Below are 57,671 nucleotides of genomic sequence, written 5' to 3'. Positions count from 1 at the left end.
GAATTTGGAAAAGAATTCGCAGAAAAATGGTTTCAGGGATTTCAGACCTTAGTGGCAGTCCATAAGGATAAAGACCATATTCACTGTCATCTGGTGACAAATTCTGTGAGTTATGAAGATGGGAGAAAACTGCATAACACCAAAAAGGATCTGGAACGTATGAAACAGCTTACCAATCAGATGTGCCGAGAACGTGGACTGACAGTTGTCGAGAAAGGAAAGCACTTTGATGGAAGCCAGATTGAAAAAGGGGAAGTCATTGCATGGAGCAAAGATAAATATAACCTGTTCCGTCAACAGGTAAAGGACAGTTTTGTAGCGGACTGTGCAATGGCGGTATTAAAGGCACTGGAAAATTGTATCAGCAAAGAAAAGTTTATAGAAAAAATGAAACAGTTCGGATGGAGGGTGAACTGGACGGAAAAGCGAAAGCATATCACATTCCAGAATCAGGATGGGAAGAAAGTGCGTGACAGCAATCTGTCCAAAACGTTTCATCTGGATATCAGTAAGGAGGCGTTGGAGCATGAATTTAATGGAAATTACGAAAGGATACGAGCCGAAGCAGAGCGAACAGCAGGAGCAGACGAAGAACTCATTGGGTACTACCGACAGGTGGAAGCAGCTTGTGAAGGAACAGGCAGAAACACTGGAGAAAGTGACGGAAGAGAGGGACGAGTTACAGGTGAGAAATCAGAAGATGAACGAGTTTATCCTGGAATTTCAGAAAAGAACACACAGTCTGAAAATGGAAAAACAGAGGCTATTCTTCGAGAATCACGAAATGCAAGAAGAAATGCAGAAGTCGAATGCCGAAATTCAGCAGATGACAGAAGAATTGTCCGAAATGCGGAAACTCAATCAGTCTTTACAGCAGAGCAACGACGACTTGAGGAACAGAAACGGCTTGATGAGAAGGAACGAGCAAGAGCAGCTCGAAAAAGAAATAAAAGACGTTCGGGACCGGAACTCTAAATTAGTAATGCAGGTGAACCAATCATCGGTGGAAGCGGTTGAACAGGCAAAAAAGAAACAGGAAGAGGCAGAAAAACAGGCAAGGCAGGCAGAGTACCAGATTGAAAGGGAAAAGAACCGGGCAGATATGGAGATACAAAGAGCCAGGAGAAAAGCAAAATCGGAAATTGCTGATATGAAAGAAAATCAGTTCTTTTGGGACTGGGGATATCTTTGTGTAATTTTCTTTTCGTTTCTTCAAAATGGAGCATTTCAACAAGATGTGCTGCAACTAATAATGATACCGATAAATTGGTGCAAAGAATATATAGCATGGTTTGAACGGTTGGAATATATAAGCGATACTGCCGGAGAAATGCTCTTTAAAGGGTTTTTCTCTATGCTTATGATTACTGCTGGGATTCTCGGATGTGTATTCCTTGTTTGGGCTGGAGTTGAACAATATAAGAAGATATGGGATGACCTATATAAAATGGTTTTAATATCCAGTATTTCATTTGTAGCAGTATTGGGAAATTTGATAAGAGAATATCTTCCGCTTAATCTGATACTTGTGATTCTGTTTATAAATATTGGAACTATTTTGCTCAGAGCATATTTGAAAAAGAAATATCCTCAAATGTATGATTGAATAAGAATGTATAGGAAAAGCAGCGGAGTGCTGGAAAGGGTAACATATAGTTATTTCATTCCATTTGTTGCCAATAGTGCAGCCATAGTCTTAGCGGATTCCTGCATACCTCTGCCTATCCATTCTTCAATCCATCCGAAAGTTGTCAAACACAAACGACAAGGTGTGAAATTTGAAAAATCCTCCCGAATAGCCTCACCTTGAGAAAAAGAAAAGCGCAGCCATTCAGACTGCGCTCTGTGAATATTTAGGAAGTTGTTTGAAAGCGATACCCAACCTCGCGGACACTTTCTATAATAAAAGGGTGGTGCGGATCAGCGGAATAGAGCTTTTTGCGTAGGTTTCGTACATGGTATCCTATGGTGCCTCGTTCATTTATTGTTAGAGCTTCACCCCATACCTTTTCATAGATTTGGGAATAGGTCAACACTCGTCCATTATTAACTGTCAGCAGGCATAGGAGACTATATTCCTTTGCTGTTAGGCCCACTTCTTTTTGATTACAGCGCACCAGCCTTTGGCTGGGGTCAATCTCAAGATCGGGGAGAGATAGCACCGGTTCCGAGGAAAGCTCCCATTTTTTTAGCTCTGGATGGAGCTGCAAAAATGAAAGGAAATCTTCAAAAATCTTTTTTTCTTCCTCGTTCAGTTTCATAATGATTATTTCTCCGATGGTATCACCTCCCGGTCATTTATCCAAACGGCCTCTTTCAATTTCTTAAAACTTATCTCACTAATAACATACTCCAGCTTGCAAGCGTCTTGTGCTGCAATATCCTGTGGAACACCAGCTTCCACGAGTCGTTTGGTAAAGAACTGGTGCTTTTCATAGATTTGCTGGGCGATTTGCTGGCCCTGCTCTGTGAGGGAGAGTGTGCCATCGTCCTTTTTTATCAGGCATTTCTTTTTAGACAGTTCTTTGACAGCCCGGCTCACAGAAGGCTTTTTTACATCCAAAAGCTCCGCCACATCTACGCAGCGAACATAGCCCTTTTGTTGCTGAAGCACCAGCACAGCCTCTAAATAGTCCTCCATAGATGATGTTAAGGGCATAATGGCACACCTCCTTCTGACACATATAATTACTTCATTTACACCATACCTGCTTTTTTGAAATGCTTCTTGAGCAGTTTCTTAGCGTTGAGCGCGCCAACAAAGGCGCAAATTGCAACAACGACAAGCATTATGATAGCTGTTACAGGTGATACTAACGTTTGCAAAATTCCCAAATAACTTTCGCCAAACATTCCCGCATACTGCTCAAGTGTTTGATTTGAGAAAAACAAGAAGGGAATATATGTACCACTGAATGCTGCTAAAACCATATAAATGATATAACTGATCGTAAGTGTTTTTCCATTAGTGCAACCTGTTTTCCACGCGATCAACGCAGAAATAATGCCAGCAATAATGCAGCAAATTATCATGGGCGGATAAAATCCATAAATGCCTGTTATCGCACAAAAAATGAACAGTGTCCACGGTTTCTTAGTCTTAGCTGCTACAAGGAAATATGTAATAGCTGCCAATAGTGACCACAATGGGCTTACCACTAACATCGTGTAGGGAGAAAAAGATAGGAACGCACAAAGGATATAGATAACAAGTGCGCACAAAGATAAAAGAGCTGTGACAATCAAATCCTTTACTTGAAAGCCTTTTTTGTTTTCGGTTTGCATGAAATAAATCCTCCTTAAAATGATATTGGTTGGAACGATGTCCATATGACAACCGCAAAAAGAGCAAGCATACCTATCAACAAAATACTATCTCTTAAGCGGAAATCAACTAATATATAGTGAGTTTTTTCACAAGGATAGCTGATGCCTCGCGTTTCCGCTGATGCGGATAATTCTGTCGCCGTCATCAGAAGGCGCATAAGTATAGGGATTAAAAAGCCTTCGTATGTCTGCGCCGGATGACTTACTATTCTCCAAAAAGACAATCCCACGCCCCTCGTTTTCATCCCTTGTTTTATATAAAGCACATCTTGTTTCAAAGATGGAAGAAATCTCAATATGATAGCCACTGGTATCACAATTGCTTGAGGGATATGACTTGCCTGAAGCGCTGCTATCAATTCCGATATTTCCGTAGTCTGAAATAGAATATTCAAAGCAAGTGCAATAGTCAAAATTCTTAGTAAAAAGAATGTTATCACGGAAGATAAATGAATTGGAAGGACTTGCGCCAACACAAGCAGAACTATATAAACTATTGCAAATTTGATACTTGTTTTCCAAAGTCCACTTAGCAAAGCAAACAGGCAAACGACGCCAAAGAGTAACAAGCCTGTTAAGCCTCCACCCAAAGCAAACGCCAAAGCTGATGTCAATAGAATCAACAGAAGTTTTATGCGAGAATCGTAATATACTCCATGCTTTCTCAATTTATTCACCACCTTCCTCAACCATAAAATTCTTTACGATTTTGAAATTGTTTTGTTCCGTCATTTGTAAATCATCTTTAATAATCCCTTCCTTCAAAAGCAAAGCGCGCGAGGCGGTCAGGCTGATAAACTCCAGATCATGCGTAATAATAAAGACCAGCTTTCCAGCCTCACGCATATAATTAACAGCATTGGCAACAGCGCACATATTATCCCAGTCTAACCCGCTTGTTGGTTCATCCAAAACGATGATTGGTTTTTCCGAAAGCATTGCCGCTCCTATTGTCAGTCTCTGTTTTTGACCGCCTGATAAAGCATACGGATGGCAGTCTTTGAAGTTTTCCAGATGGAGCATTTTCAAAATTTGAGACACTTTTTCATCTATGCTTGGAATCCTTTTATTTCCTAACCTCAATTCCTCCGTCACACTGTCTGTATAAAGCTGGTGATCTGCCTCCTGCATAACAAAGTACACATAGTCGGATAATTTTTGTTGCTTCACATTCTTTCCATCAATGTAAAACGCACCTTGGCGGCAGCGAATCAAGCCAGACAGGATTTTCCCCAATGTTGTTTTCCCGCAACCATTTTCTCCAATCAAGGCAATCGTTTCGCCTTTGTAGGCTTCTAATGAAATGTTGTGAAGAAGTTCCGGCATGGCTTTATGCGAAAAGCTCAAATTTCTAATTTGGAGAAATACTTCCGAGCGGCAAATAGATTCTTTCCTTTCTATTTGTATTAAATCCAAATTTAACGGGCGAAGCCTTCTGTTGTGCATTTGGACAGCAGATAATTCTGCCATTTCCTCACCTGTTAATTCTTCGCAGATTTGACCATCCTCCATAATTAAAAAGCGATCTGCGAGTCCGTATAAGTAAAACAATCTGTGTTCTGAAACAATAATCGTGTGTCCAGCGGCTTTCAAAGCAGAAAGAATCCCTCTTACCTGTAAGATTGTATGAATGTCTAAATTAGCCGAAGGCTCATCCAGCACATAAATTTGTGGATTAAGAGTAGTCGCTGCGAGAAAAGCAACTTTTTGCCTTTCTCCACTGGACAGGGCAAAAATATCTCTGTCTTTTAGGTTCTCCATATTCAGTGACTGAAAGGCGCTGTTAACACGTTTAACGATTTCTTTATGTGGAATTCCATAGTTTTCGCAGGCAAACGCAACTTCGCTGGAACTGTTTGTAGTAAAAAATTGACTGCGGGGATCTTGAAAAATTGAAGCAATCTCTTTACCAGCCTCACCGGCGTCCGATTCTTTTATGGAACGTCCCGATACAATGACTTCGCCGGATAATCTGCCTTCAAAAAAGCGGGGAATCAAATTATTGATACACCTGGTTAATGTGGTCTTTCCACATCCGCTCTGCCCAGTAATAACAAGAAATTCTCCCGATTTTATGATAAGCTTTACATCCTTTAGACTTTCCTGAGACTGTCCTTCATACTGAAAAGAGGCATGTTCAAAAGATATAATTGGAAATTGTTTTTTCATGGCAACACACCTCATAGCTTCCAACTGATGGATTTCTCCCTGCACTTCAAAAAAGTACGATAAATCCCTTCTTTTTCTGCTAATTCCTTATGGGTTCCCTTTTGAACAATATGGCCTTGATCAATGACAATAATTTGATCTGCCGTCCGAACAGTAGACAGCCTGTGAGCGATAGAAATTAGTGTTTTATTTTTCGTCAATTCAAAAATTGCGTCCAAAAGAGCTTTTTCATTTTCCGGGTCTACGCTGGATGTCGCTTCATCCAAAATAACGATGGGCGCGTCTTTCAATATCGCCCTTGCTATTGAAATTCTCTGTTTTTCTCCCCCAGACAAAGTGGAACCTGCTTCTCCTATCATTGTTTCATAGCCTTGCGGGAGCGCCTCTATAAAATCATGGCAGCGGGCCCTTTTAGCGGCCTCTACCACCTCCGCATGGGTCGCGTTAGGTTTTCCGAATTTGATGTTATTTTCAATCGTATCATTAAACAGATACACCTTTTGGAATACCATACTTACATATGATAAAAGGCTATCACAAGTAAATTCTTTTACATCGTGTCCTCCAATTTTAACACTTCCAGAATTTACGTCCCAAAATCTTGCAATCATATTACACAAAGTTGTTTTCCCTGAACCTGACGGCCCAACGATAGCACAAGTAGAGTTCTGTGGGATTTTCAAGGTGATTCCATCTAAAACCGGACGGCTGTCATAAGCGAAAATAACATCTTTCAGTTCAATCTCATATGATTTCAGGACAATATCCTTTCCGTCTCCATCTAAAACCGGTATATCTGAGATGAAATCCAGCCGATCCAACTGCGTAGCGAGCATTTTACTCAAAAAGGCCCCGTCATTCATCAATTCCAATTCCATGAACATTAAAAATGCACAGATGATAAATAAAAGGCAATAGGGCAATGTGATAACTCCCCACAAATAGAGCAAAGCTGACAATAAAAATAACAGGCAACTTGTAATCTTAAATACGGCTTCATACAGCTTCATAATTCCGGCAGTAGAAATTGTAACCGCTATATCGCTGCGACACTTATTTTCAAAGGCTTGATCCACTTTTCCTTTTCCTTCTTTGCCTTTTCCGAATATGCGCAGAACAGAAATGCCTTTTATGTATTCTAATGCACTTCCCACCAACAATTCCTGAGCATTTTGCATATCTTCCGTATGCGCGCCGGCCCGCTTTTTTATCTGGCCCAGTACAAGAATTCCCGCTAAAATTCCTGTTAAAGCCAAAAACCCAATCTGCCAGCAAAATATACCCAACATTAGCGTCATGGCAAGCGCCTGTACAAAACCTCCCACCAAAAATGTTAGTGCAAGCATACAATTCCCTTCCAGATCGGAAATTGTTGTTGTCAATACTGTTTGTACGGTGCCGAGATTATTTTCTGTAAAATAGCCCATTGGTGCCCTTTTGAGCTGATTTCCAATCTCAAGACGCTTTTCCCGGAAAATCTCATATCCAGACGCACTCATTAGCACATCGCTTAGGTACTGAAACAAAAAGCGGCCCAAAACACTAAGTGCAACAATTCCAAATGCCTGTAAAATGACAGTCTCTGTTAAGTGTTCGATATTCAACATTACCAATAGCACAGCAAAAAATACAAAGGCAGCGCAGCAGGATTTCAGAGCATTGAAGATCAGTCCGGCAATTACACGGGGACGATATTTCCCAGATAACCGTAAAATCCTTTTTATAATTGAAAACATATTAAAATGTCCCTCCTTCCACTTGATCAGCTGAACTCACATAATCACTCCATAATCTTTGATAAAGTGGGCATTCTGATAAAAGCTCTTCCTGCCTGCCGCAGCCAACAATCTTTCCATTTTCCACCACAAGGATTTGATCAGCCTTCTGGATGGTCGCAAGACGATGAGCTACTACGATGAGGGTTTTTCCTTTTACAAGTTTACTGATAGCGTTTTGAATGAGATACTCATTTTCTGGATCAGCATAGGCCGTGGCCTCATCAAGAATAATTACTCTTGCATTTTTTAGAATTGCCCTTGCGATAGTAATTCGCTGACGTTCTCCGCCAGAAAGTTTTCCTCCTGCGTCTCCGGCATTTGTATCATATCCGTTTTCCAACTTTACAATAAACTCATGACAGCAGGCAGCTTTTGCAGCAGCTACCACCTCATCGTCTGTCGCATCCGGTTTTCCGAGCCGGATGTTTTCACGGATACTTTCATCGAACAGAAAATTGTCCTGTGCAACATAACTGACTTCACCCATCAACTGTGCGAAAGGAATCTCTTTAATATTCTTTCCGCCAAAAATAACTTTTCCTTTTGTGGCGTCCCAAAAACCAGCCATGAGTTTTGCAATCGTTGATTTTCCGGAACCGGAAGGGCCGACAATTGCTGAAACAGTACCTGGTTTGATTTCAAAGGATACATTCTTCAGAACTTCCGTCTCGTTATAAGCGAAAGAAACATTTTCAAAGCGATAGGCTGTTTCATCCAGTGCAACATTTTTTTCTGGACGTTTCAGTTCCGGTTTTTCAATAAAATCCCGTATTTGATCGAGGCAGGCTTTCACCATATTAAATTGTTCAGAATATTTTCCTACTCGCATAAGCGGGGCAATAAATCCAATAGGAAGGATAATGCAAGTGATAAAATCTGATAATGGTAATGTTCCAGTCATATAAAGCCATGCGCCAATCGGAAGCGTTCCCAACAATGTTGTCGGCATTACAGCCTGAATGACTGCTGACCAAAGCCAACTCTGCTTCCACCATGCCAGAGTACTGTCATGGAAGAAGTTAATTGCACCTGTAAATTTACTATAAGAAGCACTTCCTTGATTAAATGCCTTAATAACCTCTATACCATTTACATACTCAACCAGCGTACTGTTCATCGCATTTTGTGATTTCATATAAGTGGTACTTTTATTCACATAATCGTTCATCATTCCAATGTAACCCAAAAGTCCGAGGGGAATTGTAATCAATGCAGCTAATCCCATGCGCCAGTCAAGAATAAATACCAGTAGTATACAGCATAGGGGAGCCACTACATTAGAGGTTATTTCAGGCATAAAATGAGCCATCGAATCCTCTAATTTTGAAACTGTATCTGCCATCAAATTTTTGAAATTTCCGGTCGGCGTATCCAACATGATGCCCATTGGAACCCGAAGCATTTTATCTGCGATTTTGCTACGGATATTTTTCAATATTTTATATGTAGCCTTATGCGACATAAAAGAGGATTGATATGTAAGCCACAGTTTTAATATTTGCCCGCCCAAAGCGACTGCAAACAAGATACATACATTTTGAATAGTAGCTGTTTTGTTAAATAGTTCCGCGACTAATAATGACACTGTAATAAAGGGGGCCATCCCGAATAGTTCGCCCAGCGTTGCAAGAAAGGTTGAAAGATATAGTTGCTTTTTATTATTTCCTGCATAACTCAACAATTGCTGAATTGCTCCAGGTTTCGTTTTTTTCTTCATAAAAAAATCCTCCTTAAATAGGTTAGCAAAAACTAACTATTTGGCAAAAAATAAATGGCAAAAGCCACTTATTTTAGCGGAAGCCCTAATACACCATACCAGCCATAGTGCTGGAATTTTATGATGTTTTTTACATAATCCTCCGCCTTTTCATAAGGAACATCGTGCAAAATACACTCACATAGTGCAGTAATATATCCATGCGTCAAAATGTGTATTTCTATATCGTTTGGCAGACATTTCGCATATCCCGCTTCATATGCCGCCTTTACAAATAGGGCATTCTGTTTCGTATATTGAATTGTAATTTCTTCTATAAAGTTTTCGACGCGAGAACCTTTGCTGCATTTCAGCAAGAGTTGAAATTCCTCCAAATGCTCGTACATATAGTTGACATATGTCATTGCCTGAACATATGACGCTTCAACAGAATCCCTCTCAATAGCTTCTCTAATTCCAACTTTATCGTAAGGTTCTGCATTATCCAGAAAATCTAATGTATAATGGTAAACATCTTCGATTAAGGCAAAAAACAACGCTTCTTTATCCTTAAAATGTCGATATATTGCACCTGTTGTAACCTTTGCAGCGGTAACAATATCTTTAAGCTGCGTTGCCTGAAAGCCTTTTTTTAGGAATTCCACTTTCGCACATTCCATAATTCGCTCTCTTGTCAAGTCGGAACAGTAACTCAAAATATTTCCTCCCTTCTCGGATAATTACTTTATTTAAGATAATCCAATTATCAAACAAAAGTTAGGATAGCATATTTTTGTCTTGCTGTCAAGGGGACGATGCTTTTGTTATTATCATTATGTACCCAGCCGCCTGCGCGGCTGGGCTTCTTCTTTTTTGGGGCTGTTAATAGGCGGGTGTGCCATACCCGTAAATCTCATAGTATCCCACGGGGTAGCTGTTCTGACGCACAGAGTCGCCAGAGTTGCCCTCCACCGTGTAGACGCGGCCATTCTCCACCTTCTCCACAATCCCCACATGGTCGGAAGAACCGTCCTGGCCTCCATCATCCCAGTCGAAAAAGATGATGTCGCCGGGGCGCGGCTCATAGCTGTTATCCTGCCACAGCCCGCGCTCCTTAAACCACGGGACGCCTTGGGACGCACAGGCTGCAAACTTTGGAATAACACCAGCGTCGATATAGCCGCACTCATTGGCACACCAGCTCACAAAGCAGGCGCACCATTCCACACGGCTGCCAAAGCCGTACCAGCTCCAATAGGGCGCACCGCCTGTGTTCCCCACCTGAGAGAGCGCCACGGTGACGATCTCGCCGTCGCCTCCGGTAATGCCGTAAAGCACCTGGCTCCAGAGGGAATTGTTCTCATCGGCCAGAAGCTCCGCCATCTGTTCCCGCTGATCTTCGTGAAAGCTGAACTGATCGGCCATTTCCTCCGCCGTCTTGTGGCTGACGGTGATATACAGATAGGTGCGGGTGACGGTGACTTCCGTTTCTACGATGTTCCCGTTCCCATCGTCTGAGGTTTCAATGATGGTTTCCGTCTGGGTAGAGGTGCTGGATGAGATTTCATTCATCTGCCAGAAAATATCCTTTAAGAGCTGCTTTTTGGAATCGTCCATGGTGGCCACTTCCTGGGCAGCGTCCGGGTCGGTGGTGATCTTGACGGCATACACCGCAAGCACCTCTTTCCAAACCGCCCGGCTGCCGGACATCTCCAGCACGTCGTAGGTGTGGGATGTTTTGATTTCCTCCAGCTTTTCCTCGTACTCGGCGTTGATGTATGGAAGGGATCATGGCAGAGGGAAAGGCATATTATAAGGATTACGATGTTGAGATACCAGAAACATTGTCTGCTTATGGATATGGAGATAGTCCTCTGACATTTGTAAGCCTGTCAGATTATAATGGCATGCGTAAACTACAAGGTATGGACAGCGTTGATTTATTAGAAAACAATTATAGAATTTTATATAATAAAGAAAATGTTCGTGGACTTGCAGAACAATTTCATGATAAAAGTATCAATCTTACTATTGAGGAAAATGTACTTTCTCCGGTGAATGAAGCTGAAGAATTTACCATGTCAAATAGTGACATGGGCCAAATCATATTTGTAGTCGCAGATACATGGATGAAAAATATGAATGTCGATACGATGATATGGAATGTACAGTGCGTGAGTGAAGACGCAGCAAAAGAATTTGATACATTGCTGGATAATTATCAGAAAAAGAGCAAAAGAGAATGTGCCTTTGCCTATTATGTAGGAAAGCAGCAGGCATATGAATCCTCGGTCACTACAAAGGCAATCATAGCATTTCTGGCAATTTACCTTGGTATTGTATTTATGATAGCCTGTGCAGCAATCCTTGCTATTCAGCAGCTCTCCGAAGCCACTGACAATGTAGAACGATACAAGCTCCTAAAAAAACTGGGTGTAGAACACCGGGAACTGAATCGTGCACTGTTTATACAAATTCTCAGCTATTATCTGCTTCCACTTTTACTGGCTGTGATTCATTCAGTCGTCGGCTTGACGGTGGCAAGCCGTGAAGTTATTAAGGTGTTTGGAGATATGAATGTAGCATCCACGATCCTTGTAACATCAATATTTATTGTGTTCGTATATGGAAGTTATTTCCTGTTGACATATGTGGGAAGTAAAAGCGTTATTAACAAAGGATAGCAGAGGTAACTGTTGCATTGTATCTTTTGACTTGATTGAAAGGGACAAGCTGCGTCGGTATATTGAAAATCCGTATCTTTATTCACGGGTGCAGCATACGCAAACACTTCCACAGGAACAACGTGGGCTTACTATACCAGCGGAAATGAGTTCCTTATTTCCAAAATCCAGTATTCTTTGGCAAAAAAAGGCAGATCGGTATGTAACTTTTTTGCTGAGGGAAGAAGTGACAGAGGGGTTTCCTAATAACCTGCACGAACACTTATCGCATATTCAGGAATCACACCGTACCGGTGCAATCATCAGCCGCTTTTTGCTCTGTGCTCAGGAAAACGGAAAGACATATGATTTCTATAAGACGTTTGTAGAAATCATATGAAAGAGCAACATTTATAGCAACCGTGAAAGTACTGACCTGTTATGAATGAGTTTTAAGAAGACCGAAATTCAAAGCAAGATGGAGAGTTTCGGTCTTTGAATTATTTATATAAATTTCTCCACTGCTTTGACGGTTCCCGTTTACCGCAGTCATCACATGTCTGAGGCCAGTTAATTTTCCATTCAAAATATTCATCTTGGGTAATCTCGCCGGATTTCAGTTCTTCTTTTCTAATTGTCCATTCTTTCAAAAAATCATTAAGAATCCCATAATTAAACCACATGCCAACAGGTGGATGAGCAGGCCAGCTGTCGGAATTATGATAGCGGATAGCTGTATCGTCACTGGAATTTGATTTTTCGCCTGGATAAGTTTCTAGTTGAAAAAGATTGATCATGCCCGGATTAAATTCGTCAATCCAGAACAGGATTTCCATCAGTTCAGAAGCATTCATCGTAGTTGGTTCATGCAGTGTCAGTGGATTCACATCCAAAATCTTAGCCATTTCAGTAACCAGATCTTTACGGGGAACCCGGTAGTTGGTTTCGTATTGGGCAAGGCGGTTTGCCCCTTTATCGCCCCAGCCAAGAGCAGCACCGAGTTCAGCCTGTGTCATATTCCGGAATGTCCGGATTTTTTTTATTTTATCACCAATCGTCATATCAGATTTCCTGCTTTCTATTTGATAATTCCATTTTACTATCAAAATCTCAGAATGTAAACAGAAAGATTCGCAAATAAGCGAATAAAATACTTGACATTAACATTGAAGCGAAATATAATGACAGCATAATCAATATTCGCATAAAAGCGAATAAACAAGGTGGAGATAAAAAAATCAAATTTTTTTATGAAAAATATGACCTTATCGCCTCTGCCACGTGTGATTAGTAGAAGAAGGTTTTGAATAGGAAGTCAAGATCTTTTACGCACATTGAAAATTAAATGAGCTGTATAGGTACCCTTAGGGGATGAAAGGACAACACAGAGTTCCACCGCTGTACCAGAGAGTAGTATGTGGAAATCGAAGATACTCCGGCAACGGCTGGTATGCTCGAGAAGGAGCTGCCAGCATTCAGAAAAATTCTGATAGAGGTCAACTGTAACGTTGACGCCGCCTATACGAACGGAAGCCAACACGCCGAACAGAATGGAAAATCATCGAAAAATGCAATCAAAAAGTAGAATGTACTGACAACGGGCATAACCGCTGTCTGGGAGGTGATGCAGAAGAATACGGAGGAAAGGAGGTATGTGCATCATGAGAAAAACAACAGAGTATAAGGCTGAGAACCGTCTGACGGTAGATATTGAAGGATTAATGGCAATGTTATCCTGCGGAGAAGTAACTGCAAAGAAAATTGCAGATTATGCAGAAGCAAGAGTGATTGTTGGAAGACGAGTTCTTTATAACGTGGATAAGATAAAAAAATATCTTGATGCAATGGCAGTGTAATGAAAGATGAGAAGATAAAATACAACAGCTTTCCTTCGGAATGAAAAGTAAAAAAGGGAAAAATTACTGTAAAATAGGCAAATAAAAATTAGCATTTTGCAGGAATTTACCCTTGGAAATCATAAAATATTATGTTAATCTGTGAGCAGATATCAGACAGTATATGACTGATACCGACAGGACAAAAATCATTCCGAATAACGAAAAATGAAGTGAAAGGAATGATTGATATGGCAAGAAAAGATAATAAAGGCAGAAATTTAAAAACAGGTGAATACCAGCGCCCGGATGGACGTTATGAGTATCGCTACAAGGATGAAATTACCGGAAAACGTAATTCGGTTTATGCAGCTGATCTGGCGAGTCTGCGAGAAATGGAAAAGAGGATTAATAAGGATATGGATGATCTGCTTATTACAGATGCATCAGTCAAGAAGCTGACCGTAAATACGTTGTTTGAGCGATACATGGCAACAAAGAATATCAAGGAAAGAACGAAAAAGAATTATATCCGTATGTGGGATTACCGGATACGAAATACTTTGGGAAACATTCGTGTTGTGGATTTTAAGACATCTCACGTAAGGACATTCTTTTCCGCATTGTCAGATGAAGGACTGGCACACAGTACGATCAAAGGTCTTTATGGTTTATTGAATCCCAGTTTTGAACTGGCAGTGGAAGACGGGATTATCCGTAAGAATCCGGTAACTGGAACACTTGGAGATTATGGGGCTCCGGCAAAGGAGAAAGAAGCACTGACACTGGAACAGCAGGAAAAACTTCTGAAGTTTGTTGAACAGAGTAATGTGTATAAGCCTCATCTTCCAATGATGCAGGTTATGTTTGGGGCTTGCCTGAGAGTGAGTGAAACCATCGGCTTAACCTGGTCAGATGTGGATATGAAGAACCGGGAGATCCATGTAGGTGGACAGCTTGTGTATTATGAAGGTGATGAAGGATATTGTTTCCATGATTCAGAAACCAAAACGGATGCAGGAATCAGAGATATTCCTATGACACAGATGGTATATGACGCGTTCCGTAAACAGAGAGAGCTGAACCTGATGCTTGGTTTACAGAGTAATGTGGAGATCGGTGGACGTAGTGGATTCATCTTCAATACAAAGCATGGACGTCCGATCATGCCGGCGGGAGTGAACAGCTTTCTGAAAAATATTGTCAATGCCTATAATAAGAAAGAAACCAAACTGGCAGAAGAAGAGAAGCGAGAGCCGGAGCTGATGCCTCCTATTTCATCGCATACCCTTCGTCATACGGGATGTACCAGATTGGGTGAAAACAACGTCAATCCAAAGGTCATGCAATATGTGATGGGACATTCAGATGCACAGATTACAATGAATGTCTACAATCATATTGCAGAGAAGTCTCACGTGGAAAACGAGATGTCTAAAATGAATCTGCCGGAAACCATACCTGCTGTGGTATAAACCAGAAGTCGTTGTCGTAAAATGTGGTAAGAAAATCAGACGAATATATTTTTTCAAGAATTTGTCGTAAAAATGTGGTCAAATCAAGAAAATCGAGTGCGAAAGCAAGTGAAAAATCCCTGTGAAGCCCGTAAAATCAAGGCTTCACAAATTCTTCACAAAATAATTAGCACTCACCTCTTGACAGTGCTAACAAATAGTGTTATATTTCTCCTAGAACAAGAAAAAACCACAGCATTTCCGATATGAGAGTATTGGAAGTGCTTTTCATAGAATAGGAGGAAAGCCTATGAATATCAGTAAATTTACACAGAAATCCATGCAGGCTGTCCAGGATCTTGAGAAGGTTGCTTATGAATATGGCAATCAGGAGATCGAGGAGGAACACCTTCTGTATGCTTTGCTGACACAGGAGGACAGCCTGATTCTCAAACTGATCGAGAAGATGGAGATCCAGAAGGAATATTTTATTGACACAGTGAAGAAAGCATTGGATGCTAAGGTTAAAGTTTCCGGTGGACAGCTTCACTTTGGTCAGTATCTGAACAAAGCGCTGGTCAGTGCTGAGGATGAAGCGAAGGCTATGGGAGATGAGTATGTCTCTGTTGAGCATCTGTTTCTTTCCATGCTGAGTAATCCAAGCCCGAGCATGAAGAAGATATTCAATGAGTTTGGAATCACCAGAGAGCGTTTTCTCCAGGCATTGTCTACAGTCAGAGGAAACCAGAGAGTTGTCAGTGACAACCCGGAGGCAACTTATGATACGCTGAATAAATACGGCGAGGATCTTGTGGAGAAAGCTAAGAATCAGAAGCTGGACCCGGTGATCGGCCGTGATGCGGAGATCCGGAATATTATCCGTATCCTTTCCCGTAAGACCAAGAACAATCCGGTTCTCATCGGTGAGCCTGGTGTTGGTAAAACAGCAGCCATCGAGGGACTGGCACAGCGTATTGTAGCCGGAGATGTACCGGAAGGCCTGAAGAACAAGAAGATTTTTGCTCTGGATATGGGCGCACTGGTTGCAGGTGCCAAGTACCGTGGTGAGTTTGAGGAACGTCTGAAAGCAGTACTTGAGGAAGTGAAGAAGAGCGAAGGACAGATCATTCTGTTCATCGATGAGCTTCATCTGATCGTCGGTGCCGGTAAGACAGATGGTGCCATGGATGCAGGAAATATGCTGAAGCCTATGCTTGCCAGAGGTGAGCTGCACTGTATCGGTGCCACAACTCTGGATGAGTACCGTCAGTATATTGAAAAAGATGCGGCACTTGCCCGTCGTTTCCAGCCGGTTATGGTAGATGAGCCGACCGTAGAAGATACCATTTCTATCCTTCGTGGATTGAAAGAGAGATATGAAGTATTCCACGGCGTTAAAATCACAGACAGCGCCCTGGTTGCAGCTGCCACACTTTCACACAGATACATTACAGACCGTTTTCTTCCGGATAAAGCCATCGACCTTGTTGATGAGGCATGTGCGCTGATCAAGACAGAACTGGATTCCATGCCGACAGAGCTGGATGAGCAGAGACGTAAGATCATGCAGCTGGAGATCGAGGAATCTGCCCTGAAAAAAGAGACAGATAACTTAAGCAAAGAGCGTCTGGCAGAACTGCAGAAGGAACTGGCAGAAATGAGAGATGCTTTTAATACCCAGAAAGCACAGTGGGACAATGAAAAACATTCCGTAGAGAAGCTTCAGAAATTACGTGAGCAGATCGAGGATATCAATAAACAGATCCAGAAGGCGAAACAGAACTACGATCTGGAGAAAGCAGCAGAGCTGCAGTACGGCGAGCTGCCGAAGCTTCAGCAGCAGCTGGAGATTGAGGAGAAACAGGTTAAAGAGAGTGACAGAAGCCTGGTACATGAGGCTGTTACAGATGATGAGATCGCCCGTATCATTTCCAGATGGACCGGTATTCCGGTAACCAAGCTGACGGAAGGTGAGAGAACCAAACTTCTCGGTCTTGAAGATGAGCTTCATAAACGTGTAGTAGGACAGGATGAAGGTGTACGACTTGTAACAGATGCGATCCTCCGTTCCAAAGCAGGAATCAAAGATCCGACCAAGCCCATCGGTTCCTTCCTGTTCCTTGGACCAACCGGTGTTGGTAAAACAGAGCTTGCCAAAACTCTGGCTGCCACACTGTTTGATGATGAGCAGAATATGGTACGTATCGATATGAGTGAGTACATGGAGAAATATTCCGTGTCCCGTCTGATCGGAGCGCCTCCAGGATATGTCGGATATGAGGAAGGCGGTCAGCTGACAGAGGCTGTTCGAAGAAAACCGTACAGTGTTGTTCTTTTCGATGAGATCGAGAAGGCTCACCCGGATGTATTCAATGTGCTTCTGCAGGTACTGGATGATGGACGTATCACAGATTCTCAGGGACGTACTGTTGACTTCAAGAATACCATTCTGATCATGACTTCCAACATTGGTTCTCCGTATCTTCTTGACGGTATCGACGAGAAAGGAGATATCAAACCGGAAGCACAGGAGCAGGTTATGGGAGATCTCCGTGGACATTTCCGTCCGGAGTTTCTGAACCGTCTGGATGAGATCATCATGTTCAAGCCACTGACCAAGAATAACATTGGCAAGATCGTTGATCTGATGGTAAAGGAACTCAGTGACCGTCTGGCTGACCAGGAACTTTCCCTGGAGCTTACAGATGCTGCCAAACAGATGGTAGTGGACAATGGTTATGATCCGGTTTACGGTGCGCGTCCGCTGAAACGTTATCTCCAGAATTATGTGGAGACACTGACAGCTAAGAAGATCCTTTCCGGTGATGTACATGCCGGAGATACCATTGTGCTGGATGTGAAAGACGGAGAGTTTACTGTCAGCACAAAATAAAAATAACTCCATAAAATTAAGATAGATTGACCGTGAAAAGAACTGTCGGTTCTGATGAAAAATCCGTTTCAGGATGAAGATCAGGATCGGGCAGTTCTTTTTTTATGTAAAAATGGATAGTAATGGATGTAAAATGCCTGAAAATTAGGATGTAGTCTGAATGAGTACGATTTCACAAAATCCTGAAAAACTCTGAAAAAGAGGCAGATTTTACATGAAAAATCCTGGAAAACAGTTCCGAACAGTCTGAAAACTGATAACGATTTCTGAATCCTTTATTGAGGAAAAATATATGGGAAACTATAATCGGAGACAGATCAGAGAAAAGGATGTGAAAAGCAATGAAGAAGAATTACATGAAAGTTTCAGTGTTTTCCGTAGCAGCAGTACTGGGAGTGTGGATTGTGGGAAGTGCGCTGAACTGTTTTAATCCTACTTTTATTCCATCGGTAAAAGATGTGCTGGATGCTTTCCGAAATCTGTGGGAAAACGGCTATAAAGGCTATCCCCTTATGTACCATATAGCTGCAAGCATGAGACGACTTGGAATTGCGATGCTGCTGGTGTTTATCGTAGGAACAGCTCTTGGGATCGCATGTGGAATGAACCGTAAGATCCTGGCAGCGGTAGATCCTTTTATCCAGTTTTACCGGGCACTGCCGCCGTTGGCTTATAATACGCTGATCGTACTTTGGATGGGAATCGGCGATGGGTCAAAGATCATGCTTCTGTTTCTCAGCGGATTTGCTCCATTATTTATTCAGATCGTGTTTGGAGTTCAGAAGGTGCCGCAGGACCGGATCAATGGAGCAAGATCCCTGGGAGCAGGAAATTTCGTGATCTTCCGGGATGTGATCCTTCCATCCGTTCTGCCGGATATCCTTACCGGACTTCGTACAGCTGTTGGTGTTTCCTATGCAACGCTGGTGGCAGCGGAAATGATCGCATCTGCATCTGGACTTGCGTGGATGGTGCTGGATGCCAGCAAATATATCCAGTACGCAACGGTCTATGCAGGGATTTTTATTATGGGAGGAATTGCACTGCTGATTGACGGCGGACTCAAGCTTCTGATTCGAAAAGCAATGCCGTGGCAGGAAACAATATAAAGACAAAGGAGAAAAAATATGAAAATAAAAAGAATTTTAACTGCGACGGCAGCTGCAGCACTGGTTATAACATCTGTGTTTGCGGGAGGAAATTTCAAAGAAGTACAGGCAAAAGATAATGATACACCGAAAAAGATTACATTAGGATACTGGGAATCACCAAATGGAGAGCTGCTTACAAAAGAATCAGGTGGAACACTATCTGGAAATTGTAGAACTTACAGAGGCAAAAGATAAGCTTCCTCACCAGCTCTCAGGTGGTATGCAGCAGAGAGCTGCCATTGCAAGAACGCTGGCAACAGAGCCGGAGTTTGTTTTGCTGGATGAGCCGTTCAGTGCCCTTGATGCGCTGACAAGGGAAAAAATGCAGGAGCATATACGGAAAATATGGGAGGAAACAGGAAGCACGTTTCTGTTTATCACCCATGATGTGGATGAGGCATTGCTGCTCGGAAAGCGCCTGGTCGTAATGCAGGGAAATCCGGGACGGATCGTTTCAGATTATAAAAATCCTTTGAACAAATATGAAAATATAGATTATGAGCAGTTGAGACAGACAAAGGAATACTGGAAGATTCGCCAGAAGCTGATCGGACAGATCCAGAATGACGAAGAGAAAAAAGCAGAAAAACTGATTCAATTCGGCTAGAAAGAAGGCATAAAAATGAGCAGGGATAAAAAGGTACTGGTGCTTGGAATCGACGGAATGGATTTCAGGATCACAAAGAAATTTCTGGATGAGGGAAAACTTCCAAATATAAAAAAATACCTTGAGAGGGGAGCTGCAAGAACAGGACTGGATATGCTGGGAGCAATCCCGACGATCACTCCGCCCTGCTGGACAACACTAGCAACCGGAGCTTATCCGGGAACCCACGGAATCACCTGTTACTGGAGACAGTCTCCGGATTCTCTGGATGCTGTAGTCTATAATATGGACTCCAGATTCTGCAAGGCAGAGCAACTGTGGAATGTAACTGCGAAAGAAGGAAAAAAGACACTGGTATGGCACTGGCCGGGTTCTTCATGGCCGCCGTCCCTGAAAAGTGAAAATCTCCATGTGGTAGATGGAACCCAGCCAGGTTCCGTAAATATGGGAATTGCCCAGATGGACTGGGAGAAGGTGGTGATCGCATCTACAAGAATAAAAAAAGCGGAGTATCTTCCAAAGGTGGAGCGAAAACAGGGCGTTGGATGTGTGATCGATGATCTTTCCGCACTGCAGGCCGGTGATGAAGACGATGAGATGATGGAACTGTGGTGGGGCGATGAAGCACGGGAAGGAAAAGAAATCCGTACATATGTCCATGACCTGGATGATACGGAGATGATGATCGGGGCAAAGGTTGCCTATGATATGGTATCTTCGCCTGTTGTACCGGCAGAAGGGTGGAAGCAGGCACCTGAGAATGCGTTGGAATTTACAGTTATTCTCTGCAAGGGAGAAATAAAAAGACCGGCGCTGATCCTGAAAGGAGAAGCCGGAATATATGACAGAGTGCAGATCTACGAGAGCAAAGCAACAGAAAGATTTCTTGTGGAACTGAAGGCCGGAGAAATGAAGAGTGGGATCGTGGACGATGCGGTAAAGAATGGAAGAACAAAAAAAGCCTGCCGTTCCTGGAAACTTCTTACACTTACTCCGGATGGAGCCAGGGTAAAACTGTGGGTCAGCAATGCACTGGATGTGGAAAATGATACGTTATGGCAGCCCAAAAGTCTGTACAAAAATGTGACAGAGAATGTTGGACCGGTACCGCCGGTCAGCCTGATCGGTGGCGAGGATGAAGAACTGGCGGAAGAAATCTTTCTGCCCTCCTGGGAAATTTATAATAAGTGGCAGGCAGACAGCTTAAAGTATCTGATCGACAGGGAGGATTATAAGATTATTTTTTCCCATCTTCATAATGTGGATTGTGCTGGACATCAGTTCTGGCATCTGGCAAAAACTCTGGAACCATGGAAACATACTGATGAAAAGTTCTATCAGAAACTGATCGAGAAAGTTTATGAACAGACAGATGAGTATCTGGGGGAATTTTATGAATATCTGGACAATGGCTGGGATATTTTTATTGTGTCGGATCATGGACTTCTGGTGGGCGAGAATGTTCCACCGATCCTGGGTGAATATGGAGGACTGAATCTGGGGGTAATGGAAGAGCTTGGATATACTGTGAGAAAGAAGGATGCGGACGGAAATCCGGTGGATGAGATCGACTGGGAGAAGACCAGAGCGATTCAGATACGAAGCAATTATATTTATATCAATCTGAAAGGAAGAGATAAATACGGAATTGTAGAGGAGAAGGACAAGTATGATCTGGAGGAACAGATCATTTCGGATCTCTATTCTTACAGGGATCAGGCAACTGGAAAGCGTGTGGTGGGAATTGCCATGCGAAATAAGGACAGTGTTGTGCTGGGACTTGGCGGTGCAGAGTGCGGCGATATTGTTTTTACGATCAATGAAGGTTTTAACCGGCTTCATGGAGATGGATTATCGACTGCCGAAGGATATGCACAGACGTCAGTTACTCCTGTTTTTCTGGCAGCAGGGGAGGATATTAAAGAAGGAACGATCACGGACAGAGTGATCCGGCAGGTGGATGTGGCGCCTACCATTGCGGAAATCCTCGGAGTGCGAAAGCCCGAACAGTGCGAGGGCGCGCCAGTTTATCAAATATTAAAGAAATAAAAGATCCTGAAGAGATTTTTCGTCCTGGCTCTTGACAAAAGGAAAATTTGGTAAGATAGTAAATCTGATACTTCATAAGTGGCGGCTTTCAGGCTGTCAGAAAATAATAAAATGATTTATAAATATCAGATAAAAAGGATGGAAACAGATTATGATACCAAAGGACCCGGTAATGCTTTTAAGTTACGTAAATACACAGCTGAGGGATTTTTACAGATCCCTGGACGCTTTCTGCGAGGACAGAGGGCTTGACAGAAAAGAACTGGAAGATAAGCTCGATATGATCGATTATGCTTATGATCCGGCTGTGAATCAGTTTGTATAAAAAATCAGGAACAGGAAAAGGTGACGATGATATTAGAAGAAGTTTTTCAGAAGATAACAGAGATATGCAGGAGAAATGGAGCTTCAAGGGTAATTCTTTTCGGTTCCAGAGCTAAGGGGACTGCGAGGGATAGAAGTGATATAGATATTGCTGTATGCGGGGTTTCTGATATGGAAAAACTTCAGGAAGAGATCGAGGATATCCCGACTTTATATACGATAGATCTGGTAGATCTGGACACCTGTGAAAATCAGTTGCTGTTGGAGGATATAGAGCAGTATGGACGAAAAATTTACGAAGAGGTATGAATCCTTTAAAAATTCTCTTGCTTCATTAACTGAGGCGAGACAACGTGATATGGAAGATTCCTTTGTATTAAGTGGTACAAGTGCGAAATTCAGCATTACCTTTGATCTTGCCTGGAAAGTAATGAAAGATATTCTGGTTCAGTATTATGCGATCACCGGTTTTGTTGCAGGATCACCAAGAGAAGTTTTGAGAGAGTCGTTTAAGGCAGAGCTGATCCAGGGCGATGAATGGATGGATATGCTGAAAGTCCGTAATCAGCTGGCACATGATTATGACGGAGTTATTGTGAAAAAATACTGTCATATCATAGTTGACGAATACATTGGAAAATTTGAAGAATTTCAGAGAAAAGTGGATTCATTGTTTTACAATATATAGAGAACAGAAAGAAGCACCCGTTTCGGATAGTACAATTCCGAAGCGGGTATTTTTATGCGAAAAATAGGAAAAACAGAAGAAAATAAATTAGCTTGGCAAATCAATTGACAGATTTTAATTGGTGATAAAAGAAACTATAAATCTTAAAAAAGTGTAAAATTCACAAAAACCAGTTGCATTTTTTGTGCAGATATATATTATATATAGTTAGCCGACTAATCAAAAAAGATACTTCTGCCTGAAAGATAAGAAATAAAAAGCAGAAGTTCTGATGGAGGAAGGGAGTGACAGAGTGTTTTGTGAGGAGGACGATGAGAAAGAGAAGCAGAGCAGTTTTTTATCTCTGTTTATGAAGGTGGACCGTCACTTTATGACGAAATGTTTTGGACAGATGCAGGAACTTGGCATTTATCCGGGACAGATCCCGGTTCTGGGACTTGTTGCCAAGAAGGATGGCTTAAGTCAGAGGGAGCTGGCAAAGATCCTGCATATCAAGCCGCCTACGGTAAATGTATCGATACAGAGACTGGAGAAAGCAGGTTTTCTTTATAAGAAACCGGATGAAAAGGACCAGCGTGTGACCAGGATCTACATGACAGAAAAGGGAAAGGAAATCAAGGCAAAAGCACTGGAACGGATCCATAAAAATGAGGCTGTGATGATGGAAGGCTTCAGTGAGGCGGAACAGTGCCTGCTTCGGAGATTTCTGGAGCAGATCCTTGTAAATATCGAAAAGATCCAGCCGGAGGAAGCCATAGAAAAGCTTCAGCCGGAGGACATGACAGAAAGGAAGGAACAGAAACGTGATTAAACTGATGAAATATCTGAAACGATCTGCAGGTTACATCGTACTCATCATTGCGCTTCTTTTTCTTCAGGCATACTGTGATCTGTCTCTGCCGAATTACACATCAAATATCATTAATGTGGGAATTCAGCAGAACGGTATTGAAGACAGTGTTCCTGAGAAGATCAGAAAGACGTCCATGGACAGTCTGAAGCTGTTTATGGAAGAGGATGATGCGAAAACTGTGGATGGATTTTATGAGGAAGAGGGAGATGATCTGGTATTAAAGGATAAAATCTCCAAAGAAGACAGAGAAGAACTCAACGATATCTTCGGCAAACCGATGGTGATTGTTTCTACTCTGACGTCCGACAGTGAGGAATCAAAGGCAGCTCTTGCAAAAATGGGAATCCCGGAAGGGACTGATCCACTGGCGGCTCTTTCTCAGATGCCTGCAGAGGCTCTGGCTGCTGTGAAGGAGCAGGTCGGAGAAAAGATCGACAAGATGCAGGAATCCATCATCACACAGGCAGGTGTTTCCTATGTTCGTGCAGAATATGAAGCTATGGGTGAAGATGTGGATGCCATACAGATGGATTACATGAAAGCAACAGGTATCCGCATGGTGCTGATGGCACTGGTCACTATGATGGCTGCAGTATGTGTGGTATTTCTTTCGTCCAGAGTTGCTGCATCTATGGGACATGATCTCCGTGGACTGGTTTATAACAAAGTCATAGGTTTTTCCAGCAGAGAGTACCATAAGTTTTCAACAGCATCCCTGATCACACGATGCACGAACGATATCCAGCAGATCCAGCAGGTAATGGCTATGATGTTCCGTATCGTGCTTTACGCGCCGATCCTTGGAATCGGTGGTGTGATCCGCGTGCTTCAGAGAGATTCCTCCATGACATGGATCCTTGGGGTGGCCATTGTACTGATCATGGCATTTATGGCAATGCTGTTCAGGATCGCAATGCCGAAATTTACAGCCCTGCAGACCATGGTAGATAAGCTGAACCTGGTAACAAGAGAAATCCTTACCGGTATTCCGGTTATCCGTGCATTCAGCCGTGAAAAACATGAGGAGGAGCGTTTTGAGGATGCAAATATCACTCTGACGAAGACAAACCTCTTTGTAAACCGTTGTATGACATTTATGATGCCGGTGATGATGCTGATCATGAACGCAGTTTCCGTACTAACCATCTACAGCGGTTCTTATGCGGTAGACAGCGGAAGCATGCAGGTTGGTGATGTAATGGCGTTTATCCAGTATGCAATGCAGATCATCATGTCATTTTTGATGATCACAGCCATGTCCATTATGCTTCCAAGAGCAAATGTATCTGCACGTCGTATCAATGAGGTGCTGGAAACAGAAGTAAGTGTTCATGATCCGGAGAATCCGGTACAGCCTTCTGAGAATGTGAAAGGTACAGTGGAATTCGATCATGTAAGTTTTGCTTATCCGGAAGCAGGAGAGAATGTTATTACAGATATTTCCTTTAAGGCAGAACGTGGCGAGACCGTGGCAATCATCGGAAGCACCGGAAGCGGTAAGAGTACGCTGATCAACCTGATTCCACGTTTCTATGATGCAACAGAAGGATCTGTAAAAGTAGACGGTGTGGATGTCCGGGAAATGACACAGAAAGATGTCCGTGACAGGATCGGATATGTTCCGCAGAAGGGCGTGCTTTTCTCAGGAACCATTGATTCCAATATCCGCTACGGTAAGACAGAAATCTCAGAAGACGCGGTGAAAAAAGCAGCAGAGGTTGCACAGGCTACGGAGTTTATCGACACAAAACCGGAGGGCTATGGATCTCCGATCGCACAGGGCGGAAGCAATGTTTCCGGTGGTCAGAAGCAGAGACTTTCCATTGCCAGAGCTATCGCAAAAGATCCGGAGATCTTTATCTTTGATGACAGCTTTTCCGCACTGGATTTCAAAACAGACAGTACACTTCGGAAAGCGCTGAAAGAACATACAAAAGAAGCAACAACCATTATCGTGGCACAGCGTATCAGTACGATCTTAAATGCAGATAAGATCCTTGTACTGGACGATGGACATATGGCAGGGATCGGAAGCCATAAGGAGCTGATGAAATCCTGCGAGGTATATCGCCAGATTGCTATGAGTCAGTTATCAGAGGAGGAATTGGCATGAGTCAGCAGAGAAGAAGAGGCCCGATGGGCGGACACGGAATGCAGCCAACAGAGAAGGCCAAGGACTTCAAAGGCTCCATGAAAAAGCTCTTTGGCTATATGGGCAGATATAAATTCCGTTTTATCCTGATGTTTATCTTTGCAGTGGCAGGAACTGCTTTTAATATTGCAGGTCCGAAGATCCTTGGAAAAGCCACTACAGAGCTGTATAAAGGCCTGGTTGCCAAGGTAAATGGTACAGGCGGAATTGATTTTGACAAGATCGGAATGATCCTTCTGTGGACGTTGGGATTGTATGTGGCAAGTGCATGCTTTTCCCTGATCCAGGGTTTTGTCATGACGGGGATTTCCAATGATGTCACGTACAATCTCCGAAAAGATATCTCAAAGAAGATCAACCGTCTGCCAATGAATTATTTCGAGAGCCGGACAAACGGTGAGATCCTTTCCAGGGTGACAAACGATGTGGATACCCTGCAGATGAGTATCAACCAGAGTATGACCCAGCTGATCACATCCGTAACCACATTGATCGGTGTATTTATCATGATGCTTTCCATCAATGTGTGGATGACTCTGGCAGCACTTCTGATCCTGCCGATTTCCATGTTTATCATCAACAAGGTGATGAAACATTCACAGAAATATTTCCAGGCACAGCAGGAGTATCTTGGAAAAGTAAACGGCCAGGTAGAGGAGAACTTCGGTGGTCATGATGTAGTAAGAGTGTTCAATAAAGAACAGGACGTGCTCAAAGAATTTGAGCGTGATAATCAGAAGCTTTATGAGTCTGCATGGAAATCCCAGTTCTTTTCCGGAATGATGATGCCGATCATGCAGTTTGTAGGAAACCTTGGCTATGTGATGGTGGCACTTCTTGGAGGCGTTTTTGCCATCAGGGGAACCATTGAGGTTGGAGATATTCAGTCCTTTTTCCAGTACATCCGTAACTTTACACAGCCGATCCAGCAGATCGCACAGGTTACAAACCTTCTGCAGTCTTCCGCGGCAGCTTCTGAGCGGGTATTTGAATTTCTTGAGGAGCCGGAGGAAGAACTTCAGCCGGAGAATCCGGATTCTATTGAGGGACTGGAAGGAAATGTACAGTTTGAGCATGTAAAATTCGGCTACAACCCGGATAAGATCATTGTAAATGATTTTTCCGCGGATGTGCATGACGGTCAGAAGATCGCTATCGTAGGACCGACCGGTGCCGGAAAGACAACCATGGTCAAACTTCTGATGCGTTTCTATGATGTAAACGGCGGAAGTATCAAGGTTGACGGTCATGATGTCCGTAATTTCAACCGCAGTAATCTCCGTGAGATGTTTGGAATGGTGCTGCAGGATACCTGGCTGTTCTCCGGAACCATTATGGAAAATATCCGTTACGGAAGACTGGATGCAACCGATGAAGAGGTGATCGCAGCTGCAAAAGCGGCTCATATCCACAACTTTATCATGCAGCAGCCTGGCGGCTATCAGATGGTTCTGGATGAGGAGACCAGCAACGTTTCCCAGGGCCAGAAGCAGCTGCTCACCATTGCAAGGGCGATCCTGGCGGACAATAAGATCCTGATCCTGGATGAGGCCACATCTTCCGTAGATACCAGAACCGAGATGCAGATCCAGAAGGCCATGGATAACCTGATGAAGGGCAGAACCAGCTTTGTCATTGCCCACAGACTTTCCACCATTAAGGATGCTGATCTGATCCTGGTTATGAAAGACGGAGATATTATTGAACAGGGCAATCATGAAGAACTGCTGGCACGAAAAGGATTTTATGCGGATCTTTATAACAGTCAGTTCGAGAAAAAAGAGGCACAGGCATAAGCTGATAGAAAGACAAAGTGTTATTATATAAAAAAAGAGCGAAGCGGATTCCGAACGTCCGCTTCGCTTTTTTACTCTATACATCCGTTCCGCTTTCAGGTATAATTCTGTAGTAAGGACTCTGAAACAGGGCTTTCAAAAAAGGCTCCGGAGTATCTATAAAAAATGAAAGAAACGGGAGGATTTACCATGATCATAACAACAACACCATCGGTAGAGGGAAGAGCAATCCGTGAATATAAAGGAATCGCATTTGGAGAAGTGATCACAGGAGTGAATGTTATCAAGGACCTTGGCGCAGGTCTTCGGAATTTTTTCGGCGGAAGAAGTGCCGGATATGAGGAAGAGCTTCAGAAAGCCAGAGAAGAGGCACTGAAAGAGCTGGAGCAGCGCGCGGCAGCAATGGGAGCCAACGCAGTGATCGGTGTGGATATCGATTATGAGGTGCTTGGCGCAGACAATGGCATGCTGATGGTTACAGCAAGCGGAACAGCGGTAGTGGTGGATTAAGGCGTATGGCAGCAGTAAAAAACGGACGGGAATATCTTACACATGTGACAGAAACTCTGCGTCACCGGATCACTCAGCTGAATGATTCCATAGAAGCAGGTCAGAAAGAAATCGAAGGGATGCACGAGTACTACTGGGAAAACTACACAGAGATGGATCAGTACGGCTATGAGAACTTTGATAACCAGCAGGCACTTCTCCATGAGATCAATGCAAGCAATGAGAAGATCGAGCTGCGCCGCAGGTTCCGGAAAATGATGGATTCTCCATTTTTTGGAAGAGTAGATTTCTGTTATGAGGGCGACTATGAGCCCGAGATCTTTTATATCGGAATTGCAAACCTTGCGGAGGAAAACGGTGGCCTTCCACTGATCTATGACTGGAGAGCACCGGTGTCCGGACTGTTCTATGATTTTGACAAAGGGCCGGCATCCTATCAGGCACCTCTGGGGGAAATCCATGGAGACATTGCTGCCAAGTGGCAGTATAAGATCCGTGGTGGAAAAATGATCTATGAGTTTGAAAGTGATGTGAAGATCGATGATGAGATCCTGAAGGCAGAGCTTGGAAGTAACGGAGATGTACAGCTGAAAAACATTATCCGCACCATTCAGAAAGAGCAGAATGCCATTATCCGAAACACTTCGGACCGGATCATGGTGATCCAGGGAGCTGCAGGAAGCGGCAAGACATCCATCGCCCTGCACAGGATCGCCTATCTTCTCTATCATGACAGGAAAAATCTGAAATCTTCTTCTGTGCTGGTGCTTTCACCCAACGGAGTGTTCTCGGATTATATTTCCCATATTCTGCCGGAGCTTGGAGAAGAGAATATCCGGGAGATGAGCTTTGATCTTTTTGCCTATAAGAGACTGAAAAATACAGTGTCAGACTGCGAAGACCGCTATGATCTGATCGAGCGACAGATCGCAGGATCGTGCGATGAGAAACTTCTGAAGGAAAAACAGTCCCGGGATTTTCTGGACCGCATGGAAGGGTATCTGGTAGAACTGGAAGACAGCCTTATGAATTTCCGGGATGTGGAACATCGTGGTGTAGTCAAAAAAGAACAGGAGATCATCGAGCTCTTTTACTTTAAATTTATGGATATCCCGCTGCTTTCCAGAATGGATGCAGTGGCGGAGTATTTCATTGATGAGGTGGAAACGCTGAAGGGATTTGACCTTCCGGAGGAAGAGCGGGAGGCAGTGAAGAGCCGTTTTTACCGGATGTACGAGACGAGAGACCTTTATGTTCTGTACAACCGTTTCCTGAGACAGGAAGGATTTCCGGCGCTTCCACAGGTACAGTATGAAAAGAGAAAGCTTCGTTATGAGGATGTGTATCCGATCCTGTATCTGAAATACCGGTTGGAAACCCAGCAGGAGGACAGTGGTGTCCGTCACCTGATCGTAGATGAGATGCAGGATTATTCCAGGATCCAGTATCTGATCATCCAGAAGCTTTTTAAATGTAAGATGACGATCCTTGGAGACCGGGAGCAGACCATGGACGGGGATCAGCAGGATGTACTCACATTCCTTCCGAAGATCTTTGGAAAAGATATCCGCAGGATCGTGATGAACAAGAGCTACCGTAACACTATTGAGATCGCTTCTTATGCAAATCAGCTTGCCGGGATCACAGAAGTGGAACTGTTTGAGCGTCATGGAAAACCGGTGGAGGAAAAAGAATTTCCGGGGCTTATCGAGGCATTGGAGCGCGTGGTGAAGGAACTGAAACTGGAGAAGCAGGCAGTGACGGAAGCTGAAGCAGACAGAATGGAAATGGCAGATATGGAGACAGCCGGTGCGGAAGGCCAGGAAGAATTTTCTTACGAGACAGCAGCGGTGATAACGAGAACTGCAGATGAGGCAAGAGAAGCATACTATATCCTTCAGAAAAAACTGGAAGCAGAAGGATTTGATACAAAGGAGCGGCTGTCCCTGCTTCACAGAGACAGTACAAACTTCAAAAAAGGTCTTACGGTTACCACCTTTTATATGGCAAAAGGACTGGAATTTGACCAGGTATTTTCGGTATTTCCGGGGGCAGACCGAAGTCCCATCGTGCAGAGAGCAAGGTATATTGCGGCAACCAGAGCGCTTCATGAATTGTATATGTATGAAATAACAGAATAGAAAGTAACAGAAAACGCTGTAAAGGGAAATCGTGGTGCAAGAGTCCTTTTACAGCGTTTTTTTGATGATTTTTTTGATAAAGAATCAAAAGATATAATAGAGCTGTTTTATTTCATGTTTTCACAGAAGATCTCTTCCATAGATCCGGTAAGTGCAACACCCAGTTTTCGTAAGGTTCCGTCCAGAGCATGGAAAACTTCACGTACATTGTAGAAAGTTGCATTGTTTCCCATGTGGCCGATGCGGATGACCTTGCCTGCGAGAACGTCGAAAGAACCTGCAAGCATGATGTTGTAGTCTTTTTTGACTCCGTCCAGGATCGCAGCGGCTGTGGTGCATTCCGGAACTTCAAAAACAGTTACAGTGCTGGAATAGCCGCTGTGGAGATACAGCTTAAGTCCGGCTCCTGTAATGGCCTTTCGGGAGGCTGCGGCGATTTTGGCATGGCGTGTAAGGATCCCGGGATCATCGGCAATGTTGTCAATAGCAGCCCGCAGGCCATAGATATCGCTGATCGGCATGGTATATGGAAACCATTTTTCTTCATAATAATGTGCAAAGGTTGTGAGATTTGCGTAGAAAGAAGCAATGGGTGTCTTTCTTTCAGTCATTGCCTTCTTTGCATCGCTGCTGACTACAACAAAGGTAAGTCCCGGAGGTGCGGATACCACTTTCTGTGATCCGCCGCACATGATATCAATCTGACATGCATCAATGTTCAGTGGTTCGCCGAAAGAAGCAGAGACAGAATCTACAACGGTAAGGATTCCATATTTTTTAAGAAGGGGACAGATGGCAGCGACATCGTTGAGCATACCACTTGGAGTATCGCCGTGAACTACGGTTGCATATTTGTAGTCATGGTTATCTGCAAGAAAATCTTCCAGTTCCTTCACATCGAGGGTATTCCGGTAATCTCGGGTATAAAGTTCCGGTTTGCCTCCGTACATGGAAACAAAATCGGCAAAGCCTTTTCCATAGATACCATTGTCGAGAACGAGAACCTTATCTCCAGGCTCAGTCATGGAAGCGATGGCAGCCTCCAGACCAAGAATACCCTCACCACTTAAGATGAGGGTTTCATTGGAGGTGTGGAGAAGAGAACTGATCTTCTCGCAGGTTTCTTTATAAAATTCGACAAAATCTTCGTCCAGATCCGGGTTGGTGCATTCCAGGCTTCTTGCCAGACGGACGTTTTCTGCGACCTGTGTAGGTCCTGGTGTCATGATCTTATACATAAACTCACCTCTTGTTTTCTTTGGTTATTTATTTTTTTAATCCGGTTTTTTTTGCTGCAAGGTTTAATGGTGTGATCACTACGAGAACGATAACTGCTGCAACTCCGATCTGTACCAGGTTTCCAGGAATGGAAGATACCGGTGCCAGCGGGTTTCCATAGATGATAACTTCTGCGATGTAGTAGCCGACAACCTTGATCGCGCAGGCTGCGGCGATGGCGATCACATACCATTTCATGTTCTGATGTTTGTGGTCTTCTGTGATCTTACCTACGGTGAATCCCATAATGCCTACAATGATAAGAGTAAATGGTGCCCAAAGTGTCCAACCGGAGAGAAGGTCGAACAAGCCCATTCCGATTCCGCCTGCGATGGCTCCGGTTTTCTTTCCAAATAAAATGGCACCGATGAAGAGCGGTACATTTCCAAGGTGGATCAGTCCGCCGTTGGCTGCAATTGGAAGCTTGACATTAATAAATGCTGTGAAGATATAAGTCAGTGCAACAAATACGGCTGTGATGGTGAGAAACTGAACAGATGAAAGCTCCTGATCAGTTCCCTGAGATGTCTGAACTGCTTTTTCCATAGTTATGAATCCTTTCCCGAAAACATCTTTATATAGATGTCCTCTTTTCATATGTTTTTGGTTGGATATACTTTACAACATGAGTGTATACGAATAAAGATACAATTATCGAAAAAAAAAGAGGGACAGATTAAAAGAAAACAGAAATTCCGTATCGGAGACGTAAAACCGGAAATACAGAATCTGATATGGAATGGAATAAGATAGGCACATCTGGGGAGATTATAATATAGGAAAAAGTCTGTACGGAACAGGATATTTGTTTACGGGATATTCATAAAGTACAGGGAGAAATCAATTGACAAAGTTGTAATAAAATCGTAAAATGTAGCAAAGAGTGTGTTCAGGAGTGAATATTCCGGACACACTTTGTGACTGATGATGATTATGAGGAGGATACTATGAAGAATAAAAAATTTATCGCACTTTTAGCTATGACTGTTGCTCTCTCTGGTGTCATGACTGCATGTAGTTTCGGAGGTGGAAAAGAGGACAGCGTGGTTGTGGAGTCTACTCCTACTCCTACACCTGCGAAGAAAGCGACAGCTACACCAACTGTTGCGGCAGATGCACAGAACACAACCTACACATCCAAGGATAAATCCGTAGCGATTAAGCTTCCGGATGCAACCTGGGCTAATAAATCCGATGAGACAGATATGTTAAGCTTTGAGTCTCCGGATCAGGGTAAGATTCTGATCCTTCACGGTTCTGGTGCAGATCTGGAGTCTGCGGTAATCCCGAATTCACAGGATATGGCCGTTTCCATGACACAGGCAGAGAACATGGTCAATGGAACTGATTTTGAGATCCAGGATTATAAGTCAGACCAGAAAGATGGAATCAATATCTATTCCTACACCGTAAAATACAAAGATACAACCAAGAGTGATGGTTATGTATATGCCATCAATAAATATTTTGTAAATGACAGCGAGTACTACAGCATTGTGGCTTCTGTTAAAACAGAGGATGCTCTGAAGAAGGTACAGGAGTCTGTGGACAGCTTTGCAATCCTCGGAGATTCCACGCTGAAGAGTGCGGCAAGTGGTTCCGCAGCCAAGACTGCAGGTACAGGCGATGCAGCAGCTTCTTCTGACGGAAGTGCATCTTCTGATGGTACTGCAGCAGATGGAACTTCTTCTGACGGAACAGCAGCTTCCGATGCAAGCACCTCTTCTGATGGAAGTGCAGCAGCGGACGGATCATCCACAGATGGAAGCGGCACAGCAGATGGAACAACGTCTGACGGTTCTTCTGACGGAAGTACATCTTCCGATGGAAGTTCTTCAGGGGCTATCGTAAATGGTGGATTTACAGATGAGCAGCTCAGCAACACCGATGAGACAAGAACTATTTACAGAAACTCCGATGGTAAACCACGTGTTATCGTTCCGGACGGAAACGGTGCATGGATGGATAACGAAGGAAACCGTTTCACCTTCTCTTCTCAGTATGACTGTGATGTATATGAAGAGGATGGAACAAGTTTCTACTGGCATGGAGAGGCAGCAGATGTATACTATATGCCTGTACAGTAAAGCCTGAATCAGTCCCAATAGTATTCGGTTAAATAAGAGTTCCGGGATCACAGCTTATGTGGCTGCGGTCCCGGATTTTTTGTACCATATTATGTCAGAGGCGTATACTTATGCAGGAAGACATGATATAATGTGAACGCTGCGGGCGATGAAACGCCCGGAAAATATTTGGAGGTTTTTATGGAAGCATACAGCGATTTTGCCAGAGTTTATGATATCTTCATGGACAATGTGGAATATGAAAAATGGGCGGAATATCTGATCGGAAGCCTTAAGGAATACGGAATTGAAGAGGGGATCGTGCTGGAACTTGGCTGCGGGACCGGAGTGATGACGGAACTTCTGGCAGAGTCCGGTTATGATATGATCGGCGTGGATAATTCCGAGGAAATGCTGGGCGAGGCCATGGAAAAAAGGGCAGAGTCCGGCCATGAGATCCTTTACCTGGAGCAGGATATGCGGGAGTTTGAACTTTATGGAACAGTACGTGCTATCGTTAGCGTCTGTGACTGTATGAATTATATTACAGAGGAAGAAGATCTGCTTACCGTATTTAAGCTGGTGAATAATTATCTTGATCCGGATGGAATTTTTATATTTGATATGAACACCCCGTATAAATACCGGGAAATGCTTGGAAATACTACCATTGCGGAGAACCGGGAAGAGGGAAGCTTTATCTGGGAAAATGAATTTGACGAGGAGACAGGGATCAACGTTTATGACCTGACTCTGTTTCTTCCAAGAGAAGACGGTCTTTATGAGAGAGACGAGGAGATTCATTACCAGAAGGCCTACGAGCCGGAAAAAATCCGGGAACTGCTTGAAAAGGCGGGACTGATTCCGCTGGCAGTTTATGATGCATACACCAAGGATGCACCGAAGCCAGACAGTGGAAGGCTGACTTTTGTGGCAAGAGAACATGGCAAGGGAATTTCGGCAGAAGAGAAATAAAGGAGGAAATTTTTTTATATGAGTGATTATATTGTAAGAGCAACAGCGGCAAACAGCCAGATCCGTGCATTTGCGGCTGTGACAACAGATATGGTGGAGGCAGCGAGACAGAATCATAATACCAGCCCGGTGGCAACAGCGGCACTGGGACGTCTCCTTACCGGCGGAGCCATGATGGGAGCGATGATGAAAGGGGAAAAAGATCTTCTTACACTTCGTATCCACGCAGGCGGACCGCTGCAGGGGATTACGGTAACTGCAGATTCTCACGGAAATGTAAAAGGTTATGTAGGAAATCCGGATGTATGTATTCCAGCAAACAGCAAAGGCAAACTGGATGTTGCGGGAGCTGTGGGTGTAGGTTTTATGGATGTGATCAAAGATATGGGACTGAAAGAGCCGTATGTGGGTCAGGTTGCACTTCAGACTAGTGAGATTGCGGAAGACCTTACCTATTATTTTGCCACCAGTGAGCAGGTTCCGTCTGCAGTAGGACTGGGTGTGCTGATGAATAAGGATAATACGGTCCGTCAGGCCGGCGGCTTTATTGTGCAGCTGATGCCGTTTGCAGAGGAAGAAGTGATCGCAAAGCTTGAGGAAAACGTATCAAAGATCGATTCTGTTACCAGCCTTTTGGAGCAGGGCCATACACCGGAAAGTCTTCTTGAGAAAGTACTGGAAGGTTTTGACATCGAGATCAATGATACACTGCCCACACAGTTCCACTGCAACTGTTGCAGAGAACGTGTGGAAAAGGCGCTGATCAGCATTGGAAGAAAAGAGCTCAACGAGATGATCCAGGAAGGCAAGGACATTGAGATGAACTGTCATTTCTGCAATAAAAATTATAATTTTACAGTGGAAGATCTTAAGAGAATCATAAGAGAGTGCAAGCGATAAGCCGCAGGAGGAAGAAAAAATGAAGCATGGTTTTATCAAGGTGGCAGCAGCAACGCCGAGAGTTACCGTTGCAGACTGCAAGGCAAACGGGGAGGAGATCCTGAAAGCCATTCACGAAATGGAAAAAGAGCATGTCAAGCTGATGGTATTTCCGGAATTCTGTATCACAGGATATACCTGCCACGATCTTTTTCTCCAGAGATGTCTTCTGGACAGCGCGTGGGATGAACTTCTGCATATTGCAGACGAGACAAAAGAGACGGATGCCCTGATCTTTGTGGGACTTCCGCTGCGTCACAGAGGCAAGCTTTATAATGTGGCAGCTGCCCTGAATCATGGCCGTATCGTGGGCTTTGTGCCGAAGACCCATATTCCTAATTATAACGAGTTTTATGAGCAGAGACAGTTTGCCGGTGCAGAGGAAGAAGATGTGGAATTTGTGGACTTCCTGAAGGGCGTGAAAAATGAGGAAGATGAATTCTGGGATGAGATTCCTTTTGGAACAGACCTGATCTTTGAGTGTGAGGAATTTCCGGAATTCACTGTTGCGGCAGAGCTTTGTGAGGATCTCTGGGTTCCGGCACCGCCAAGTATCCGTCATGCCATCAACGGCGCCCATATTATCGTCAATCTTTCTGCCAGCGATGAGATGGTAGGGAAAGATTCTTACCGGAGAACTCTGGTAAGCGGGCAGTCTGCACGGCTGATCTGCGGATATATTTATGCAAGCGCAGGAGAGGGCGAGTCCACCCAGGATCTTGTGTTTGGCGGACAGAATATGATCGCGGAAAATGGCTCCATGCTTGCGGAAAGCAGACGTTTTGAAAATGGTATCATCTACAGTGAGATCGATGTACAGAGACTGGCCGATGAGAGAAGAAGAATGTCCACGTATCCGGCGGTTTCCACCTGCAGCCATACAAGAGTTGGTTTTTCCGTAGAAGAGGAAGAAACCGAACTTACCAGAACGTATCCCCAGTATCCATTCGTTCCGTCTGTGAAGGAAGAACGTGATGAGCGTTGCGAGGAAATCCTGAATATTCAGGCCATGGGACTTAAGAAACGTATGGAACATATCCACAGCAAGAGTGCGGTGGTAGGGCTTTCCGGCGGACTGGATTCTACCCTGGCGCTTCTTGTAATGGCCCGTGCTTTTGACCGGATGGGAATGCCGAGAGAGCAGATCCACTGTGTGACCATGCCATGCTTTGGAACAACAGACAGAACCTATCAGAATGCATGTAAGTTAAGTTGCTGCCTTGGTGCAAAACTTACTGAGGTGAATATTAAAGAGGCGGTAAATGTACACTTCCGGGATATCGGACATGATCCGGACATCCACGATGTGACTTATGAGAACAGTCAGGCACGTGAGCGTACCCAGATCCTGATGGATACGGCAAACAAGGAAGGTGGAGTTCTTGTGGGAACGGGAGATCTTTCCGAGCTGGCTCTGGGGTGGGCAACCTACAATGGTGATCACATGTCCATGTATGGTGTGAATGCTTCTGTCCCGAAAACACTGGTACGTCATCTGGTACGTTATTATGCGGATACCTGCGGGGATGAGGAACTGAAAGAGGTTCTTCTGGATATCCTGGATACTCCGGTCAGCCCGGAGCTTCTGCCACCAAAAGATGGTAAAATCGCTCAGAAGACCGAGGATCTGGTAGGACCTTATGAGCTTCATGATTTTTATCTGTATTATATGCTGCGTGCAGGATTTACACCGGATAAAATTTATCGGCTTGCCTGCCTGACTTTTGAGGGAATTTATGATAAAGAGACGATACTGAAATGGCTGAAAACCTTCTACCGGAGATTTTTTGCCCAGCAGTTTAAGCGTTCCTGCCTGCCGGATGGTCCGAAGGTAGGTAGTGTGGCGCTTTCTCCAAGAGGAGACTTAAGAATGCCAAGTGATGCCAGTGCAAGAATCTGGCAGGATGTGTTGGAGAAGATTGAAATCTGAAAGTAAAAAGAAAAGCGGAGAGCTTAGGTGTTCTCCGCTTTTTTTACTGCGTCTGTGATGGCTGAAAGGAGTACCTGGGAGGTGTATTTCCGGTCTCCTGCATACTGAATGTCCTCCAGGGACTGGCTGGAATAGATCTGGCTTGCCAGAGAATCCAGAACCGGCTCCATGAGAGGGTAAGAAGCTTTTGTGGTTTCGCTTAAGTTTACCAGACGGATGGCTTTGATCTTGTCGGCGTTTACGGTGACTTCCACATCGAAGGTATTGTCATTAAGGGTGATGGAAGAGGTATATACGCCCGGTTTGTAGCGGGATTTTTCGCTGGCTGTATCACTGGCAGTTTTTCCGGGACCGAACATGAAGAAAAGGATAACAGCCAGAACAACAGCCAGAGCCAGAAAGACGGCTGTGTAGATGATCTCTTTCATATGTAGGACGATGATCCTGGTTTTGGAACTCATGGCGCACGCCTCCCGAAGCTTTTTATATAGTTTATTAAAGAGATGGAGAAATTATGCCAGAGCTCCCGTTCTATAGGAACAGGATTTGTGGTATGATAGGGGTACTTTAGACGGATCAGGAGGAAACAGATGTCTTTACAGTTTATTATAGGAAGTTCCGGAAGCGGAAAATCCTGTTATGCATATCAGAATATCATAGAACAGGCCGGACTGCATCCAGAGAAGCTTTTCTTTGTGATCGTGCCGGAACAGTTTACCATGCAGACCCAGAAGACGCTGGTGGAGATGAGTCCGGGAAAAGGAATCCTGAATATTGATATTTTAAGTTTTGAGCGTCTGGCATATCGCGTGCTGGAGGAAGTTGGTGGAGACAGCCGTACGCTTCTGGAAGAAACAGGTAAGAGTATGGTGCTCCAGAAGATGGTCCAGCAGCATGGAAAGGAGCTTTCCTACCTGGGAGGCCAGATGCGTAAGGCGGGATATCTGGATGAAGTGAAGTCCATTTTGTCGGAGTTTATGCAGTACGATATCCGGGACAGTGAGATCCAGGAGATGATCGAGGATTCCAGTGACAGAGCATTGCTTCAGATGAAACTGAAAGATGTATCTGTTCTTTATCAGGCTTTTATCGGGTATCTGAAAGATCATTATATGACAGGTGAAGAAGTGATGGACGCTCTGGAAAAAGCCCTTCCTTTTTCAAAAAAGATGAAAAACAGTGTTCTTCTTTTGGATGGATACACCGGTTTTACGCCCATTCAGATGCGGGTGGTGGGAGAGCTGCTTGCTGTCTGTGAAAAAGTGATGGTGACGGTGACTATGGATGCAACCGAGAATTTAAGCACCAGAGGGAAGCCCTATCAGCTTTTTTATATGAGCCGTCAGATGATCCACGGACTTTCGGAACTGACTAGGGATATTGAGGAATCGATCCTTTTGAAAGATGTGAGAAAATCCCGGTTTTCCCAGGCACCGGCTCTTCATTTTCTGGAAAAAAATATCTTCCGTTACCGGAAAAACGTATATAAAAAGAAGCAGGATGAGATCTGTATGTTTTCCGCAACGAGTCCTCTGAAAGAGATGGAAGAAACTGCCCGGCGGATTGCCAGACTTGTCCGTGAAAAAGACTGCCGTTACGGTGAGATCGCGGTGATCACCGGTAACCTGGAGGAGTACGGAAATCTTGCGAAGCAGGTGTTTACAGCAGCCGGGATCCCGTATTTCATTGATGAGAAACATACGGTTCTGATGAATCCTTTTGTGGAATATTTCCGTGCGGCACTTGAGATGGCAGTGCAGGATTTTTCCTATGAGAGTGTATTCCGTTATCTCCGGTGCGGGATGTCCTGCGTGACCAGGGAGGAAGCAGATCTTCTGGAGAATTATGTGCTGGCTCTTGGCATCCGTGGATTTAAGAAATGGGATGAAGTATGGGTGCGTATTTACCGGGGGATGCCGCCGGAGAGCATTCAGAGGCTTAATGAGATCCGGGAGCGGTTTGCGGATGAGACCAGGGAGCTGGCGTTAAGTTTTAAAGGCGGGAAGAAGACGGTACGGGAATACTGTACCATTCTCTATGAGTTTGCCCTGAAGAGCCAGGTGCAGCAGAAACTGAAACATCAGGAACTGAAATTTAAGGAACAGGGCGACAAGGCCATGGAGAAGGAGTATGCTCAGATATACGGGATCGTTATGGAACTTCTGGACAACATGGTGGAGATCCTGGGTGAGGAGACAGTGAGCCGCCAGGATTTCCGGCAGCTTCTGGAGACCGGTCTTAATCAGGCCAAAGTAGCATTGATTCCTCCAAGTATGGATCAGGTACTTGTGGGAGATATGGAGAGAACCAGGCTGAAAGATATCCGTGCACTGTTTTTTGTTGGAGTCAATGAGGGGAATATCCCCAAGAATACTTCCGGTGGGGGAATTTTGACTGAGCTTGACCGGGAATTTTTTCAGGATCAGGGGATACAGCTGGCACCTGGTCCGAAAGAGCTGATGAATACGCAGAGATTTTATCTCTATCTGAATATGACCAAGCCGAGAGAACTTCTCTGCCTTTCTTTCTGTCAGTCGGACAGTCAGGGAAAGGCTTTAAGCCCGGCATTTCTGATTAATAATATCCGGGAAATGTTTCCGGAAATGGAGATCCGGCAGTGTGGGGAAGCGCAGGACTCCATGGAGCTTCTGGAACTTCCGGGAATCAGTCTGGATTATCTGCTGAAAGGTCTTGCGGGAGAATCGTATCGGGATGATGCAGTGTTCCAGGAACTGTACAGCTGGTACCTTCAGAGTCCGGAATATAGGACACTTGTGAAACGGCTGACAGAAGTATCTTTTTCGGAACGTCCGTCGGATATGATCGGAAAAACGGTGGCAGGAATTCTTTACGGGGAAGTTTCTCCGTACAGTGCTACCAGGCTGGAGCGGTTTGCGGCCTGTGCCTTTGCACATTTCCTGCAGTATGGCTTGAAAGTGACAGAACGGGCGGAATATGAATTCCGTGCTATGGATATGGGAAATGTGATGCACATGGCACTGGAAAAATTTGCGGCGGAAGTCCGAAAAGAGGGACTGGACTGGGCGGATCTTACAGAGGAAGAAAGAAACCGTATCATAGATGACTGTCTGGATCAGGTTTCCGCAGATTACGGAAATACAGTTCTCAAAAGCAGTGCAAGGAATGAATATATGATCGAGCGGACCAGACGGATCTTAAGGCGTACGGTGTGGGCACTGCAGGAACAGCTGAAACATGGAGAATTCCGGCCGGAAGGTTTTGAGGTGAAATTTGAAGGTGGCCGGATCGATCGTGTGGATATTATGGAAGAACCGGAGAACAACCGGGTCTATGTAAAAGTTATTGATTACAAGACCGGAAATACTTCCTTTGATATGCTGGCGCTGTATCATGGCTTGCAGCTGCAGCTGATGATCTATCTGGATGGTGCACTGAAGGTGGAACAGAGAAAGTATCCGGACCGGGAAATTGTTCCTGCGGGAATTTTTTATTATAATGTGAAGGATCCCATGATCCAGGAGAAGATCCATGCGGACGTAGAGAGGGTCCAGGATCAGATGCTGAAAAAACTGAAAATGAACGGTCTGGTCCAGGCGGATGATGATGTAAGCATAAAGATTGATGAAACTCTTGCATCCATACCAGTGTCCAGAAATAAGGACGGAAGTTTCAGCAGGCGGTCTTCGGTGGCATCCAGGCAGCAGTTTGATGCGCTGGGAGAATATGTGCGCCGTAAGATCTGCGATATCCGGGAATCGATCTTGGACGGAAATGCGGCAGTGGCACCTTATGAGCTTGGAAAAAAGAATGCCTGCACTTACTGTCCGTACAGTACGGTCTGCGGATTTGACAGAAAGATACCGGGATATGAGTTTCACAGATTGCCGTCGTTCACAGAAAGTGACCTGTGGAAAAAAATCATGAAGGAGGACGAATAAATGGCTGTGAAATGGACGGAAGAACAGGAAAAAGTCATTACGCTCCGGGACAGGAATATTCTGGTCAGTGCGGCGGCCGGTTCCGGTAAAACCGCAGTGCTGGTACAGAGGATCTTAAGTAAGATCATGGATCCTGTGAAACCGGTGGATATTGACCGCCTTCTGATCATGACTTTTACAAGAGCGGCAGCAGGAGAGATGAGAGAACGTATTGAACGTGCCCTGGATCAGGCACTGGCCGAAGATCCGGATAATGAGCATCTACAGAGACAGATGACACTGATCCATACTGCACAGATCACGACCATTGACGGATTCTGCTCCTATGTGATCCGGAATTATTTTCATCTGATCGGACTGGACCCGGGTTACAGGACAGCAGATGAAGGAGAACTGAAGCTTTTGCAGGAAGACGTGCTCAAGGAGCTTTTTGAAGATTATTATGCAGAGGGCGATGAGGATTTTACCACTTTTGTGGAATGCTATGCGGCAGGGAAATCCGATGAAAGCCTGAAAGAGCATGTTCTGGATTTGTATGATGCGTCCATTAGTAATCCCTGGCCCGAAGAGTGGCTGGATGGCTGTGTGGAGAATTACTGCCTGGACCCGGAAAAAGGAATTGTGGAAACAAAGTGGTACCAGTCTCTGTGGGAAATTGTGGACAGTGCGCTGAAGGAAGCAGAAGAACTGAACCGGAGTGCCATGGAGATCTGTGGAGAAAGTGAGGGACCGGAACTGTATCTGGATGCCCTGCAGAAAGATCTTGTGCTGATCCGGCAGTTGCAGGAACTGTCCGATAAACAGGACTATGATCAGATGGTACAGACTCTGCAGAATCTTTCATTTGCAAGGCTTTCCACAAAAAAGATGGAAGGGGTATCCGGCCAGCTGAAAAGTCTGGTAAAAGATATCCGGGAAGATGCAAAGGATATCCTGAAAGATCTGGGAAGCCGGTATTTTCAGTGCAGTCTTGAGGAACTGACGGAGCTGACGCTGGCATCTGCAGGACCATTAAAGATGCTGGTAAAACTCACCAAAGATTTTGCACAGCGTTTCAGTGACAAGAAGAGGGAAAAAAATGTCCTGGATTTCTCAGACATGGAACATTTTGCCCTGGAGATCCTTCTGAAAAAAGAAGGAGATATCTGTACGCCAAGCCAGGCAGCAAGGGAACTTTCCGAGAAATACGATGAGGTTCTTCTGGATGAATATCAGGACAGCAACCTGGTTCAGGAAATTCTGATGCAGAATGTTTCCGGCTGGGTGAATGACCGTAAAAATATCTTTATGGTAGGAGATGTGAAGCAAAGTATTTACCGGTTCCGACTGGCTCGTCCGGAGCTGTTTATGGAGAAGTACAAAAGCTATTCTCTGACAGACAGCCTGGAGCAGAGGATCGATCTTCACAAAAATTTCCGAAGCAGACCGGAGGTTCTGGAAAGTGTCAACTTTATTTTCCGCCAGATCATGGGTGCGGATCTGGGTGGAATTGATTATGATGAGGCGGCAGCTCTGTATCCGGGAGCCACTTTTTCAGAGGGACAGGATAGCGAATTCGTAAAGACTGAGGTTCTTCTTGTGGAAAAAGACGGGGAGATCCTGGAGGATTCCGATGTGGACGCACCGGAAAATGAAAGGGAGCTGGAGGCTCTGGCCATTGCAGGAAAAATCCGTTCCATGGTGGGACATGACCTTGTGCTTGACAAGGAAACCGGGGAGTACCGTCCTGTACGGTATGGAGATATTGTGATCCTGCTCCGCTCTGCCACCGGATGGGCAGAGACTTTTGGGGAAGTGCTGGCTGCAAGAGGGATTCCGTCCTATACGGCGTCCCGAACCGGATATTTTTCCACAACAGAGGTTGTTACACTTCTGAATTATCTCCGGGTGCTGGATAATCCTCTTCAGGATATTCCTCTGACCGGTGTGCTTCGTTCTCCCATTGTGGGATGCACCACAGAGGAGCTGGCAGAGCTTCGGATCGCATATCCGGAGGGAATGATCTGTGAATGTGTGCGGGCATTTGTGGAGGATTATCGGGAACACCGGATTTTTGAGGAGAAGAAAAAAACTCTGGGAGAGAAACTATCCCGTTTTTGGGACACAATGAACGGACTCCGGGATATGGCTGCATATACGCCGGTTCACCAGCTGATCCTGGAAGTGTTGGAACGTACCGGATATGGAAACCATGCAAAGGCTATGCCAGATGGCGCACAGAGAAGTGCAAACCTGAACATGCTGGTGGAAAAAGCCATGGAATACGAGAAGACAAGTTATCGTGGTCTGTTTAATTTTGTACGGTATATCCAGAAGCTGCAGCAGTATCAGGTGGATTACGGAGAGGTGAACCTTTCCGGGGCAGGAGAAAGTGCTGTGCAGATCATGACCATTCATAAGAGCAAGGGTCTGGAGTTTCCTGTTGTGTTTGCGGCAGGAATGGGGAAAAGGTTTAATTTCCGGGATATGAATGCAAGTATTCTGATCCATCCGGATCTTGGCATCGGTGCGGACGCCATACTGCCGGAAAAGAGGATCATCGCATCATCCCTGTGCAAACAGATCATCCGCCGGGAACTTCTTAAAGAAAGTCTGGGGGAGGAACTCCGTGTGCTGTATGTAGCACTTACCAGAGCAAAAGAAAAACTGATTCTCTGTGGAACAGTGGGAGATCTGGAACAAAAATTGACATCACTGTCCGTATTAAGGGACAGTAAAGAAGAGCTGCTTTCTCTGGGACTGCGTATGCGTGGAAAAACTTACTGGGATTATGTACTTCCATCTCTTGCAAGGCACAGGTGTATGTCGTCACTTTTCCATGAATATGGAATATTTATGAACCGGATGAATCCACTGTATGGGGATCCTTCGGAATTTGTGGTGACGAAGATCACAGCACAGGATCTTACAGAAAATGAGATTGTGGAACAGGCAGAGCGGGAAATGAAGAAAGAAACTCTGGAAAACTGGAATCCGGGCAGAGTTTTTGACAGTGAGATCCGGGAAGAGATCGAGAGACGGTTTTCTTTCATATATCCATATCAATATCTGGAAGATCTTCCTGTGAAAGTCAGTGTATCAGAACTGAAAAAGAGAAGTTACCACAGTGAACAGGATCTTGAAGAGACGGTGGATTATGAGACGGAAGAAGAAATTCAGCCGATAGTTCCTCGGTTTATCGAGGAGAAAAAAGAGAAAGGTTATACAGGAGCACTTCGCGGAACGGCTTATCATCGGGTGATGGAGTGCCTGGATTACGGACATGCCGGAAGCCAGGAGGAAATCCGCAGTCAGCTGAGAGAATGGGGTGATAATAAGAAGATGGAAAGAAAAGAGGCTGAGTCTGTCCGGGTAAGAGACATCTGGAACTTTGGGGAATCATCTCTCGGCCAGAGGATGAAAGCGGCTTCAGAGAAGAAGCTGCTGTTTAGGGAGCAGCCCTTTGTGATCGCAAGAAAAGCTTCGGAGCTGGAACCGGAGTGGCAGTGTGAGGAAGATGTTCTGGTGCAGGGAATCATTGATGCGTATTTTATAGAGGCGGAAGAAATCGTTCTGGTGGACTATAAAACGGACTTTGTGAAACGTGGAGAAGAACAGAAACTGATCGACCGTTATCGTGTTCAGCTGGAAGATTATGCCCAGGCGCTAGAGCGGATGACAGGCCGGAAAGTGAAGGAACGGTATATTTATTCGTTTACGCTGGGAAAAGAAATTCTGTTGTGAGAAATATTGTTGTGAAAAATAAAAGTCAGAGACCGAATACTTACTTTGCAGAAAGGTTCGGTCTCTGACTGGCAAATGCGATATTATATTGATGTGGGGAAATATCCTGCGGCGGAGCGCTTATACTCTCCAGCCCGCAGGATATTTGTTTTTCAGGATTCCGTTTACAAGTTTTCCGAATCCGAGAGGATAACCGTCCACGCAGAGAAGATGCCAGCCTTTTTTGTGAGCGGCCTCTTCCGGCTCGATCATAAGAGTTTCGCCTTTCAGATAACGGGTAAGCCGCTCATCAGAAACTGGCAGAGAGATAACGGCTTCCACATCTCCTTTATGAAGAGCCAGCGCCAGTGGCTGAGACGGCTCAAATCGGTTTTTCTTCAGATCACCCAGATAGAGACCGTTTCGAAGGAAGGAGATCCCCCGGAGATCCAGCGGGAAAGGCAGCTGATAGTACACTTTATCTTTGCGGACTTCCACACGGTTCCAGTCAAATTCCTGGCCGCCAATGGTTTTCAGGCCGATCTCAGAGAAAAATTCCTCCAGCCATTTCCGGGTGTTTTTGTCCGGCCCTTTTGCGGAGAAACGGAAAACAGGTGGAAGAGAATCGCCTTTTTTGTGGAACAGGGCGAGAAAATGACCTTCGCCATCCATTTTGTGTGGAAAGATTCGGACGCATTTTTGAAGTTCTTCCGGATCAAATGTATTTAAGTTTAATGCGATTTCGGAATCGGAAGTGTCTGCTGTACTGGCATATTCCGGGCGACCCTGAGAGAATCCTTCGTATCCTGACATTTCCATAAGTTCCATATCCGGACGCTCACGGAGAAGATAGGCTACAACTTCTTCATCTTCGCAGGGAGAGAAGGTACAGGTGGAGTAAAGCATCATTCCACCTGGACGGAGCATATCGGCAGCTTTTAAGATCAGGTCTTTCTGGATATCGGAAAGTTCTGCGGATTTTCCCGGGGTCCAGTCACGGGCAAGTGCTTCCTCTTTTCGGAACATGCCTTCCCCGGAGCATGGGGCGTCCAGAAGGATCTTATTAAAGAAAGCCGGGAAACGCTGGGCAAGTTTTGCCGGTTTTTCGTCTGTGACGAGCATATTTTTCATGCCAAAAAGTTCCAGATTCCGAAGAAGGGCTCTGGCTCTGGAAGTGCTGATATCATTGGCAAGAAGAAAGCCGGTATCATTTAAGGCAGCCCCAAGGGCAGTTGCTTTTCCACCGGGAGCCGCACAGAGATCCAGGACAAAATCTCCCGGTTCGATGGCAAGTCTGGAAGCCGGTGCCATGGCACTTGGTTCCTGAAGATAATAAAGTCCTGCCTGGTAGTAAGGGCATCGGGCGGGGCGGCTTTCCTCATCGTAGAAGTATCCGGTATTGATCCACGGGATCGGACGGATTGGGAAAGGGGAAAGTTCCTGAAAGTCCTGGCAGGAGAGCTTTGCGGTGTTTACACGGAGACCGTAGGTGCGGGGATTTTCGTAGCTTTCAAGGAAAGCGTCATAATCATCTCCAAGCATTTCTTTCATACGCTCCAGAAAAGGAAGCGGTAATGTCTGTATTTTATCTGAATCTGTCATAATTTCCTCCATAATATCAATCTCAAACTGCTGAAAATATTATAAAGGATGAAAGGATTTTTCTAAATACTATTGACAAAACTATATTATACGATATATAGTATTATTCACAGAACAATATTACATGGCTTATCATGTGAATGAAAAACGCCATCGCGTTTCATGAGCATGTAGTAAGGTGGAAGTTGAATGTCCATTTTACAGGTCATAGAGAGGTGAGCAGATGGTATTTAATACAGGAGCAGCCCTCCTGGATGCGATTGTCCTGGCTGTTATTTCCAGAGAGAAGGACGGTACCTACGGGTATAAGATCACCCAGGATGTGCGAAGTGTTCTGGAAGTTTCAGAATCCACGCTGTATCCGGTTCTTCGAAGGCTTCAGAAGGATGAATGCCTGGAAGCCTACAATATGGAATATGCAGGCAGAAACCGGAAATATTACAAGCTGACAGATAAGGGCGCAGCGCAGCTGAATCTTTACAGAAGTGAATGGGAGATCTATTCATCCAAGATTACCAGGATGTTTGAGGAGGGAGTATAATTATGAACAGAAAGCAGTTTATGGAACAGCTTGAACGGCTGCTTTCCGATATTTCAGAGGCGGAGAGACAGGAGGCACTGGAATATTATGAAGGATATTTTGATGATGCAGGTCCGGAGAATGAAGGAGAAGTGATCCGGGAACTGGGAAATCCGGGGAAGGTTGCCGCGATCATCAAGGCAGATCTTCAGGAGAACAGTGAAGATTACGGGGAATACACAGAGAACGGATATCAGGACACCCGTGTGAAAGAGAACGGGGAGATGCCAGATCAGTACACAGAAATAACAGTACGCGGAGATGGACAGGAAGAAGAGCCTCATGATACAGGAAGTGCCGAAAACCGCAGGAAAAGTCGGGCCCAGCGTGGCTATCATGCAGAGAAGAAGCAGAATAAGGCAGGGATCATCCTTGCGCTGATCGTTCTTGTTTTTGCGGCTCCTTTGATTAAAGGATTGTTTGGCGGAGCACTGGGGATTCTGGTGACACTGGCGTTACTGCCCTTCCTGCTGACATTTTTTGCGGGAGCGGGATCGATCATTCTTGTAATCGGTGCAGTTGCGTGTATTGCTGTTGGAATTGCCATGGTGGTATCTCTTCCGTCGGCCGGGATCCTGACTATCGGTATCGGATTTCTGATGATGGCACTTGGACTTTTGTTACTGGCACTGACGGTGTGGTTCACAGGTAAGATACTGCCGGCGATCCTGCGGAAATTTACAGGATTCTGCAGTAATCTCCTGAATGGAAGAAAGGCGGAAAAAGTATGAAACGTTTTCTGAAAGTAATCCTGATCCTTGCGGCAGTATTCGGTGCGGCGGGTTTGGGACTTACTGCAGGCGGAGCTGCCGTGGGAGCGACCATGGGGGATGTGAGTGTGCTGGATCATGGGATCACGCAGGTGCTTCGTGTGCTGGATCATGAAGACAGTTGGGAAGTGGAAGACTCTGAAGAAGATATGGATGAGCTGGAGGATGATTTTCAGGCAGCTGCAGAGAGCGCGGTAACTGAGAAGGGCGTCCTGGTAGGCAGTGCAGACAGTTCCGCATATACGAAGGTATATGAGGCTTCGGCTGTGTCAGACCTTTCCTGTGACCTGAGATACGAAAAACTGGTTTTGAAAACATGGAATGAGGACAAAGTTCAGGTGAAAGTTACAGGGAGGGACCACAATCGTGTTAAGATCAGCAATGACAACGGCAGTCTGAGAATTGCAAGCAATCAAAAAGTGAGAAACCGTTCCGTAGAAATTTTTTGCCCGGAAAACTTAAGCTTTCAGAAGATAAAACTTCAGATGGGAGCAGGAACCATCGAACTGGATGGTGATTTTAAAGCGGGTCAGATGGAAGTAAATGTGGGGGCCGGAACCATTGAAAATTCCGGCAGTCTGAATATAAAAGAAGCAGATTTTACAGTCGGAGTGGGAACTGCCGACATCAGTGAACTTCAGGTGGAGAATTTAAAAGGAAGCTGTGGTATGGGAGATATGGAGCTTACACTTACAGGAAAAGCTGCTGATTATAATTATGAACTGAAATGCGGTCTTGGAAATCTGGAACTGGATGATTCGATGGAAACGTCTATCACTTCCGGAAATAAACAGATCACAAATGAAGCTGCCGTAAAAAATATAAAACTGGATTGCGGAATGGGAAACGTTCAGGTTGAATTTGAAGAAGATTAAAGGAGGAAGCATTGTGAGCAACAAAAAACTTTATAAATCATCAGTAAACCGTATGTTATGTGGTGTCTGCGGCGGAATCGCGGAATACTTTGATATCGATCCGACTCTTGTCCGGCTGGTATGGGTGATCATCACGCTGATGGGTGGAGCCGGAATCCTGGCGTATATCATTGCGGCCATCATTATCCCGGATTAAAGCTGACAGCATCCGTAAAGGACGGACATATTTTTCAGAATGCATAATTTCTCCGGAAATTGTTCATACTCCATAAAAAAGATGAGGAGTGTGGAAGATGAACAGGGAGAAAGAAGTAAAGGCATACCTGGAGGGGAAACTTTCCCAGGCAGAAAAACTGAAATACGAGATTGCCGATGAGATGGGAGTCCTGGATAAAGTGATCAAAGACGGGTGGAAAAGCCTCTCTGCAAAAGAAACCGGACGGATCGGTGGTCTTATGACAAAAAAGAAGAAACATAAAAAGTAAAATGCAGCCTGAAGGAACGCGGTGAAATGCCGCCGGAAAAATCCTTCAGGCTGTATTGAATTATAAGAAAATTTTTTGAAAAAAGAATTTTTTTTTGACGGTTCAGGGTGGACTGACCAGTGGAAAAGAGCTATACTGTTGGAATAACAGAGGAGGTATAAAAATGGGTGAAAAAATCAATAACATTCTGAAGGGTGAGATCATCTCTTCCGTATTTTATATACTTCTGGGACTTTGCCTGATCCTGATCCCCACACAGACGGTGGATGTGATCTGTAAAGTGGTATTCGGGCTGATCCTCATCGGAGTTGGCATTTATCATATCTATATTTACATACGTGGAAAAGCAACTGCTACGATCATGGATCTTTTAAGCGGTGTAGTTGTTTTCGTGCTGGGCGTGTTCCTTTTTATGACACCTTCCATCGTGATCAAGCTGCTTCCATGGATGCTCAGTGCATTTGTACTGGTTGACAGTCTGTGGAAATTTAAAGGTGCTTTTCTTCTGAAAAAAGGTGGACGCGGTGCATGGAGTGTGCTTCTGATCGGCAGTCTTGTTTTTATTGCACTTGGAATTGTGATGTTGTTTGGAAGATTTCCAAAGATCATGACGCTGTTGATCTTTTCCGGTTGGGTGCTGGTGTGTGACGGAGCTGCGGATATCATATTTTTTATTATTATGAAGCTGGGACTTCGAAAAATCGCGAAAAAAGCGGAGGCAGAGAAGGAAGAGGCTGGTTCAGATGCTGTAAATGAAACAGCAGATATGGATATGCCAGATGATACAAAACCGCAGGATGAAAATGAGCTAAATGAGTTGCAGAGTGGGAGTGGAACAGAATATCCAACAGACAATGTGGCCGAGAGTACACCGGTTGAAGCAATGGAAACGGAACCGGAGAAAAAGTCCAGACGTGGAATCTTCCGAAAAAAAGAGAAGGATCAGGAGGAAGAGAGTAAACCTGTAACAGAAACTACAGAAGAAACTACAACGGCTATGACGGCACAGGATACAGACGGATATTCTACGGACAGAAAAGAGACAGAAGAGTCCGCAAAACCGGAAGAAGAACAGAAGCAGGAGAATTCCCGCTGGGAAAAAGAACCGGAGAATGTAGAAATGAAACTCTGGGATGTGGGCAAAGACCAGGCGGAGACCGGCAGCCTGAAGGATCTTCTGGACGGTTCCGATGAAGACCTGGAAGAGTGGAAGGACTGACACCTCTCTTGCATCATCTGCCATTCCGTGGTAAGATGTGCACATGAAAAATACAGATAAAAATATTAAGATACTGATGATGGATTTTTCCGGAATATATGAGGATCAGCAGTTCTGGAGGGGAAAAGAAGCAGCCCGGGTGGAGGCCAGGGACATTCCCGGAACTAACTGCTACTGCGATGAGGATGCGATGAATGCCATTCGCAGCCGCATTGCCCCTTATTCTTCCGGAGAGATCCATTTTATTGATTCCGGAAACTATCACTATATGACAAGGATCTGGCTGGAAAAGATCCCGGAGCCTTTTGAACTTCTTGTATTTGACAATCATACAGATATGCAGCCGCCTGCTTTTGGCGGCCTGCTTTCCTGCGGAGGATGGATTTATGATTCCATTATGGAACTTCCTCTGCTTAAAAAGGTGATCCTGATCGGCCCGGATGAGGAGGCTTTTTCCAGAGTGGAACCGGAGCTTAGGGAAAAGGTGGAGTTTTTGAGCAGGGAGAAACTTCTGGAAATGGAAGATGTGGAAGTGTGTGCATTTGTAAAAGAACAGGTGGGAGAATATCCGTTATATATTTCCATAGACAAAGATGTGCTCTGCGAGACGGATGCAGACACAAACTGGAGCCAGGGTGATATGCGGTTAAGTACCATGATGAAATGTCTGGGTGCTGTTAGAGAGAAATGTGTAGAAGAAAGTCTCAGGATCCTGGGCGTGGATATCTGTGGGGAATGTGATGCCAAAGAGCCAGGAAACAGTGCTTTGAATGACAGGGCCAATGCTGCGCTGCTGGAATTTTTTACATCCACAGATGTGGGTGAGGATATTGAGGAAAACAAAAACGGGACATCAGGAGGAAACCGATGAAAAATGAACTTCTTACCATCGGGCCATTTACGGTATACGGGTATGGCCTGATGATCGCCATTGGAATTGTGGCAGGTTGTCTGACTGCAGAGTACAGAGCCAGAAAACAGGGACTTGACAGTGAACAGATCTTTCCGATGGTCCTGTGGTGCCTGGTGGGTGGATTTCTTTGTGCAAAACTTCTCTTCTGGATTACAGAGTGGAAATCAATCATTCAGGATCCGGGATTTATGATGGAAACGTTAAGTTCCGGTTTTGTGGTGTTTGGAGGAATCATCGGCGGGATACTGACAGGATTTTTGTACTGCAGGATCAGAAAACTTGTATTTTTTAAATATGCGGATGTGATCCTGCCATCTGTGGCACTGGCCCAGGGATTTGGACGGATCGGATGTTTTCTGGCGGGCTGTTGTTATGGAAAAGAGACAGAGAGAGTTTTTTCTGTGATATTTCAGAATTCAGAATATGCGCCCAATCACGTGGCACTGATCCCGACGCAGCTGTATTCCAGCGGACTGGATTTTCTGCATTTTCTTTTGCTGTTGCTGATCGCGCGGAATAAAAAAGCAGATGGCCAGGTGACTGCCTGCTATCTGATCTTTTACAGCATTGGACGCTTTGTGATCGAGTTTTTTCGTGGAGATATTATCCGGGGAAGTGTGGGGATTTTGTCAACTTCCCAGTTTATCAGTATTTTTACCGGGATTGCTGGGATTGTGCTGTTGATACTGGTGATGAAAAGAAAGAATCAGACAGCGTAGGACAGTAGTGTCATAAGGACAGGTTTTCTTTGCATACATCTATGAAAAAGACGAAAGCAGGCCTGCCATGCTCAGAAAAGAAGATTTTGAACCAAATATGAAAACAGAGGATAAGATCCCCGGAGCGCAGTCGGAAAATCCGGCACAGAGTCAGCGCTTCGGGGATTTTATCGTGAAATATATGCAGAATGTAAAGGACACCATGGAACTTTTTTCGGGGACATCTTTTCAGGCAATCAATGAGATTTTCGGGGTTCTCTATGTTCCGCTGGAAAGTATGGGAGAACTTGAGGTCACGGGAACATCCTATAATTCGATCCCGAAATGTTACACGTATATGGACATGGAGGCAGCAGGGGCATCGGGGATCACCAGGCTGCATGACCATCCGTATCTCAAACTTCGGGGAAAGGGGACGGCGGTGGCAGTAATCGACTCGGGGATTGATTATCAGAATGCCGTGTTTCGAAATGCAGGCGGTTCCAGGATCGCTTATTTATGGGATCAGTCGCTGGAAGATGGGACTGATATAGCAGGTACAGAAGTTCCCTATGGCAGGTTATTCCGTAAAAATGATATCGACCAGGCACTGGCTTTTGAGGATCCGTTTTCTGTTGTGCCATCCCGTGATACCAATGGACATGGCACGGCACTTGCCGGCATTGCGGCAGGAAATATGGTCCCGGGAGAAAATTTTACCGGAGCGGCGCCGGAAGCGACATTGATCATCATCAAGGTAAAACCGGCAAAACAATACCTCCGGAATTTTTATCTCTACCCTCCGGATGCAGAAGTCTTTCAGGAAAATGACGTGATGATGGCCATCGCTTATGCGATTTCCTGGGCGAAAAAACTGGAGATGCCACTTTCTATCTGCCTGGGAATCGGAAGCAGCCAGGGTGCTCATCTGGGAACCAATGCGTTAAGCCAGTATGTGGACTATGTGGCAAATTTTTCCCAGGTATCCGTATCTGTGGCAGCAGGAAACGAAGGAAATACAAGAAACCACAGCACGGGGATTTTTTCTCAGGAAAGGGAGCAGATCGTGACAGAGCTCCGTGTGGCAGAAAGGGAGCAGGGATTTACCATGGAATTCTGGGGAGAGCCACCGGAGATCTACGGGCTTTCCATCCAGTCACCCACCGGTGAGATATTGGAAGTCAGCAGTTCCATCGGTTCCAGAACTCAGGAGCTTTCTTTTGTCTTTGTGGAAACAAAGGTGTATGTGAATTATATCCTGATTGAGCGGCAGACCGGATATTCGCTGGTGTATATCCGATTTTTCCATCCGGCGTCCGGCATCTGGAAAATTTTCACCCAGGCAAGAAACAGACAGAACGTACAGTTCCACATGTGGCTTCCTGTGGAAGGGCTGATCTCCCAGGATACCTATTTTCTGGAACCCTCTCCCTACACCACGGTGACAGCGCCGGGAGATGCCAGGAACAGCATCACGGCAACCGCCTACCAGCACCGTGACGGAAGCATCTATATTGCAGCAGGCAGAGGCTATACACCAGATGGTATGATAACCCCACATCTGGCAGCACCTGGCGTTAACGTAAAAGTACCACTGGTACGAGGAGATTTTGGAACCCGCTCCGGAACCAGTATCTCCGCCGCACAGACCGCTGGTATCGCGGCACTTCTGTTTGAATGGGCGATCATACGAGATAACCAGCCGTTTTTTACCGGGAGCAGCGTGAAATATTATCTGCAGAGAGGCGCAAGAAGAGAAGAAAACATGCAGTACCCAAACCCGGAGTGGGGGTATGGGAAGGTGGATCTGTATCATACCTTTGAACTGCTGACGTGAGATGATGCGAGCTGGAAAAAATATGAAAAGCAGAAACAGATCATTTCCTTTGGAAAGAGTAGATGCATAGATATTACATTTGGAAAAATAATAAAAGGATACGAAAGTACTAATTTTGGAAAAAATATTCATATAGATAATTCACTTTGTATCGTGTACTATAAATATATGGAAAAATCATATAATGACACAACAGGGAGGAATTTTACTTATGGAGCTTTCAACTTTGGTAAAAATGTCAAACACTTACGGAAGTAATCCGGCTTATGTTCTGGCAGGAGGCGGTAATACTTCTGTAAAAGACGATACAACATTGTATGTAAAGGGATCTGGTACACAGCTTGCTACCATTAAGGCAGAGGAATTTGTCAAAATGGACAGAGCCCGTCTGAATGAGATCATGAAAACGGAATATCCGGCAGATGATGTGAAGCGTGAATCTGCATATCTTGCAGATGTAATGGCGGCAGTGACCGATGAGGATAAAACCAAACGTCCCAGCGTGGAAGCGCTGCTCCACAATCTGTTTGCCTATACGTATGTCCTGCATGTTCATCCGACACTTATCAATGGACTGACCTGCGGAAAGGGCGCAAAGGCTCTCTGCAAAGAGCTTCTTGGAAAAGACGTACTCTGGATCGATATCTGCAAACCGGGATACACACTTGCCCGTATCTGCTTCGAGAAAATGAATGCCTATAAAGAAGAAACAGGAAAAGACGTGCAGGTCCTTCTGCTTCAAAATCACGGAATTTTTGTTGCGGCTGATACTGTAGAGGAAATCGGCGTTTTATTTGATGGTGTGATCGGAAAGCTGGAAAAGCAGGTAAAGAGAACTGCGGATGTAAGTGATGCAGTTACACCTGAAAAAGAGCAGGCAGCACAGAAGCTTTCCAGTCTGCTCGGACATGCGGTTGAGGTCGTACCGGCTGCGGAGGCTGATGATTTTGTAAAAGATAAAACTGCTGCGGCACCTCTTCTGAAGCCGTTTACTCCGGATCATATCGTATACTGCGGACCTTATCCGTTATTTGTGGAAAATATTGATGAGGCGAAAAATGCGCTGGATGCATTTATGACAGAGCATGATAAAGAGCCAAGACTGATCCTGGTACAGGGCGTTGGCGCATTTATCATGGAAGATGACAAAGGAAAGGCAGCAAAGGCACAGCTTCTGGTAAAGGATGCGATCAAGCTTGCGGTGTATGCGGAGAGCTTTGGCGGCCCGCTGCAGATGACCGATGAGATCACATATTTTATTACACACTGGGAAGCAGAAGCATACCGCAGTAAGAAATAAAAAAGAAAAATATATAGAGAAATAAAGAAAATGCATCGGGAACTATCAGGAAATTCCCGGTGCATTTTTTTGTCAAATGACGGATAAATAGTTACTCAGGACAGAGTTACGCAGCAAATGTGGATATTTTTATCCGCATTACTACAAATCTTATTTCCGATACACGAATGCCGGCAGTCCGTCCTCGCCAACCGGAACATTTACAGTTCCCTGGATCAGCGGGCGGGCATAGCGGATAAAGTCTTCGGTGACATCGGAGCCGTCTTCTGTGATCCATTCCACAGGGACAGTCTTTTCTTCGTTGCAGATAGCGTTGACATCCTCCAGTGTGCATTTCATGGAGTACGGGGAATCACTCTGACGTTTAAATGCAATCATCTTTCCGGTTTCACCGTTCAGGGCAGCCTGTACACCAAATTCACCGGCGAGAATTGCCTCCTGCTGGTCTGTCTCGGAGAGCATGGATGCAGAGCAGCGCTGGCTTACGTTGAGTTCTACAGAGCGGGCTTTGACACCAAGGCGGCTGCGTACAAGATTCTCAAGGTATTTACCGCAGCCTGCAAGCATCTTGTGGCCGAAAGCGTCGGTACCGGCAGCACTGTCGTATTCGCAGATGAAAGTGCCGTCTTTATCATGAATGCCCTCGGATACACAGACGACAACGTTGCAGTTTTTCTCAAAGGCAGCATTAACTTTCTGGAGAAATTCCTCTACATCGAAATCCGTTTCCGGAAGATAAATGAGAAGTGGATTGTCTCCGGTGTATTTCCGTGCAAGGGCAGCGGCTCCGGTGAGCCAGCCAGCGTGACGTCCCATGATCTCGATGATGGTGGCAGATTTTTTCTCATAGACACAGGCGTCCAGGGTGATCTCACGGACAGTGGAAGCCACGTAACGGGCAGCGCTTCCGAAGCCTGGGGTATGGTCCGTATTTACAAGGTCATTATCAATGGTCTTCGGCTCGCCGAGGATACGGATGTCGCTGCCGATCTTTTCGGCATAGCGGGAAAGCTTGCTGACGGTATCCATGGAATCATTTCCTCCGATATAAAAGAACCAGCCGATGTTCATCTCCTCGAATTTCCGGAACAGCTTCGGATAAACCGGATCTTCCAGAGATTCCGGAAGTTTGTAACGGCAGGAGCCAAGATAGGCGCCAGGTGTCCAGGTAAGAGCGCGAAGCTGTTCGCCCGGAAGTGCTTCCTGAAAATCAAGGACTGTTCCGTTTAAAAATCCCTCAATACCGTTGACCATGCCATAAACGTGGTCGATCTCTTCTGTATGTTTAAGTGCTTCAGATACCACACCGTAAAGACTGCTGTTGATCGCTGCGGTCGGTCCGCCGGACTGTCCTGCGATAAGGTTCTTTTTTGACATTCTGATACCTCCTGGGTGTTGTTTTTTTATATTGTAACAGAAATAGGAGAAGATAACATCTAAAAAAATCACCTTTTTTATAAAAAAATTACTCTATACAAATAGTTATATCATAGTAAAATAGTAGTATAGATAGAGAAAAGAGGTGAAAAAACGATGACAGTAAAAAAAGTACAGTTTGAGAGCATGGATGAAGTAAACCGTTTTCTTGATGTGACGGAGCATTTTCCGTTTGCAGTGGATCTGAAAAGGGGAAGCAGAACAGTAAATGGCAAATCCATTCTTGGAGTTGCATCCATTGGCCTTGGCAGAGAGACGGACTTTTGTGCACATGTGCCGGAGCTTGCGCCGGAGATCACATCCAGTCTTGGTTTTTGCATGAGGTAGGTTTAAGAGGGGAAAAAATAAATAATGGTTGATCGATGGTGAATGAGGATATCGTAAGGTCGCAGAGGCGATGATCGATATCCTCATTTTTTTATATATGACAAATGTAACTATTTAGAAAAAAATCTAAATACTTATTGACTGGGAAAAATGGAAATGATATATTCTATTTAGAAATATTTCTAAATACTATACGAAAGGGGGAAGATATACACGATGGCGTTTGCGGAAACCTTCAAGGCACTTTCGGATCCTGTGCGGAGAGAAATCCTGCAGCTTCTGAAAAACGGGAAAATGTCAGCCGGAGAGATCGGAGGACATTTTGACATGACAGGTGCAACTATATCCTATCATCTGAAAATTCTGAAGAAAGCAGATCTTGTGTGGGAGACGAAGGTGAAGAATTTCGTGTATTATGAACTGAATACCACAGTTGTGGAGGAACTGCTTCTGTGGCTTAGTGATCTGAAAGGGGGAAAGAATGATGAAAGGTGAAGAAAGAAAAGAATTTCTGAAGGAATATAAAATGTCTCTGATCTCCGGGAGTATCCTTACGATCTCGCCGTCACTGGCAGGGATCCTGCTGTGGAACCGTCTGCCGGAGAAGATCGCAACACATTTTGATCAGCACAATCTGGCCAACGGCTGGAGCAGCAAGCCGATGGCCGTTTTCGGAATTCCGTTTCTGCTTTTGCTGATCCATCTGTTTTGCGTGTTTTTTACAGCCAATGA

General features: G+C 44.7%; 53 protein-coding genes and 1 pseudogene (2 of these 54 cut by a window edge). 39 read left to right on the top strand and 15 right to left on the bottom strand.

Annotation, left to right across the window (positions count from 1 at the left end; genetic code table 11):
- Together GPK88_RS16605 and GPK88_RS16600 are read left to right on the top strand one after the other, a co-directional pair.
- Positions 1-975 carry the 3' portion of a relaxase/mobilization nuclease domain-containing protein gene (locus GPK88_RS16605; protein WP_182437591.1) on the top strand. The gene continues 267 nt to the left of window position 1, outside the view, so 975 of the gene's 1,242 nt are visible here — the last part of the coding sequence; its start codon lies beyond the left edge, outside the window; the stop codon is at positions 973-975.
- A 28-nt stretch (positions 976-1,003) separates the two neighbouring features.
- Entirely contained in the window at positions 1,004-1,606 is a 603-nt protein-coding gene (locus GPK88_RS16600; protein ID WP_025655064.1) for a hypothetical protein, read from the top strand.
- Between the two features lie 247 nt (positions 1,607-1,853).
- On the opposite strand, the gene GPK88_RS16595 is transcribed toward GPK88_RS16600, so the two are convergent.
- The 9 genes and pseudogenes from GPK88_RS16595 to GPK88_RS19425 all read right to left on the bottom strand — a co-directional run.
- Entirely contained in the window at positions 1,854-2,261 is a 408-nt protein-coding gene (locus GPK88_RS16595; RefSeq protein ID WP_025655065.1) for a winged helix-turn-helix domain-containing protein, read from the bottom strand.
- 5 nt (positions 2,262-2,266) lie between these two features.
- Positions 2,267-2,659 carry a metal-dependent transcriptional regulator gene (locus tag GPK88_RS16590; RefSeq protein WP_025655066.1) on the bottom strand — a complete coding sequence of 131 codons (393 nt, stop codon included), beginning with the start codon at positions 2,657-2,659 and terminating at the stop codon, positions 2,267-2,269.
- Between the two features lie 38 nt (positions 2,660-2,697).
- Positions 2,698-3,285: an MptD family putative ECF transporter S component gene (locus GPK88_RS16585; protein WP_025655067.1), complete on the bottom strand. Its 588-nt coding sequence runs from the start codon at positions 3,283-3,285 to the stop codon at positions 2,698-2,700.
- A gap of 14 nt (positions 3,286-3,299) precedes the next feature.
- The gene (locus tag GPK88_RS16580) at positions 3,300-4,004 is read right to left on the bottom strand and encodes an energy-coupling factor transporter transmembrane component T (protein WP_025655068.1); all 705 of its coding nucleotides are present in this window, start codon (positions 4,002-4,004) and stop codon (positions 3,300-3,302) included.
- On the bottom strand, positions 3,997-5,496 hold the full coding sequence (locus GPK88_RS16575) for an ABC transporter ATP-binding protein (RefSeq protein WP_025655069.1): 1,500 nt from the start codon (positions 5,494-5,496) through the stop codon (positions 3,997-3,999). The genes GPK88_RS16580 and GPK88_RS16575 overlap by 8 nt, the downstream gene beginning before the upstream one ends.
- An 11-nt stretch (positions 5,497-5,507) precedes the next feature.
- Complete coding sequence (locus tag GPK88_RS16570; protein WP_015535505.1) at positions 5,508-7,232, bottom strand: ABC transporter ATP-binding protein; 1,725 nt, start codon at positions 7,230-7,232, stop codon at positions 5,508-5,510.
- A 1-nt stretch (position 7,233) separates the two neighbouring features.
- On the bottom strand, positions 7,234-8,991 hold the full coding sequence (locus tag GPK88_RS16565) for an ABC transporter ATP-binding protein (RefSeq protein WP_025655070.1): 1,758 nt from the start codon (positions 8,989-8,991) through the stop codon (positions 7,234-7,236).
- A gap of 68 nt (positions 8,992-9,059) precedes the next feature.
- Entirely contained in the window at positions 9,060-9,650 is a 591-nt protein-coding gene (locus tag GPK88_RS16560) for a TetR/AcrR family transcriptional regulator (RefSeq protein WP_118670300.1), read from the bottom strand.
- A gap of 202 nt (positions 9,651-9,852) precedes the next feature.
- A pseudogene (locus tag GPK88_RS19425) lies at positions 9,853-10,311 on the bottom strand (CHAP domain-containing protein); the annotation flags it as partial.
- A 449-nt stretch (positions 10,312-10,760) separates the two neighbouring features.
- Here GPK88_RS19425 and GPK88_RS16550 point away from each other — a divergent pair.
- The gene (locus tag GPK88_RS16550; RefSeq protein ID WP_118670301.1) at positions 10,761-11,654 is read left to right on the top strand and encodes a hypothetical protein; all 894 of its coding nucleotides are present in this window, start codon (positions 10,761-10,763) and stop codon (positions 11,652-11,654) included.
- Entirely contained in the window at positions 11,620-12,033 is a 414-nt protein-coding gene (locus GPK88_RS16545) for a hypothetical protein (RefSeq protein WP_025655074.1), read from the top strand. The genes GPK88_RS16550 and GPK88_RS16545 overlap by 35 nt, the downstream gene beginning before the upstream one ends.
- A 100-nt stretch (positions 12,034-12,133) precedes the next feature.
- Here GPK88_RS16545 and GPK88_RS16540 read toward each other — a convergent pair whose 3' ends face one another.
- Positions 12,134-12,694, bottom strand: coding sequence for a helix-turn-helix domain-containing protein (locus tag GPK88_RS16540; RefSeq protein WP_025655075.1), 561 nt, complete (start codon positions 12,692-12,694; stop codon positions 12,134-12,136).
- 356 nt (positions 12,695-13,050) lie between these two features.
- On the opposite strand from GPK88_RS16540, the gene GPK88_RS16535 reads away from it, so the two are divergent.
- The 16 genes from GPK88_RS16535 (at position 13,051) to GPK88_RS16460 (ending at position 30,086) form a co-directional block, all read left to right on the top strand.
- Entirely contained in the window at positions 13,051-13,218 is a 168-nt protein-coding gene (locus GPK88_RS16535; RefSeq protein WP_162149255.1) for a hypothetical protein, read from the top strand.
- Positions 13,219-13,294: 76 nt separating this feature from the next.
- Positions 13,295-13,489, top strand: coding sequence for a hypothetical protein (locus GPK88_RS16530; protein WP_002578394.1), 195 nt, complete (start codon positions 13,295-13,297; stop codon positions 13,487-13,489).
- Positions 13,490-13,719: 230 nt separating this feature from the next.
- Complete coding sequence (locus tag GPK88_RS16525; RefSeq protein WP_044926537.1) at positions 13,720-14,943, top strand: site-specific integrase; 1,224 nt, start codon at positions 13,720-13,722, stop codon at positions 14,941-14,943.
- A 289-nt stretch (positions 14,944-15,232) separates the two neighbouring features.
- A complete protein-coding gene (clpB, locus tag GPK88_RS16520; RefSeq protein ID WP_173762554.1) occupies positions 15,233-17,815 on the top strand; it encodes an ATP-dependent chaperone ClpB in 2,583 nt (860 codons plus the stop codon).
- Positions 17,816-18,156: 341 nt separating this feature from the next.
- Positions 18,157-18,924 (top strand): ABC transporter permease, encoded by a 768-nt coding sequence (locus GPK88_RS16515; RefSeq protein WP_173762553.1) that lies wholly within the window; start codon positions 18,157-18,159, stop codon positions 18,922-18,924.
- A gap of 18 nt (positions 18,925-18,942) precedes the next feature.
- On the top strand, positions 18,943-19,161 hold the full coding sequence (locus GPK88_RS16510) for a hypothetical protein (RefSeq protein ID WP_173762552.1): 219 nt from the start codon (positions 18,943-18,945) through the stop codon (positions 19,159-19,161).
- Positions 19,115-19,573 (top strand): ABC transporter ATP-binding protein, encoded by a 459-nt coding sequence (locus GPK88_RS16505; RefSeq protein ID WP_294411640.1) that lies wholly within the window; start codon positions 19,115-19,117, stop codon positions 19,571-19,573. The genes GPK88_RS16510 and GPK88_RS16505 overlap by 47 nt, the downstream gene beginning before the upstream one ends.
- Before the next feature lie 15 nt (positions 19,574-19,588).
- Positions 19,589-21,622: an alkaline phosphatase family protein gene (locus GPK88_RS16500; protein ID WP_173762550.1), complete on the top strand. Its 2,034-nt coding sequence runs from the start codon at positions 19,589-19,591 to the stop codon at positions 21,620-21,622.
- Between the two features lie 151 nt (positions 21,623-21,773).
- Entirely contained in the window at positions 21,774-21,947 is a 174-nt protein-coding gene (locus tag GPK88_RS16495; RefSeq protein ID WP_148444842.1) for a DUF4250 domain-containing protein, read from the top strand.
- A 26-nt stretch (positions 21,948-21,973) separates the two neighbouring features.
- The gene (locus GPK88_RS16490) at positions 21,974-22,255 is read left to right on the top strand and encodes a nucleotidyltransferase family protein (RefSeq protein ID WP_173762549.1); all 282 of its coding nucleotides are present in this window, start codon (positions 21,974-21,976) and stop codon (positions 22,253-22,255) included.
- Positions 22,227-22,634 (top strand): HI0074 family nucleotidyltransferase substrate-binding subunit, encoded by a 408-nt coding sequence (locus tag GPK88_RS16485; protein WP_148444840.1) that lies wholly within the window; start codon positions 22,227-22,229, stop codon positions 22,632-22,634. Before GPK88_RS16490 ends, GPK88_RS16485 begins: the two co-directional genes overlap by 29 nt.
- Positions 22,635-22,905: 271 nt before the next feature.
- Complete coding sequence (locus GPK88_RS16480; protein WP_244094463.1) at positions 22,906-23,445, top strand: MarR family winged helix-turn-helix transcriptional regulator; 540 nt, start codon at positions 22,906-22,908, stop codon at positions 23,443-23,445.
- Positions 23,438-25,600: an ABC transporter ATP-binding protein gene (locus tag GPK88_RS16475; protein ID WP_173762548.1), complete on the top strand. Its 2,163-nt coding sequence runs from the start codon at positions 23,438-23,440 to the stop codon at positions 25,598-25,600. The genes GPK88_RS16480 and GPK88_RS16475 overlap by 8 nt, the downstream gene beginning before the upstream one ends.
- Positions 25,597-27,435, top strand: a complete 1,839-nt coding sequence (locus GPK88_RS16470) for an ABC transporter ATP-binding protein (RefSeq protein WP_148444838.1) — start codon at positions 25,597-25,599, stop codon at positions 27,433-27,435. The genes GPK88_RS16475 and GPK88_RS16470 overlap by 4 nt, the downstream gene beginning before the upstream one ends.
- A gap of 189 nt (positions 27,436-27,624) precedes the next feature.
- Positions 27,625-27,945 (top strand): putative heavy metal-binding protein, encoded by a 321-nt coding sequence (locus GPK88_RS16465; RefSeq protein ID WP_021977063.1) that lies wholly within the window; start codon positions 27,625-27,627, stop codon positions 27,943-27,945.
- Positions 27,946-27,950: 5 nt separating this feature from the next.
- Positions 27,951-30,086 (top strand): HelD family protein, encoded by a 2,136-nt coding sequence (locus GPK88_RS16460; protein ID WP_173771742.1) that lies wholly within the window; start codon positions 27,951-27,953, stop codon positions 30,084-30,086.
- Between the two features lie 107 nt (positions 30,087-30,193).
- Here GPK88_RS16460 and GPK88_RS16455 read toward each other — a convergent pair whose 3' ends face one another.
- Both GPK88_RS16455 and GPK88_RS16450 read right to left on the bottom strand, forming a co-directional pair.
- The gene (locus GPK88_RS16455) at positions 30,194-31,324 is read right to left on the bottom strand and encodes a pyridoxal-phosphate-dependent aminotransferase family protein (RefSeq protein ID WP_148444836.1); all 1,131 of its coding nucleotides are present in this window, start codon (positions 31,322-31,324) and stop codon (positions 30,194-30,196) included.
- A gap of 28 nt (positions 31,325-31,352) precedes the next feature.
- Entirely contained in the window at positions 31,353-31,910 is a 558-nt protein-coding gene (locus tag GPK88_RS16450; RefSeq protein ID WP_148444835.1) for an ECF transporter S component, read from the bottom strand.
- Between the two features lie 401 nt (positions 31,911-32,311).
- Here GPK88_RS16450 and GPK88_RS16445 point away from each other — a divergent pair, with 401 nt between their 5' ends.
- From GPK88_RS16445 to GPK88_RS16430, 4 genes are all read left to right on the top strand, one after another.
- Entirely contained in the window at positions 32,312-33,451 is a 1,140-nt protein-coding gene (locus tag GPK88_RS16445; RefSeq protein ID WP_195567005.1) for a hypothetical protein, read from the top strand.
- Between the two features lie 180 nt (positions 33,452-33,631).
- A complete protein-coding gene (locus GPK88_RS16440) occupies positions 33,632-34,405 on the top strand; it encodes a class I SAM-dependent DNA methyltransferase (RefSeq protein WP_148444834.1) in 774 nt (257 codons plus the stop codon).
- Positions 34,406-34,423: 18 nt separating this feature from the next.
- Positions 34,424-35,305 carry an Hsp33 family molecular chaperone HslO gene (gene hslO / locus GPK88_RS16435; RefSeq protein WP_215708046.1) on the top strand — a complete coding sequence of 294 codons (882 nt, stop codon included), beginning with the start codon at positions 34,424-34,426 and terminating at the stop codon, positions 35,303-35,305.
- A 19-nt stretch (positions 35,306-35,324) separates the two neighbouring features.
- Positions 35,325-37,274, top strand: a complete 1,950-nt coding sequence (locus GPK88_RS16430) for an NAD(+) synthase (protein WP_148444832.1) — start codon at positions 35,325-35,327, stop codon at positions 37,272-37,274.
- A gap of 23 nt (positions 37,275-37,297) precedes the next feature.
- Here GPK88_RS16430 and GPK88_RS16425 read toward each other — a convergent pair whose 3' ends face one another.
- A complete protein-coding gene (locus GPK88_RS16425) occupies positions 37,298-37,735 on the bottom strand; it encodes an FMN-binding protein (RefSeq protein WP_148444831.1) in 438 nt (145 codons plus the stop codon).
- 129 nt (positions 37,736-37,864) lie between these two features.
- Here GPK88_RS16425 and GPK88_RS16420 point away from each other — a divergent pair, with 129 nt between their 5' ends.
- Positions 37,865-41,194 (top strand): PD-(D/E)XK nuclease family protein, encoded by a 3,330-nt coding sequence (locus tag GPK88_RS16420; RefSeq protein WP_173762535.1) that lies wholly within the window; start codon positions 37,865-37,867, stop codon positions 41,192-41,194.
- Entirely contained in the window at positions 41,195-44,917 is a 3,723-nt protein-coding gene (addA, locus tag GPK88_RS16415; RefSeq protein WP_173771746.1) for a helicase-exonuclease AddAB subunit AddA, read from the top strand.
- A 120-nt stretch (positions 44,918-45,037) separates the two neighbouring features.
- Here the strand turns inward: addA and GPK88_RS16410 are convergent, their stop codons facing one another.
- Positions 45,038-46,498, bottom strand: a complete 1,461-nt coding sequence (locus GPK88_RS16410) for an RsmF rRNA methyltransferase first C-terminal domain-containing protein (protein WP_173762533.1) — start codon at positions 46,496-46,498, stop codon at positions 45,038-45,040.
- 223 nt (positions 46,499-46,721) lie between these two features.
- Between GPK88_RS16410 and GPK88_RS16405 the strand changes: the two genes are divergently transcribed.
- The 10 genes from GPK88_RS16405 (at position 46,722) to GPK88_RS16360 (ending at position 55,175) form a co-directional block, all read left to right on the top strand.
- A complete protein-coding gene (locus GPK88_RS16405) occupies positions 46,722-47,039 on the top strand; it encodes a PadR family transcriptional regulator (RefSeq protein ID WP_015527209.1) in 318 nt (105 codons plus the stop codon).
- Positions 47,040-47,041: 2 nt separating this feature from the next.
- Positions 47,042-47,809: a DUF1700 domain-containing protein gene (locus GPK88_RS16400; protein ID WP_118062757.1), complete on the top strand. Its 768-nt coding sequence runs from the start codon at positions 47,042-47,044 to the stop codon at positions 47,807-47,809.
- Entirely contained in the window at positions 47,806-48,723 is a 918-nt protein-coding gene (locus GPK88_RS16395; RefSeq protein ID WP_215708045.1) for a DUF4097 family beta strand repeat-containing protein, read from the top strand. The genes GPK88_RS16400 and GPK88_RS16395 overlap by 4 nt, the downstream gene beginning before the upstream one ends.
- Before the next feature lie 13 nt (positions 48,724-48,736).
- Entirely contained in the window at positions 48,737-48,919 is a 183-nt protein-coding gene (locus GPK88_RS16390) for a PspC domain-containing protein (RefSeq protein WP_021977077.1), read from the top strand.
- Positions 48,920-49,016: 97 nt separating this feature from the next.
- Entirely contained in the window at positions 49,017-49,208 is a 192-nt protein-coding gene (locus tag GPK88_RS16385; RefSeq protein ID WP_015527205.1) for an alpha/beta-type small acid-soluble spore protein, read from the top strand.
- A gap of 163 nt (positions 49,209-49,371) precedes the next feature.
- Entirely contained in the window at positions 49,372-50,427 is a 1,056-nt protein-coding gene (locus GPK88_RS16380) for a DUF308 domain-containing protein (RefSeq protein ID WP_173762531.1), read from the top strand.
- Between the two features lie 43 nt (positions 50,428-50,470).
- Positions 50,471-51,298, top strand: a complete 828-nt coding sequence (locus tag GPK88_RS16375) for an arginase family protein (protein ID WP_173762530.1) — start codon at positions 50,471-50,473, stop codon at positions 51,296-51,298.
- The gene (locus GPK88_RS16370; RefSeq protein WP_173762529.1) at positions 51,295-52,059 is read left to right on the top strand and encodes a prolipoprotein diacylglyceryl transferase; all 765 of its coding nucleotides are present in this window, start codon (positions 51,295-51,297) and stop codon (positions 52,057-52,059) included. Before GPK88_RS16375 ends, GPK88_RS16370 begins: the two co-directional genes overlap by 4 nt.
- A 67-nt stretch (positions 52,060-52,126) precedes the next feature.
- The gene (locus tag GPK88_RS16365; protein WP_173771748.1) at positions 52,127-53,875 is read left to right on the top strand and encodes a S8 family peptidase; all 1,749 of its coding nucleotides are present in this window, start codon (positions 52,127-52,129) and stop codon (positions 53,873-53,875) included.
- A 211-nt stretch (positions 53,876-54,086) separates the two neighbouring features.
- On the top strand, positions 54,087-55,175 hold the full coding sequence (locus tag GPK88_RS16360; RefSeq protein ID WP_022426599.1) for a class II aldolase/adducin family protein: 1,089 nt from the start codon (positions 54,087-54,089) through the stop codon (positions 55,173-55,175).
- Between the two features lie 150 nt (positions 55,176-55,325).
- On the opposite strand, the gene GPK88_RS16355 is transcribed toward GPK88_RS16360, so the two are convergent.
- On the bottom strand, positions 55,326-56,552 hold the full coding sequence (locus tag GPK88_RS16355) for a 6-phosphofructokinase (RefSeq protein WP_173762527.1): 1,227 nt from the start codon (positions 56,550-56,552) through the stop codon (positions 55,326-55,328).
- 156 nt (positions 56,553-56,708) lie between these two features.
- Between GPK88_RS16355 and GPK88_RS16350 the strand changes: the two genes are divergently transcribed.
- The 3 genes from GPK88_RS16350 to GPK88_RS16340 form a co-directional block, all read left to right on the top strand.
- On the top strand, positions 56,709-56,939 hold the full coding sequence (locus tag GPK88_RS16350; protein WP_173762526.1) for an HPr family phosphocarrier protein: 231 nt from the start codon (positions 56,709-56,711) through the stop codon (positions 56,937-56,939).
- Between the two features lie 216 nt (positions 56,940-57,155).
- Positions 57,156-57,434 carry an autorepressor SdpR family transcription factor gene (locus GPK88_RS16345; RefSeq protein ID WP_015527197.1) on the top strand — a complete coding sequence of 93 codons (279 nt, stop codon included), beginning with the start codon at positions 57,156-57,158 and terminating at the stop codon, positions 57,432-57,434.
- Positions 57,421-57,671, top strand: the 5' end (the start) of a protein-coding gene (locus tag GPK88_RS16340) for an SdpI family protein (protein WP_330385206.1). Its footprint extends 409 nt past the window's final position; only the first 251 of its 660 coding nucleotides appear in the window; it begins with the start codon at positions 57,421-57,423; its stop codon lies beyond the right edge, outside the window. The genes GPK88_RS16345 and GPK88_RS16340 overlap by 14 nt, the downstream gene beginning before the upstream one ends.

Origin of the sequence: Blautia sp. MCC269 (genome assembly GCF_018785655.1) — a bacterium.
GTDB lineage: Bacteria > Bacillota > Clostridia > Lachnospirales > Lachnospiraceae > Blautia_A.
The sequence above is the reverse complement of the archived record's forward strand: the minus strand, read 5'-3'. Positions and strand labels throughout refer to the sequence as shown.

Coding starts and splice junctions, on each gene's coding strand:
- GPK88_RS16595 (WP_025655065.1), bottom strand. CDS start 2,261: ATGAAACTGAACGAGGAAGAAAAAAAGATTTTTGAAGATTTCCTTTCA.
- GPK88_RS16590 (WP_025655066.1), bottom strand. CDS start 2,659: ATGCCCTTAACATCATCTATGGAGGACTATTTAGAGGCTGTGCTGGTG.
- GPK88_RS16585 (WP_025655067.1), bottom strand. CDS start 3,285: ATGCAAACCGAAAACAAAAAAGGCTTTCAAGTAAAGGATTTGATTGTC.
- GPK88_RS16575 (WP_025655069.1), bottom strand. CDS start 5,496: ATGAAAAAACAATTTCCAATTATATCTTTTGAACATGCCTCTTTTCAG.
- GPK88_RS16570 (WP_015535505.1), bottom strand. CDS start 7,232: ATGTTTTCAATTATAAAAAGGATTTTACGGTTATCTGGGAAATATCGT.
- GPK88_RS16565 (WP_025655070.1), bottom strand. CDS start 8,991: ATGAAGAAAAAAACGAAACCTGGAGCAATTCAGCAATTGTTGAGTTAT.
- GPK88_RS16560 (WP_118670300.1), bottom strand. CDS start 9,650: ATGGAATGTGCGAAAGTGGAATTCCTAAAAAAAGGCTTTCAGGCAACG.
- GPK88_RS16550 (WP_118670301.1), top strand. CDS start 10,761: ATGGCAGAGGGAAAGGCATATTATAAGGATTACGATGTTGAGATACCA.
- GPK88_RS16545 (WP_025655074.1), top strand. CDS start 11,620: ATGTGGGAAGTAAAAGCGTTATTAACAAAGGATAGCAGAGGTAACTGT.
- GPK88_RS16540 (WP_025655075.1), bottom strand. CDS start 12,694: ATGACGATTGGTGATAAAATAAAAAAAATCCGGACATTCCGGAATATG.
- GPK88_RS16530 (WP_002578394.1), top strand. CDS start 13,295: ATGAGAAAAACAACAGAGTATAAGGCTGAGAACCGTCTGACGGTAGAT.
- GPK88_RS16525 (WP_044926537.1), top strand. CDS start 13,720: ATGGCAAGAAAAGATAATAAAGGCAGAAATTTAAAAACAGGTGAATAC.
- clpB (WP_173762554.1), top strand. CDS start 15,233: ATGAATATCAGTAAATTTACACAGAAATCCATGCAGGCTGTCCAGGAT.
- GPK88_RS16515 (WP_173762553.1), top strand. CDS start 18,157: ATGAAGAAGAATTACATGAAAGTTTCAGTGTTTTCCGTAGCAGCAGTA.
- GPK88_RS16510 (WP_173762552.1), top strand. CDS start 18,943: ATGAAAATAAAAAGAATTTTAACTGCGACGGCAGCTGCAGCACTGGTT.
- GPK88_RS16500 (WP_173762550.1), top strand. CDS start 19,589: ATGAGCAGGGATAAAAAGGTACTGGTGCTTGGAATCGACGGAATGGAT.
- GPK88_RS16495 (WP_148444842.1), top strand. CDS start 21,774: ATGATACCAAAGGACCCGGTAATGCTTTTAAGTTACGTAAATACACAG.
- GPK88_RS16490 (WP_173762549.1), top strand. CDS start 21,974: ATGATATTAGAAGAAGTTTTTCAGAAGATAACAGAGATATGCAGGAGA.
- GPK88_RS16485 (WP_148444840.1), top strand. CDS start 22,227: ATGGACGAAAAATTTACGAAGAGGTATGAATCCTTTAAAAATTCTCTT.
- GPK88_RS16480 (WP_244094463.1), top strand. CDS start 22,906: ATGGAGGAAGGGAGTGACAGAGTGTTTTGTGAGGAGGACGATGAGAAA.
- GPK88_RS16470 (WP_148444838.1), top strand. CDS start 25,597: ATGAGTCAGCAGAGAAGAAGAGGCCCGATGGGCGGACACGGAATGCAG.
- GPK88_RS16465 (WP_021977063.1), top strand. CDS start 27,625: ATGATCATAACAACAACACCATCGGTAGAGGGAAGAGCAATCCGTGAA.
- GPK88_RS16460 (WP_173771742.1), top strand. CDS start 27,951: ATGGCAGCAGTAAAAAACGGACGGGAATATCTTACACATGTGACAGAA.
- GPK88_RS16455 (WP_148444836.1), bottom strand. CDS start 31,324: ATGTATAAGATCATGACACCAGGACCTACACAGGTCGCAGAAAACGTC.
- GPK88_RS16450 (WP_148444835.1), bottom strand. CDS start 31,910: ATGGAAAAAGCAGTTCAGACATCTCAGGGAACTGATCAGGAGCTTTCA.
- GPK88_RS16445 (WP_195567005.1), top strand. CDS start 32,312: ATGAAGAATAAAAAATTTATCGCACTTTTAGCTATGACTGTTGCTCTC.
- GPK88_RS16440 (WP_148444834.1), top strand. CDS start 33,632: ATGGAAGCATACAGCGATTTTGCCAGAGTTTATGATATCTTCATGGAC.
- hslO (WP_215708046.1), top strand. CDS start 34,424: ATGAGTGATTATATTGTAAGAGCAACAGCGGCAAACAGCCAGATCCGT.
- GPK88_RS16430 (WP_148444832.1), top strand. CDS start 35,325: ATGAAGCATGGTTTTATCAAGGTGGCAGCAGCAACGCCGAGAGTTACC.
- GPK88_RS16425 (WP_148444831.1), bottom strand. CDS start 37,735: ATGAGTTCCAAAACCAGGATCATCGTCCTACATATGAAAGAGATCATC.
- GPK88_RS16420 (WP_173762535.1), top strand. CDS start 37,865: ATGTCTTTACAGTTTATTATAGGAAGTTCCGGAAGCGGAAAATCCTGT.
- addA (WP_173771746.1), top strand. CDS start 41,195: ATGGCTGTGAAATGGACGGAAGAACAGGAAAAAGTCATTACGCTCCGG.
- GPK88_RS16410 (WP_173762533.1), bottom strand. CDS start 46,498: ATGACAGATTCAGATAAAATACAGACATTACCGCTTCCTTTTCTGGAG.
- GPK88_RS16405 (WP_015527209.1), top strand. CDS start 46,722: ATGGTATTTAATACAGGAGCAGCCCTCCTGGATGCGATTGTCCTGGCT.
- GPK88_RS16400 (WP_118062757.1), top strand. CDS start 47,042: ATGAACAGAAAGCAGTTTATGGAACAGCTTGAACGGCTGCTTTCCGAT.
- GPK88_RS16395 (WP_215708045.1), top strand. CDS start 47,806: ATGAAACGTTTTCTGAAAGTAATCCTGATCCTTGCGGCAGTATTCGGT.
- GPK88_RS16385 (WP_015527205.1), top strand. CDS start 49,017: ATGAACAGGGAGAAAGAAGTAAAGGCATACCTGGAGGGGAAACTTTCC.
- GPK88_RS16380 (WP_173762531.1), top strand. CDS start 49,372: ATGGGTGAAAAAATCAATAACATTCTGAAGGGTGAGATCATCTCTTCC.
- GPK88_RS16375 (WP_173762530.1), top strand. CDS start 50,471: ATGAAAAATACAGATAAAAATATTAAGATACTGATGATGGATTTTTCC.
- GPK88_RS16370 (WP_173762529.1), top strand. CDS start 51,295: ATGAAAAATGAACTTCTTACCATCGGGCCATTTACGGTATACGGGTAT.
- GPK88_RS16365 (WP_173771748.1), top strand. CDS start 52,127: ATGCTCAGAAAAGAAGATTTTGAACCAAATATGAAAACAGAGGATAAG.
- GPK88_RS16360 (WP_022426599.1), top strand. CDS start 54,087: ATGGAGCTTTCAACTTTGGTAAAAATGTCAAACACTTACGGAAGTAAT.
- GPK88_RS16355 (WP_173762527.1), bottom strand. CDS start 56,552: ATGTCAAAAAAGAACCTTATCGCAGGACAGTCCGGCGGACCGACCGCA.
- GPK88_RS16350 (WP_173762526.1), top strand. CDS start 56,709: ATGACAGTAAAAAAAGTACAGTTTGAGAGCATGGATGAAGTAAACCGT.
- GPK88_RS16345 (WP_015527197.1), top strand. CDS start 57,156: ATGGCGTTTGCGGAAACCTTCAAGGCACTTTCGGATCCTGTGCGGAGA.